Origin of the sequence: uncultured Marivirga sp. (assembly GCF_963974845.1) — a bacterium.
GTDB classification, from domain to species: Bacteria; Bacteroidota; Bacteroidia; order Cytophagales; family Cyclobacteriaceae; genus Marivirga; species Marivirga harenae.
Window position 1 is genome coordinate 230,686 of the sequence record NZ_CAXBEQ010000006.1, and the last position, 46,582, is coordinate 277,267.

Here is a 46,582-nt window from a genome sequence, read left to right on the forward strand (position 1 = left end):
GGTGCTAAAATTAGTACAAGTTATAAGGGCACAAAGCCACTATTGATTAGCGTTTTAAATGGCTCCTTTATTTTTACAGCTGATTTGATTAGAACTATTGACACTCCAATTGAAGTCACTTTTATTCGCGTGGCTTCCTACGAGGCATTGAAAACGACAGGAAAAGTCAGGGAAATATTGGGATTGACCGAAAACGTTTTTGGTAGAGATATATTGATTTTGGAAGACATTGTTGATACTGGTACAACCTTGCAGCATCTTTCAGAAGCTTTTCAAGACCTGGGTACGAAATCTATAAAGGTAGCTACTTTATTACATAAACCTGATGCTCAGGAAAAAGCATCAAAGCCCGATTTTGTAGGTTTTGAAATTCCCAATAAATTCGTCATTGGTTTTGGCTTGGATTATGAAGGAATGGGTCGAGAGTTAAAAGAAATTTATCAGTTGGCATAAGACTTAAAATGAATGAATTTTACCAAAACCAATGTTCAATATTCGAGAATCAAATTTCTAATGTAGAAATAAAAATATCAGTGGCCTCTTTCTGAGAATTTGAGTGAGATCAAAGACAAATTTGGCAATTTTAATCATAAATCTTTTATATTTGATTTTCTATAATGTGAAAACTAATACTTTTTTTCACAGAAAATTATGATTTAGTACTGAATATAAAGAAGTTACAGTTTTACTAAGATAAAGGCCTAATAGGCTCTATTTAAAATACAATCATGTTAAATATTATATTGTTTGGCCCTCCCGGAGCAGGGAAAGGTACACAAAGTGAAAAAATTATCGATAAATACAAATTAACCCATATTGCAACAGGAGATTTATTTCGTAAGCATTTGGGAGAAGGAACCGATTTAGGAAAACTAGCCCAGAAATATATGGATGAAGGCAATTTGGTTCCTGATGAAGTGGTGATCGGTATGGTGGATGAAAAAATTAAAGATACTCAAGCGAGTAGTAGTGGGTATATCTTTGATGGCTTCCCAAGGACAGTTCCACAAGCAAAGGCATTAGATACTTTGTTAGAAGAAAAAGGCGAGAAGATTGCCGGAATGATTGCTTTAGATGTTCCCGAAGAAGAATTGAAGAAGAGAATTAAGGAAAGAGGTAAAACTTCAGGGAGAGCGGATGATCAGGAAGAAGCTAAAATTGAAAACCGTATAAAAGTTTATAAAGATGAGACTTTACCTGTTGCCAATTATTATGATGGTGAAGGAAAGTATGCGAAAATCCATGGGGTAGGGACTATAGATGAGATTTTTAATAAAATATCAAGTGAAATTGACCGATTAAAATAATTTAAATTTCATTTTTAAGGGAGCCGGCTAATTCATAATTGGTCGGCTTTTTTATTTCCTGCCTAAATTAAACTAAATTTGCGCCTTAAAATTTAGTCCCATGGCCAATCCCAATTTTATTGATTACGTTAAATTTTGCTCTCGTTCCGGAAAGGGGGGTGCAGGTGCTGTTTCCATGCGAAGAGAAAAGCATGTTCCCAAGGGCGGGCCAGATGGAGGAAATGGTGGTCGCGGTGGTAATATTATTTTACGCGGTAGTTCACAATTATGGACGCTGCTTCACTTAAAGTACAAAAAGCACGTAATAGCCGATGCTGGAGCCCCAGGTGGAGGTGCAAGAAGTTCAGGTGCTGATGGAGCTGACGTTATTTTAGAAGTACCTTTGGGAACTGTTGCAAGGGATGCCGAGTCTGGTGTGGTGAGATTTGAAATCACCGAAGAGGGAGAAGAAAAAATATTAACCGAAGGCGGAAGAGGTGGTCTGGGGAATGCCAATTTTAAAACAGCTACTAATCAAACGCCTCGATATGCACAGCCAGGAGAAGACGGACAAGAAGAGTGGATCATTCTTGAGCTAAAGTTGTTGGCTGATGTTGGATTAGTTGGTTTTCCTAATGCTGGTAAAAGTACTTTACTATCTGTTGTTTCTGCTGCAAAGCCAGAAATAGCAGATTATGCGTTTACGACACTTACACCAAATCTAGGGGTGATTCCGTATCGTGATCATAAATCTTTTGTAATGGCAGATATTCCAGGAATCATTGAAGGCGCGGCAGCAGGAAAAGGATTGGGAACTCGATTTTTGAGACATATCGAAAGAAACTCCATTCTACTTTTTATGATTCCTGCTGATAGCAAGGATGTCAAAAAGGAATACCAGATTTTGATTAACGAATTGAAAGAGTATAATCCGGAATTGTTGGATAAAAACAGGCTATTGGCAATCACAAAGTCAGATTTATTGGATGACGAGCTTATGGGCGAATTAAAGCAAGAGTTGCCCAAAGACTTACCTTTTATTTTCATTTCTTCATTAACTCAATTTAACGTGAGTGAGCTTAAAGATATGATTTGGAAGGCTTTAAACGCATAATGTCATCTTGTCAGTGAACTGTCATTTGGCAAACTCCTTGTTCCTTAATGCTGAAAATTAGATAGAATAACATAATATAGTTATGGCTAAAGAAGAATTAGACGAAAAAGAGTTAAATAAAGAAGCAGAAACTGCGGAAGATATAAAAGACGAGCAAAATGCTGAGGACGAAACTCAGGATAATAGGTCTGAAGAAGAAAAATCGGCAGAGGCAGAAGCTCAGGCGAAAGATGAAGAATTGTCAGATTTCGAGAAATTAGAAATAGAACTGGCAGAGTCTAAGGATAAATTCTTAAGGCTATACTCCGAGTTTGAAAACTTTAGAAGAAGAAATGCCAAAGAAAGATTAGAGTTGGTTAAAAATGCTTCAGAAGAGTTGATTTCAGACTTATTGCCAATCATGGATGATTTTGAAAGAGCAGAAAAATCTTTCGAGGATCAGTCAGAGAATGAGGCCGTGAAAGAAGGCTTTACGTTAATTAAGAATAAATTCGAGAAGACGCTAATCAACAAAGGCTTAAAGGCAATGGATAATGACGCAGGGATAGAATTTGATCCTGAAATTCATGAAGCTATAACCAAAATACCAGCTCCTGATGAAAAGTTGAAAGGTAAAGTGGTAGATGTAGTGGAAAAGGGATATCTATTGAATGATAAGGTAATTCGTTTTGCAAAAGTTGTAATAGGAGAATAATTCAAGCCTGTGAGGCAATATATTGACCCGGAAACTAATGGGGGGTTGAGACTCAACAACAAATAAAAAAGATTTGTGGATTTAATATTTAGATTATAGATAAGATGGCTAAAAGAGATTATTACGATATACTGGGTGTTAGCAAAGGAGCTTCGGATGCAGAGATAAAGAAGGCTTACCGGAAAGTAGCCATCAAATATCATCCTGATAAGAATCCTGATAACCCAGAAGCAGAAGATAAATTCAAGGAAGCGGCAGAAGCATATGAAGTTTTACGTGATCCGCAGAAGCGTCAGCGTTATGACCAGTTTGGTCATGAAGGTATGAAAGGCGGAGCAGGTGGCTTTGGTGGAGGAGGTATGAATATGGAAGATATTTTCTCTCAATTTGGTGACATCTTCGGTGGTGGCGGAGGTGGCGGCTTCGAAAGCTTTTTTGGTGGAGGCGGTGGTGGCCGCAGAAGTCGAGGTAGAAGAGGTTCCAATCTTCGCATCAAACTAAAATTAGATTTAAAAGAAATAGCTCATGGAGCTGAAAAGAAAATCAAGGTTAATCGTTTGGTATCAGCGGATGGGGTTACTTATAAGAATTGTGATACCTGCGGGGGTTCAGGTCAAGTAAGAAGAGTAACCAATACCATGTTGGGGCAAATGGTTTCGGCTAGTACATGTCCAACTTGTCACGGTTCTGGTAAATTTATTGATAAAAAACCACCTCATGTGGATAATACAGGCCTTCAATCCAAAGAAGAGGTTATTTCTGTGAAAATCCCGGCCGGAGTTACTGATGGCATGCAATTATCCATGTCAGGAAAAGGTAATGAAGCACCAATGGGTGGAGCTGCAGGTGATCTGGTAATTTTGATTGAGGAAATAGAGCATGATGTATTGAAACGTGATGGTAACAATATCATCTACGATCTTTATGTCAATTTTGTGGATGCAGTATTGGGAACAACAGTTGAAGTCCCAACCATCGATGGCAAAGTAAAAATTAAGATCGAGACTGGTACCCAATCTGGAAAAATTTTAAGACTAAGAGGAAAAGGTGTGGGTGATGTAAATGGATACGGAAGAGGTGACCAACTAATTCATGTGAACGTTTGGACGCCTAAGAAGGTATCGGATAATGAAAAAGAGATGCTAGAAAGCATGAGGGCTTCTGATAATTTCAGGCCTAATCCTACAAAAGCGGATAAAGGCTTTTTCGATAGAGTGAAGGAGTTTTTTAATTAATTTCTCAATTTTTTTACTGCTTTTTTAATAAGACGGGACTACGGAGTATTTTCTAACCAAAATGCCCATAAAGCTGTTCTTATAGATATATCTTACCTTAAAGTGAAAGCTTCTCTGCTGTAAGAATCTGTATAAAAGTAGACATTAAGCCACTATTTCGCCAAGAGTAGTGGCTTTTTTGATTTTACCAACAACTTATTGGTTAAAGAAGACGTAATAATCCCATTATGAATAGGGTTCTTCGTTTTTCAGTATCATTTCTGGTCATACCTTTTTTAGCTTGCTCGGTTTTCGGGCAAGAACTTCACAAGCATTTTGAAATTACAGAATCAAAGGGCATAGATAAAATTGAATTGAAAGTTTCTACTAAGGCAGGAAATTCGTTTTTGAATGCAGTTAATAAAGATGAGCCAATCGTAATTTTGGGAGCCAGTGAAAATGACATTGCTGCCAGCTCTTTTAAGATATTAAAGAATAATAATACGCAAAAGGTAGATGCCCAATTGACTTGCAAAAGCCATATGGGATTGAACTTCACCGAATCCGTAGCGAATAGTTTCTTTTCATCTTCGGAGCAGCCTCACGATATTTGGCAAATTAATTTATCGGAACATCAAACGTTTGATTTGGATTTAAATTATTTAATGGGAGATGCAAATATTGATCTTAGTAGATTAGCCGTTGAACGTTTGAAAATTAATTCCGGAAGTGCTGACGTGAAGGTGAATTTCACAGAAAAGAAAATGAATAGTGTTGCCATGGATACTTTTTTTGTAAAAGTAAATTTTGGTAGTATTGAAGTTCATGATTTGAACTACACCATGGCAAGGGACATTATTGCGGAAGTTGGCTTCGGTTCTATTTCAATAGATTGTGGAAATGATTGGAGAATAAACAGCAGAGTAAATGCTTCTGTTGGAGCTGGAAACTTGAATATTATTTTGCCCCCTGATGATGTTCCTATTATTATTAGAATACATAATTCCCCATTATGCAACATTAAGATGGCTCCAAATTTTGAGAAAATTGGTCATAATGCCTTTGGCAATAAAGCTTATGCTAAAAATCCTGATGACAGTATGGAATTTATTTTGGATGTTGGTATGGGTAGTATCGTTTTTAAGAACAGATAAAACAGGAATATCTGCTCCTACTACTTTTTGGTTATAGATGTGCTCCACTTACCATTGGTGCTGAAATAAAATTGCTCCTCCTATTCTTGATGTCCATTTCTATAAAGAAGATGGTTGGGGGTTTTGACAAACGGAAAGACAAAGTCTCATTCTGTTTACAGCGATGGAGAGGTTTTCATTGAGCGAGAAAATGGACTATTAAACTTAGTTCCAACAACAGACTTCCAATCTTTTAATTTGAATTCACTTAACTTTCAAATTGAGAAGTGTACTTACTACACTGTAGAATTTAGAAACTCAAAATAGCATTTACCACTAAGCCTTTAACTAGATTAAAACGAAGATTGCCTAAGTGGGTAATTCCTCTAGCGGCCTCTTTCCTAGCACTTATTTCCCTGTTTCCAATGCATCGCAGAGCATTTTTGCAATACAATTTATTTTGTAAATTGATATTTAATTAAAGTTGAACAGTGCGTAAGGTTACTGATCAAACTATATTGAGCAGATAATAGGATTTAATTCATCTATTACAAAAAGAAATTTAGTGTCCAGAGAAAAACCCAGACTTGCAAGATTAACAGCAATCTTAACTCAATTACAATCAAAGCGGATTGTAACTGCAACTGATATTGCTGTAAAGCATCACGTGAGTATTCGAACGGTCTACAGGGATATTCGAACATTAGAGCAATCGGGAATTCCTATTGTAACGGAGGAAGGGAAAGGTTATTCCCTGATAGATGGCTACAGGCTTCCCCCAGTGATGTTTACTGAAGAGGAAGCCAATGCACTCATTATGGCCGAACATTTGATTTTGAGAAATAAAGACCAATCCTTAGTTGAGCAGTATCAAAATGCGATTTCAAAAATCAAGTCAGTTTTAAAACGCCCTCAAAAAGCCAAAACAGAAGTTCTAACCGAACGTATCCAGATAAGAAATAACAGAACCAATGAAAAAACTAGCAACTTCCTCATTCAACTGCAGTCTAATATTATCAACTATGAGATAGTTCAGTTGCACTATATATCTTTAAATAATCAACAGACACAAAGAAAAATAGAGCCTTTTGCGTTATACACAACCAAAAATAATTGGGTTCTAATTGCCTTTTGTCATATTCGTAATGACTTTCGGGCCTTTCGATTAGATCGAATTCAGCAGTTAACAAAAACTCAGGCACATTTTGAGCCTCACAAAATTACCTTGGATCAATACTTTGATAACTGCAGAAAAAAATGTGAAAGCACCCCTGACATACCCTTGTCACAAACTCAATCTACCTTTGCTTCAAATCAAAAAGAATAAGTTATGCAAAAGGTAAAAATTGAACCATTTAAGTTGATTGGCATTGCCATCAAGACTACTAATGAAGGGAACAAAGCTAATCAGGAAATTGCTGAATTGTGGCAAGGATTTCTGAGTGAGAACTTATTGGAGAAAATCCCCAATAAAGTGGATTATACGATTTATTCATTGTACACCGAATATGAGGGAGATCACACCAAGCCTTACACGGCCATTCTTGGTTGCAAAGTGAAAAATTTTGAAGCAGTTCCTGCAGGAATGACAGCGATGTCTTTCGATGGTGGGACTTACATTAAGAGTACTGCTAGTGGCGATTTAATGAATGGACTTATTGTAAACCATTGGGCAAAAATTTGGGATATGGATCTGAATCGAAGCTATACTGCTGATTTTGAAGTATTTGGAGAGAAATCGCAAAATCCTTCTGCTGCTGAAGTGGATTTTTATATTGCAATTAATGAATAAAAGATGACGAAACTCGTGCTTAAAACGAATCCAGCTGTTGATGAAAAATTTGCGAATTACCCAGACAAATTAAGGGGTAAGATGCGGTATTTGAGGAGGTTGGTAATAGAAACAGCGGAAGAAACGGAGGGAGTTGATGAATTGGAGGAGACGTTAAAATGGGGTGAGCCAAGTTTTGTAACTAAAAATGGAAGTACATTACGGATGGATTGGAAAGAAAGATCTCCCGATCAATTTGCAATGTACTTTCAATGTTCAAGTCGTCTGGTGAGCACCTTCAGAATTGTGTTTGAGGATGTGTTCAAATTTGAAGGTAACCGTGCCATCGTTTTTCCACTAGAGGAGAAAGTCCCTGAATTGGAATTGAAAGAATGTATTAAAGCATCTTTAATCTACCACAAAGTAAAACACCTAATGACATTAGGGATTTGAGAATAGAATATTTCTTTCTGTATTATGTATATTTATATCATACCGATTGGATATCTAGATTATTTAATCAAGGAAAAACAAGTATAAATGAGGAAGCAAAAATTATCTTCAATTTTGACAATAGTCTTCATGATCGTTGCGCTTTCTTGCACTAAGGAAGACAATAATCCCATATCTGATTGCGAAAATGACGACTTTTTCTGTCAGTTCAGTTCACGGGATTTCAAGATGGGTTTCAGTACATGGCCGTATGCTCCAACAGCTGAAGCTGTCGAAGGTAGTTATAAATTCATTGATGAAAATGCAGATATTTATTCAGAGCATATTGATTCCAATATTCCCTGGAATGCCTGGTTCAATGATTCGACTTTGCCATCTGAATTTATCAATGAAATTGAATCAAGAGCCTCACGGAAACTGCCAAACGCTCAACTCACTGTCTCAGTAAGTTTGTTGAACAGTTCAAGGGATGAATTAGCTTTCGATTATGATGGCGGTATTCCTGATTATGCGGAATTAAATGATCAGAAAATTGAAGACGCATATTTCAAACATTTAAAATATATCGCAAATCAATTAAATCCAGATTATTTAATCATAGCTATTGAGGTAAATGAATTATTAAAAAATGCCCCTGAGAAGTGGGATGGGTATAAATTATTGATGGCTAGTATCAGATCAAGAATTGCAGAGGAATTCCCGTCTCTGAATATTTCAGAATCAATTACGTTACATAATTTTTACCAGCCGGATGTTACGAATAGTGAAGATTTTATAGAGGAAATAGCAAATTACGCTAATGCAATGGATTTAGTGAGTATTAGCTTTTATCCATTCTTTAAAGGCTTAAAAACTGATGAAGATTTTAAAGAGGCATTTGATTTCTTACACGAACAGATTGAGAAACCTATTTCATTTGCCGAAACAAGCCACCTTTCGGAGGATTTGACTGTAGAATCATTTAATCTATCCATCTCTGGTGATCAAGGACAGCAAAATGAATACTTGAAAGTTCTGCTTGCTCAGGCCCAAATTCAGGATTATGAGTATATTATTTGGTGGGCTCATAGGGATTATGATCTTCTTTGGGAAACATTTCCTGATGAAGTCAAAGATTTAGGGAAATTGTGGATTAGTACAGGTTTGATTACTGAGGATGGAATTGAAAAGGAAGCGTATTCTACCTGGGAAGAGGTTCTGAACAAATAAATGTTGCTACTAATTCAACTCCGGGAAACCGCCAAGATTTTTCACATAATAAAATTTGTATTAGTTATCAATGAAAAGCCTATCATTAAGAAAAGTCAATCTGAACGATAAAATTGCCCTGCAAAAAATTAGTAAGCAGACCTTTTTGGAGACTTATTCTGCAGGCAACACCGAAGATGATATGAGTCGGTATCTGGAAGAAGAGTTTTCACTTGAAAAGTTAGTATCTCAATTGAGTAATCAGAATTCTGAATTCTATTTTGCCTGCTTGGGATCTGTAATCGTGGGTTACTTGAAAATTAATGTTGCTGAAGCTCAAACTGAAATGAAGAATGAGAACACTCTGGAAATACAGCGGATTTATGTTTTAGCTGATTATCAGGGAAAGCGAATTGGAAAATTGCTTTATAAAAAGGCCATAGAAATAGCTCAGCAGAAGGAAGTAGATTTTCTCTGGTTGGGAGTATGGGAAAAAAATCCCAAAGCCATTCGGTTTTACGAGCAGTTAGGCTTTAAAGCTTTCGATAAACATACTTTTATCGTAGGAGAGGACGTGCAAACTGACATCATGATGAAGAAGTATTTTTAGCTAATTTGACTACCGGCTTAACATCCAATTTTATATCTTAATGGAAATATTTTCTTTGCAGAATGATGGATAGAATTTTAAAGAATCCTACTAAAGTTTTTCTTATTGACGCTGTAGGAGCATTTTTAACAGCAATAACTTTAGGAATTGTCTTCACAAGTGTTCAGGAATTCATAGGTATGCCAAAAGAGTTATTAATTAGTCTAGCCATTGTTGCTTCACTCTTTTTTATTTATTCGGCCAGTTGTTTTTTTAAGCCCCAAAAGAATTGGAGAACTTTTCTTGGCGTAATTGCCACTGCTAATTTAATGTACTGCCTACTTACATCATTTCTAATTATTACGTATTTCGATCAACTCACAATTGTGGGTATTCTATATTTCGTGGGGGAAATTACACTGATTGTATTACTGGTTTACTTTGAAGTTTTTATTATTAGGAAAGAAGACCAACATAAAAAGTCTCAACTTGAAAACAATTGATATGAGTGGTTTTGGAATGATGGATTTTATGAATAAGTCTTTGGCAAACGATAGGGCTATTCTAAAAAGACAATCACTTTTTGAAATGAGAAGAGAGTTCAAGAATATAGTAGATCCGAAAGAAAGTATACCTACAAATCTTGTACTAAAGAAGATTTGATTAAGATCAGGAATGAGATGATAAAAGAGAGAAGACAAAATATCCTTAAGCTAACCCTCTCTTTTTTGCTTTCAGTAGTTGTAATCGTAACAAACATCTTTCTTCTGCAGCAAATCTAGTCTATGCGAGATCTGAGGCTGAGCTTTAAACGGGGGAAAGTGCCCATGGAAAATTAGCCTTCATAAACAAACTCCCCATGCTCACTCTTAACAGTAACTTGCTTTTGAGCAGAACTTTCAACTCTTCCAATGATTTGAGCCTCAATATTAAAAGAATTTGAGATATCAATGATGGCTTGTGCATCCGCTTCATCAACATAAAGTTCCATTCTATGCCCCATATTGAATACTTTGTACATCTCTTTCCAATCCGTTTTGGATTCTTCTTGTATCATTTTGAAAAGTGGAGGGGTTGGGAATAAATTGTCTTTGATAATATGCAACCCTTCCACAAAATGAAGTACTTTGGTTTGAGCTCCGCCACTGCAATGCACCATTCCTGCTACTTTATCCGGTAATTCTTCCAATATTTTCTTGATAACTGGCGCATAAGTTCGAGTAGGGGATAATACTAATTTACCTGCATCCAATTCAACTCCTTCTACTGAATCAGTCAATTTTTTTGAACCTGTATACACCAAGTTACTAGGAACGGAGGGATCAAAACTTTCAGCATATTTTGCCATCAACTCCTTACTGAATACATCATGACGAGCAGAGGTTAATCCGTTGCTCCCCATTCCGCCATTGTATTCATTTTCATAAGTAGCCTGTCCATAAGAAGCCAAGCCTACAACCACATGACCTGCTTTTATGTTGTCATTGGAAATAACATCTGATCTTTTCATTCGGGCCGTAACGGTACTATCTACAATAATAGTCCTCACTAAATCCCCAACATCCGCAGTTTCACCACCTGTACTTATAATATTTACACCATTATCTCTCAGCATCTGCAAAACTTCCTCAGTGCCATTTATAATAGCCGATATGACTTCACCTGGAATTAAGTTTTTATTCCTCCCAATAGTAGAGGAGAGTAATATTTTATCGGTACATCCCACACATAGTAAATCATCAATATTCATGATGATGGCATCTTGTGCAATTCCTTTCCAAACGGAAATATCACCCGTTTCTTTCCAATACATATAAGCCAAGGAAGATTTAGTGCCAGCCCCATCCGCATGCATAATGGTGCAGTACTCCTCATCACCCGTAAGGTGATCAGGCACAATTTTGCAAAAAGCTTGTGGAAAAAGTCCTTTATCAAGGTTTTTGATGGCATTATGAACATCTTCTTTGGAGGCCGAAACCCCGCGTTGATTATATCTATCGGACATGATTCTAAATTTTGTTCAAAAATAAGGGGATTGAGGAAAGTAAACTAATTGAAAGGTGTATTTTTAGTACTTAAATAAAAGCTCTTCAAATTATATTAAACTTTATAAAATTATCATGGATTTTTGATTGCTTCAGGATTCTATTAGTTTCTTTTAAGAAAATTTGCCGGAGGATTAATAATTATAGCGGTAAAGCAAATTGTTATGAAGCCTATATGGTTTGGTGCTCTTTATATCTTAGCCGTTCCTAGTGTTTTCCTTTTGCCGATCAACCAGTTGCTTTTCTTTATAGATTGATATGCAATAGAAGGCAATGATACTCATCACTTTAAAAAAACATTAAAAAAGCATTTAATGCAAGCCCCTTATTATCCATTTTATATGGTCATATTAATTATTTAAACTAAGTTAGTCTTTTCAAATAAGAATCACTTTATAAATAGTTTTATATGAAATTTTCTTTTGCTTTTTCTATTCTTTGCTTTTTTTCTTTATCGGTTTTAAGTCAAGAATTAATTGATTTAGGAGAAAATCAACCCGGACTGAAGGGTCAAGCACGTGTGAGGCATGCACTTTTAGATAATGATAAATTATATGTAGGAGGCAACATTAATTTTGTCAACGATAAAATCACTCCTCCGATTGTTAGGTTAAATGCAGATGGTTCCCTTGATGAAGCATTTCATTTTGAGGGGAATTACTCTCGGAATTTTGGAAACGCAATAGCCTTTAGCCCGTCAACTATACTAAATGGTTCCCTTTATATAGTTGCTGAGAACGGCATTATTAAAATAAAAGATAACGGAACAATTGACCAGTCATTCGCGGTCGGCAGTCCCTATATCAAATCCATGATAACTTATAGAGACTCATTATTAGTCTTGGAAAGTGGTGGAAACTTTAGGCTTTATGCAGAAGATGGAAATTACCGTGCAATTGATGTCAGTAAAGAAGGATATTTGCTGCAATCCGTTGAAAAACTATCTGATAATGCATTATTGATGGAATATGTGTCTGAAGACTATAGCACTCGTAAGTATTATCATTTTACTGATTCCATTGTTGAAAATAGTTCATTTAGCCCCATAACTTCTACTCGTGGCGAAATACATAATATTGAGATGCTCTCATCCGGTCAATTATTTATAGCAGGAAATAATAATCTGAATGTAAATAACATTTCAGGAAATGGTCTTTTTATTATCAACGAGTTGGGTGCCATCGATGAGGCTTCCATTCATAATGCTGATTTATCTTTTGCAGATGCATACGGTAATGGGATAGCATATGCAATTCCATTAAGTAGTGGTAAATTTTTTATTATTGGACAGAATGATAGTTCGAATCCATCCAATCGATCTTTATTTCGTTTATTGAGTAATGGGTTAAGAGATGATTCCTTTGTGACTAAACATTTCACAGTGGAATATTATGGAAATTATCATATGGTTAGAAATGCTGACGATGAAATTTATTTACTCGCAGATCAAAGAACTTACGATGGCAAGGAGTCAAGAAGTATAAATAAGATAAATACAAATGGTGAAAATATCGATGCATTTAACTCAAATTTATATGGCAATGCACGGGTGGATCAAATGATAAATTATAATTCTGAAAAGTTTTTAATTACTGGATCTTTTATTGAGTCCAGCATGTCAAAAAGTGCACTTATCACGGGGTTTTCTTTAAAATCTGAGGCTAAATTTCCCCAGTTGGATTCCATTAATTTATCTGCTGATGATTATTTGGGATCAGCTAAAATTTTATCTAACGGAGATTTATTTTTAGGCGTTTATGATAGGGATCAAAATGGAATATTTAAAGTGTACGATCCGAATGGAAATAGCGTTAGTTTAGGGTCCTCCCAAGGAAGTCCGGTTTACGTTGAAGAACCTGTTTACAACATTCATGAGTCTGAGCTTTATATTTACGCTACAGGTATATTTTCATATAATGGAGCGGGTCAACAAATGCATAACGTGATTAAAATGAATAAAGATTACAGTATTGTTTCTGGTTACACTCCTAGTCCGGATATTTTACCAACGGATATTGTCAAATTCTCTTATTTAGGGAAGGATGATAAGCTTACAGTTCAGTATTTTAGAAATTCAGCAAATCCTAGTGGAAAGGTAATTCGACTCATGCCAAATGGTAATAAGGACACTTCTTTTAATGATATTATTTTCGAGAAATTGTCATATGGTAATGCTCAGGTTTTTGCTGTTTCTGATTCATTACTTATGATTTACGAACCGGACGCTAATAACACGCAAACTCTAAAGAAATATGATGTAAATGGGAATCTTCTTGATAGTGATTTTATTTCATTTAACTCAGACACGGATATTGCTGATATCAATTCTCTAAGTGATACTACAATTTTGGTTTCGGGCTCTTTTTCTTCATTAAATGGCATTTCTAAAGACGCAATTGCTGCAGTAAATCTAAATGGTGCTTTATATGATGATCTTGCGCTAGATGTTGAAGGTGAAATAGATGAAATTGAGATACACAATGATACTTTGTTCATATTGGGTCCTGGAGCGATAAATGGTTTTAATGGAGGCGGATTTTATGCACTCTCTTTAAGTACAAATGCATTGAATATTGAAAATATATCCAATACAGAAACTGGTGGGATAAATATTACTTGGCAGCAGGATTACTCAATTCGTTCTATAGAGGTTTATCGCAAAGGACCAGATGGTAATGAAGAACTTCTTTCAACACTTGAAAAGGGTTCTACTTCATTTACAGATGATAATCCTGATTTAAATGTTCTTTATACTTATAGTTTAGTGTCAAAAAATATTTTTGGTGAAAACTCTACGGAAACTACATTTACCTTAATTAAGCCAAAAAAAGCAGAAAATTTTACTGCACAATACGTAGATGGGAGCAATGAATTGACCTGGAATGACAATTCAGACCATGAAACAGGGTTTAGAATATTACGAGGGATAGATGACGAGGAATATGATGTAATCGGTGATGTAGGATCGGATACGGAAAGCTTTACTGACGTGGATGTAGAAATTGATCATAAATATTCTTATTTTGTTCTGGCAGTGAACGATAATATGGTCTCAGATACCTCAAATATCGTAAGTTTAGATATTTTCCGTCCTAAACCTCCACAAAATTTAACTTATGATTATAATGAAGAACTTGCAGAAATTACGCTCGCATGGACCAATTCTGACGATTTAACAGATAGTTTTATTATATATGAATCTCTTGATCTTGCAGAATTTGTGCCAATAGATACTGTTACCTCCGAAGTCTCTTATTTCCAAGTAATTATAAATGATATAGAAATTTCTCACCAATATTACCTCATCGCCAAGAATGAAATAGGCCACTCTGATCCCTCAGATACTTTAATGTTGCGAAAAGGTATTTTGGGGTTGGAGAGTAAAAATTATGTGTCAAAAATTTACCCAAACCCCAATAACGGTACATTCACAATTTTGCTAAACCAAGGAATTGATTTTATTACAATTTTAGATGCGCAAGGACGAGTCTTTAAAGAGCTTCATGTCAGTAACAAAAAAGTTGTCGAAGTGGGCAATTTACCATTGGGATTATACTTTATAGCATTCATTTCTGATAACCAATTTATAGGCAATCAAAAAATTCTTGTTAGATAGAGCAGGCTAAAAATAATGAACATCTTCTTTGGAGGCCGAAACCCCGCGTTGATTATATCTATCGGATATGATTCTAAATTTTGTTCAAAATTAAAGTTAATGCTTAAAGGAAACCAATGCTTGGTAACTTTTTTATACTAAAAAGCGATCATAAATGTAATCTACAGATTGTCTAGACAAAATAATGTCTAGGTCATCTAAAAAATATTTATGTTGAGGAGTGTTTTAGAATAAAATCTACTACTATGAAAAAGAGTTTAATACTATTAATTCTATGTTGAATTATAGGCGTAATAGGCCAGTCCAATCCAAAATGGATGCGATATGCTAAAATAAGCCCTGATAGAGAAAAGATTGCCTTTGGCTACAAAGGAAATTTTTATTACGTTGAGAAAGAACAAAGTCTTGCAATACCGGTAACTATTGGAGACCGTTACGAATACGAAATTGTTTGATTGCAGGATGGTAAACACATTGCCATTGCTTTAGATCGGCATGGAAACTATGGTGTATTTTTATACAATATAGAAGATGGACCCACTTCCCAACTAAGTTTTCACTCAGCCCATGATATTCCACAAAGATGTACTGTGGACGGGAAATCGATATTATTTACATCTGGTCGCAAGATGAATGCTGAAAATTCACAATTCCCTTATAGTAGGTTTTCATAACTTTACAGCGCTTCAATTGAAGGGAATATGCCTCAAGTGGAAACTCCATTGCCATTAGATGATGTAAATGTCAATAAAGACGGTAGCCATTGGTTATACATGGATTTAAAAGGCTATGAAGAATATTGGAGAAAACACCATACTTCCGCTATTACACGTGATGTATGGGTTTATAATACTTCACAGGAAAGTCATAAACAGCTAACTGATTTCGAAGGTGAAGATAGATATCCGATCTGGTCACATGATCAAGAGAGTCTCTAATTTTTCATTAAATTGATATATAAATTAATTTGAAAAGCCATGAAAGCCACACCCGAACACAATGAAAGAATAGCAAAAATGACCTTTGCCTCAGTTTATCCGCATTATGTTACTAAGGTGGAAAAGAAAGGAAGAGCAAAATCGGAATTGCATCAGGTTATTGAATGGTTGACTGGTTTTGATGACAAAAAGCAACAGGAGTTGATCTCAGCTAAAGTCACTTTCTCAGAGTTCTTCCAGCAGGCTAATTTAAATCCCAATGCTGAGTTAATCAAAGGAGTAATCTGTGGCTACAGAGTGGAGGAAATTGAAAATGAATTAACTCGAAAAGTTCGATATTTGGATAAGGTGGTAGATGAATTAGCGAAGGGCAAAAAGATGGAAAAGATTCTAAGAAGAGCTTAGCTGGTGAAAATCGAATACTAGATACAAAGGTTTAGTTTATTCGGAATCCTCTTATCTTTGTTTCTACACTAACAGAATTGACTAAATGAAATTTCCAGCAGCACAAAGTATTCTTTTGATTATTGCAGCTTTAGTGACTTTTTTAACTTGGTTGATTCCGGCCGGGAGTTACCACTCATTGAGTTATCAATCCACTTCTGACCAATTTCAAATTGAAAGTCAAGATTCTACTTATTATTTAAAATCCTCTCAAGAGAATTTGGAAGATTTAAATGTTAAGATTCCCTTAGATAAATTTACAAGTGGTGCTATCTATAAGCCGATTAGCATTCCGGATACTTATCAGCAATTACCATCACAGCCACAAGGGTTTATAGCCTTTTTGTCGGCACCTATAAAAGGGATAATCGAAGCGGCTGATATTATCTTCCTTGTATTGATTATTGGCGGTATGATTGGTATCATGAACGTAACCGGAGCTTTCAATGCGGGTATGGGTTGGCTTTCCAAAGCTTTAAAAGGCAAAGAGTTTTTGCTGATTATTTTCACTACGTTACTGATTTCTTTAGGAGGTACTACATTCGGTTTAGCCGAAGAAACCTTGGCTTTCTATCCTATCTTAATTCCTATTTTCATTGCTGCAGGTTATGATTCCATGGTCGGATTAGCCAGTATTTTTTTAGGTTCTGCAATTGGGGTAATGTGCAGCACTGTAAATCCCTTTGCTACTATTATTGCTTCTGATGCTGCCGGGATAAGCTGGACAAGTGGATTAGATGGAAGAATGTTGATTTATGTTGTGTGCATGACCGTCACTATTCTTTATATATTAATTTATGCCAAAAAAGTGAAAAGAAATCCTGAAAAATCTTTAGTGGATGCCAGTGCAATAAAATCATTATCTTATATAAAAGATGCAAGTGAAGGTAATATTGTAGCGCTTACCATAAGATTAAGACTTATCCTGCTCATTTTCACTGCTTGTTTTGTTGTCATGATTATGGGAGTTTCACAGTGGGATTGGTGGTTTGTGGAAATGACCACAGTCTTTTTTGCTGGCGCTATAGTAATTGGGTTTATAGCAAAGATGAAGGAAAATGAATTTATTAATTCCTTTCTACAAGGAGCAGGAGATTTGCTTGGAGTAGCTTTCATCATAGGCCTGGCAAGAGGGATTACCATTTTAATGAATGATGGTTTGATTAGTGACAGCATACTTTTTTATGCCAGTGAATTAACCACAGGAATGAATAAAGGCCTATTCGTGAATGTACTTTTCTTTATTTATCAAGGATTAACTTTTTTTATTCCTTCCAGTTCGGGTATGGCGGTTTTGACCATGCCAATATTATCACCCTTGGCCGATAATGTCAATATTGGCAGGGAAGTAATAGTAAATGCATACCAATTAGGAAATGGTTTGTTTAATAGCATAAACCCAACTGGTTTGGTATTAGCATCATTAGGCTTAGTAAAAATCGGTTACGAGAAATTTTTAAAGTTTATGTTACCTCTTTATGCAATTTTAGCATTGATTGGAGTGATATTTTTGACGTTGCTGAGTTATTGAATGGTAAGAAAAATGTGATGCAAATATATAATTCAATAAAAAAGCCGAATCAGATTACTCCAATTCGGCTTTTCAATTTTAACTTATTTCTGATTATGCTTCTACAGCTTTTTTCTTTCTCTTCGCTAAATCCAACACAACTGGAGTTGCAATGAAGATAGATGAGTAAGTACCTACTAAAATACCTATTAATAATGCAAAAGAGAACCCTCTCAATACTTCTCCACCGAAAATAAACAAGATTAAGATTACCACTAAAGTAGTAATGGAAGTCATTAACGTCCTACTGATGGTATTATTGATTGCAGTATTAAAAGTCTCCACATTGGATGCTTTTGATTTTATGCCCAAGGTTTCTCTGATTCTATCAAATACAACCACCGTATCGTTAATGGAATAACCAATTACGGTTAGAATTGCCGCAATAAATACTTGGTCAATTTCAAAAGAGAATCCAAGTAATTTTGCAATGGCAAATGCTGATAGTACAAACAATGTATCATGGAACAAGGCCACAACAGCTCCCAGACCAAATTGCCATCTTCTAAATCTGATTAAGATATAGATAAAGATTGCAATCAAGGCAAAGATCACTGATTCCTGTGATGAATTTCGGATGTCATCCGCAATAGTGGCACCTACTTTGGATGATCCGCTAATCGTGAAATTTGATTCATCAACTGCGGTTTCATCCTCTACATATTGCATACCGGTTGCTTCTGCAATACCGCTAATAATTTTAGTTTTTACTTCATTATCAGCTTCTGTTGATTCTTCATTGACTAAGTATGAAGTCGTTACTTTCAATATGTTATTTGCACCATAAGTCTTTACCTCGGTGCCGGCATCCTCTAATTTACCATCTAGCGCTACTTTCAAACTTGTAGTTTCTACTTGCTCAGCAAATCTTACAACATAAGAACGACCACCTGTGAAATCAACGCCTAAGGTTAAACCTTTAGTGACCATTAAAACAACACCAATTACAATCACAATTCCGGATCCGATATAAGCCATTTTTCTTTTGCTCATAAAGTTGAAATTGATGTTGCTAAATAGGTTTTTAGAGAATGGCGTAGCAAATGAGATTTTGCTTTGATCACCTTTCTTGCTCATCCAGCTCACAATTACTCTTGTGATGAAAACCGCTGAGAAGAATGAACAAGCAATACCAATCATTAAGGTAATGGCAAAGCCTTTCACAGGGCCTTGACCTAACCAATACAAAATGGCTCCCGTTAAGAATGTAGTTACATTGGCATCCACAATAGAGCTGTATGCTTTTTCATATCCTGATGTTATAGCTTTCAATAATGGAGAGCCCGCTCGCATTTCTTCTCTAATACGCTCAAAGATTAGTACGTTGGCATCAATGGACATACCGATAGTTAACACAATACCTGCTATACCTGGTAGAGTCAGTGCTGCGTTCAATTGCGCTAAAATTCCTAAGATAAAGAAGATATTGAATACCAAAGCAATGTTGGCAATCAAACCACCTTTAGAATAATAGGCAACCATGAAAATTAACACCATACCTAAACCAGCCACAATAGAAATGATACCTTGAGCTCTGGCTTCTTTACCCAAAGTTGGACCAATAATAGCTTCCTCCACAATTCTGGTAGGAGCTGGCAATGAACCTGCTTTCAGAATGTTTGCCAAATCTACAGCTTCTTCTTTTGTAAAACTACCTTGAATAATAGTTTGACCATTTGGTATAACAACTTCAACTGACGGAGCTGAATACACAAAATTATCTAATACAACGGCAATTCTTTTTTTAATTTGACGAGATGCATTTTCATTTGTAAACCTTTGCGTAATTCTCTCCCATTTCCTTGCTCCTTCTGGATTCATTCTCATACTTACAGCAAATTTTCCACTTTCATCAAAATCTTGTCTTGCTGATGTAACAACATCTCCTTCCAATAATCCTTTATCTGCTCTGTCAGTCTTTACAACATAAAGTTCTAAAGACTCCATTTCTTCACTTTTTGGTTTTACGTCCCATAAAATCCTAGAATTTCTTGGGAATACCGATTTTACATCCTCTCTTTTTATAATATCATTAATTTTAGAAGTATCATTGACTTTATAGTAAAAATAACCAGCCGATTGATCCATTAAATCAAAAAGAGGAGACATTTTAGCTTGATTTAAAGAATCTAAATCTGACGCAATTGTATCTATTTTATCATCTACTTCATCATTTAACTCATTTTCTGATTCATCTGCTAGTAATTCATCTAGGTTAGTTTCCTCAATTGAGCTTTCCTCGTTATCAGCTAATATGCCTTTATCAATTAGTACCTGATTAGCTGTTTGCATATATGGAAGCAACTCATCAACAGGCATTACTTCCATAAACTCAAGCTTCGCAACACCTTGCAATAATTTTCTTACTCGTTCAGGATTGTCAACACCTGGTAATTCAATTTGAATTCTTCCTGTATTTTCTAATTTCTGAATATTAGGTTGAGAGGTGCCAAAACGGTCAATTCTAGTTCTTAAGATTTCAAAAGAACGATCAATGGCATCATCCACTTCTGAACGAATAATTCTTAATACTTCGCTGTCTTCTGTTTGGAAGCTTATTCTATCTCTGTTAGCAGAAGTAGCGAAGAATTCACTTAATTTTTTATCGGGATATTCTTCTTGGTAAGCTTGGTAAAAAAGATTGACAAAAGTCTCTTGACTCGTTTTTTGTCTTGTCCTAGCAGTTTCTAGAGCATTGGTTAAGCCTTCATCTTCATTATTACCACTTAAACCTTTGATTATATCAACTGGAGATACCTCTAGAGTCACGTGCATACCGCCCTGTAAATCTAGGCCTAAGTTTAACTCCATATCCTGAACTTCCTTATAGGTAAATTCTACACCTAAAAGGTTATATACAGGAACATTGTAAACAGAATCTAAATAATTCTGTCTCTTTCCATAGTCAATATTTCCAGCCTCATCTGTGGCTTGTTCAGTGGCATCTTCTTTTATGCCGTTTGACACGAACGTGAATGACAAGTAATAGACACATAATAATGTGACTATAGTAGTCATAAACACGATAAATCCTCTGTTTTTCATCTGTATTTATTATTTAATTAAATTGATTTTATAAATCGCAATTGAAATAGATGCGACTTAAATTGTTACTAGGTTTAAAAAATTTGGGTGGTTCTTGATATTATATATTCAAGAGTTTGATTTGAGAACTCAATAATTATTAAGGTGCATTAGGGGAGATGATGAGCCTAAATAATGTATGAAAAAAATTATGGTAAGCTTTTTCTACATATTCCAATAAAGTAAAATCTTCTTTATCGGGGTTTGGGATTTCTAATATTAGATCAAATGAGTGGAATAAATTGAATTGCATTACCGGCAAAAGCACATCATAGGACATTACCTGAAATTCTGCTGCAGGCTCTTTTTGCTCTTTTTGCTCGGTTTGATTTAACTCGTCCTGATTTTCTATTGAATAAGGTTGTTGGAAAAACAATAAGATAGCCAAAGCCAGCCCAAATATTAGACTGCCTGTTTGTTTCATTGACGATATGTTATTCCTTCTTTTCATTCTTAGGGACGCAAATGTAATTAAAATTCAGGAAATTCAATATAATTATCTAAAATCAAGCCGATTAAAATAGGGCGATGGCTTCATAATCCTAAGGGAAAAATCTGATTTGGATAGCCAATCTCTTGTTTACCTTTTCAAAATTATTCTAAAGGTGGTGCCTTTGTTGACTATTGACTCTTTTACTGAGATTTTACCGTTGTGATAATTTTCAATGATTCGCTTGGCCAACGTAAGGCCCAGTCCCCAGCCTCTTTTCTTAGTTGAGAAGCCTGGTTGGAAAATCTCTTTTATTTTGCTGGAAGGTATTCCTTTTCCCGTATCGCTAATATCGATCAAGGCATCCCCATATTTCCCCTCTTTTAAAGTGATAGTAATTTCCCCCTCACCACTCATGGCGTCAATAGCATTCTTGCACAAATTTTCAATTACCCAGTCAAAAAGTGGCTTGTTGATATCTGCTGTTACTAAGTCATCTTTGGATACAAAATTGATGAATACTTTCTTAGAGGTTCTTTTTTGTAAATAACTAACAGTTGATTGGATCAATTTTGAAATGTTTTCGTCTTTCAAAACAGGAACAGAGCCAATGCTGGAAAATCTCGAAGTGATTAACTCCAATTTACTGATGTCCTTCTCTAGCTCCTTAGTAACCTCTTTATCTTTTAGGTCATCATCGATTTTCATGATTTCAAGCCAAGCCATTAAAGAGGATAGTGGTGTACCCAGCTGATGGGCAGTTTCTTTTGCTAAGCCTACCCATACCTGGTTCTGCTCAGCTTTTCGAGAATAAGAAAATGAAACGTACCCAAAAAACACAAAAGCGGCAATGACTGAAAGCTGGATATAAGGATAGTATTTCAATCGGTAGATTAAATCAGAATTTCTATAGTAGATATATTGGTTATCGCTAGAGTCAGTTGATTCTGTTCCGCTAATTAATATAGGCTCATACTCTTGCTCCATAATTGCCAACTCATTTTTGAGTATCTCCTGCATTGCTGCTTCATCATTTTTACTACTATCTATTTTAATATTTCGAAAAATGCTTGGGTTACCATTTGCATCGGTTACAATGACTGGGATAGAATTGTTTGGAGTAACGATCTCTTGAAAAATAAAGATTAGATTTTCACTGTTATCAGGGTCACTAGTATATTCTAAAGTTTTTGCCCAAAGTTCAATAGAGCGTTCTTCTCTTTCTTTCAATTCTTCCACTATGCTATTGGTATAAAGAACTGATGCAATACCAATGATTAATGAAAACGCTAAGGCTATCCATTTTAAAGCAGCTTTGCTTTGATAAAAGGTTGAGGCATTGCCCATGAAAGGATTTTCCGACTGGTTTACCATTGATATTGTAGGAGCAAATTATAAAGTTAAGCGAATAACGTAAAACTTTCACATTATTACTTCATGCTAAAACGGAATTTGTTCGTTAAAATATTGGGCTCTTCCACTGAAAGTAACCCTTAAGAATCTTTTTCGATAAATAATGTATGGAAAATATAGTGCAAATTGAATTATTCGGGCTTCGAATTGACGAACCGATTGTAACTCTCACCGATCTTTTAGTAAGTTTTTTGTGTTTTTTGTATTTCTACAAAATGTCCAAATCAAATGATAATCGAAAAGTTTTTATGTATTTCAAGTACTATTTCCTAGTAATGGGTCTGGCCACTACTTTTGGCGGAATCATTGGACATGCTTTTTACTATGAATTCACTAAAGTTTGGAAATTAGTTGGTTGGATCATTAGTATGTTTGCGATCATGCTTATAGAAAGAGGAGCTATTGAGCATACTAGAATTGTTTTGAACAAGAAATACGTGAAGATTTTGGGGGTCGTCAACATTATTGAGTTTGTAGTCTTTTTAGGATTAGTCTTGTTTACATTGGATTTCTTTTACGTTCAACTTCATTCGGGCTACGGATTAATGTTTGTCGTATTTACTATTGAATTTCTTTTGTTTCTAAAAACCAAGAACAAAGCAACTCAATATGTAATGGCAGGAATTGGTTTTGCCGCGCTTTCGGCCTTGGTGTTTGCAACTGAATTCAGTATTCATAGGTGGTTCAATTATTTATCATTGAGTCATGTCATGATGGCTTTTGCTACTGTATTTATTTATGGCGGAGTAAAAAGAATTAAAATAAAAGAAAATCAGCCAAAAGAATACGTATAGTATGTTTCAACTAAAATCATATTAGCTTACTCTTTTTGACATGATTCGAGCGTTTGTTAAAATGAGACATAAAAAAAGCCCGCCATCCTCCGATGGCGAGCCCTACTATGGAAACGACTAATTGAATACTATTTAGAGGGTGATGTTGTGTTTAAAGTTCCTATCACCACTTTGAACTATGAATTGATAATTTCCTTTTCCTAAAGAAGAGATGTCATATCTTTTTTCAAGATCTGAACTCTTTCCTAAGTCTTCTTTGTAAACGACATGACCTTTTTCATTCACAATCGTCACTGTGGTTGATTTGGCATTTAAATTCAGGAAATTGAAGTCCACATTTCCATTTTCCCTTAATTTAAAGAATGGTTTGTGAACCGTAGTAAATTGATCATGAGCAACCATTACAGAATCCCATGTGATTGTAATAGGCAACACTTCAATATTAAAAGCATTTTCAAGCTCTATTTTATAGTGACCTGATTCCAGATTTTTTAGATCAAAGTTTTTCAGAATACCATTTACATTTTCTACAGTTTCACTGTAAATCACTTGTCCGAACTGGTTTTTAATTTTTATATTAGTCATATCAGACTGAGCAGAACCCACTCTTAAAGTGATCATCTTGTTTTCCTTGCTGGTCAATTTTACAAATGGGAATCCATCTGCAAAGCTCATTAAAGGTAGCGCGATCAATGCGAAGGCAAATACCGTTTTTTGAATGTTTGAATTTTTCATAAGCTTTTTCATTTAAGTACATTACAAATGTATGGCGCTTTTTTGCAATGAACTATGTGAAGATTTTCCAATATTAGTACTATATTAACCTTTTGATGTTATCTTAATGTTACTGAGAGGTAAAATGCAATAACAATATTTTATTTTCAGCGTTAAAAGTGAAAATATGCAATTTTATAAACCAACACTCGAACAAATTGAGCCGTCCTTTGGTAGTTCTGTTCTAATCAAGAAATTTGAGAAATCTAAGCCCAATAAGGATCCGTTTTGGCATTTCCATCCAGAAATCGAACTAGTGTTTGTAAAAGGAGGTAATGGGAAGCGACATATTGGAAATCATATTTCTTATTATCAAGATGGTGATCTAATGTTGATTGGTTCTAATTTACCTCATTACGGTTTTACTGATAGCCTGACTGGAAACGAATCCGAAACCATCGTTCAAATGAAAGAGGATTTCCCTGGACCTGTGTTTCTAAACCTTCCCGAGATCCAGCCTATCAAACAACTAATTGAAAATGCTAAGTTAGGGATTGTATTTACAGGGGATACCAAGAAGCGTATAGGGAATAAAATAGAAGAATTGGTTGGTAAACCAGCATTTGACAGATTAATAGGGCTGATTCAGATATTGAAAGAGCTTTCTGAAATCAAAGATTATTATTTGTTAAACTCTGAAGCAGTTTCTATTGAGGCAAAGGCAGTGGATCAGCAAAGGGTTAATCTCATTTACGATTTTGTGAAAGATAATTATAAAAGGAACATTCCACTAGAAGAGATTGCAGCAGAGGCAGCCATGACCGTCCCAGCATTTTGTCGGTATTTTAAAAAAATATCAAATAAGACATTCACCTTTTTTGTTAACGAGCACAGGGTGGTGCATGCTTCAAAATTACTTTCAGAAGGAAATTTGAATATTACTGATATTTGCTACGCTTGTGGTTTCAATAATATTTCTCATTTCAATAGACAATTCAAAGAAATTACAGGCAAAAGTCCATCTGATTATAGAAAAGAAATTAGACGAGTGGTAAAATAACAAATTGACTTAAAATTTGCATTTCGATTAGAAAAAGTATTGCTTTTAAGGATGTTTTTTAGGGTTTTGTCGATAAATAGTCTCATTCTATTAATTTTCTGAAACATTGAAAGTGAACAAAGCATCTTATCCTTGTTCACAATGTTTAATACTCATGCCAAAATTCACAGTAATATTCAAAAATAATTCCTCGAAGATACTTGAAGCTGCAAGCAAAGATATTTTAATCCGTGATTTTAGTATGGCGGATGCTACTGCTTTTCAAGAAGATGTAAAAGAAATCCGTTGGGAGGAGGAAAACTGTCTCTGCGTTGAAAGTATTGCAAGTGGAAAAATTAGTAGAATCGAATCCAAATAAAAACATTCAAAAATAGTATTTTATTCTCCATCTACAAATCTCTGTAAATAGCTAAACCTTTCAGTCAATTCACCATTTTCAGCAATTGTAGCATTTTTGATAACTTCATCTTTATCATCTCCTAAAAGATGGGGTAAGACGTTCTCAATCATCTCAAGACCGAAACTTTCGGAGGCGTCTCTCGGGAGCTCGCAGGGTAGATTATCTACTGCCATCACAGTTATGTTACTTTCCTCACTAAATTCTGGTTGAATACTGTCTGTAGTTGGATCGTAATCATAAACAGGTTCGTCAACTGTTGCTGGTTTTTTCGTACTTGGAATTGAGCCTTCTATATCACACGTGATATCCCCAATTATTCTAATTTTAAACTCAGGACGTATAGCATCTTCTTTTGTGAAAAGAACTGGAGCGCGTGGATCCCAAAATGCACCGGCTATTAAGACATCTGCGACTTCCGTATATTTTAGAAAATCCCCTTCGTAAAGTCCTGGGTTTTCATAGAATTCATCTCTCTTAAATGGGGTGCCATCTTTTTTAGTATGGTAAGCATGGCTGCTTAATTGGGTAAAAACAGGTCTGTCAAATCTTTCATTCAGAAATTCATGAGGCGATACCTGAAGAATATCCATTCCATACATCACCTCCATTGCACCTTTGGCAACTCTGCCACCACCAGTAATGGCAATTTTGATGGCTGGTAATTCTACCTTATCAAATTCAGTCCTCATATCAACCAAATCATAACATTCATGTGCTCTTCTAATATTGAATAAGTTATATCTTTGGCCAAATGTCCAAATGGTATTATAAGCGCCTACTATACCTGCAAATCTACCAAAAGCAACAATTCTTTGATTTGTTTTAGAATCCAATAAGCATTCGTAGTCCACTAGCTTTATTTTTTTCTTCAGGATAGTCTGAAGTAGCTCACGATTGTATTCCTGCTCTTTAATAGTATGAGAAAAGAAAAAATAGGTTTTTTCAGGAATTAGCTTCTCCATAGGTACTTCCTTAACTCCTAGTAGAATATCACTGTCACTGATGTCATCCACCATTTCAATTCCATGTTGTGAGTATTCTTCAGGACGGAAAATCCTATTTTCACTTTTTTGGACGCTCACATCAACACCAAATTGATTTGCAACCATTTGGCACTGAGCCGGAGTCATTGGTGAACGCTTATCTACAGGAATTTTATCCTCTCTAATGATACCTATTTTCAACATAAAAAATACAATGAGTTACTATTAAAATATTTCCTAAAGTTATTAAAAATAGTGGAGGCTACATGAAGTTTTTGCTTATTGATGAGAAAAGAGCCCGTGCACCTCGGTATCTATTTTACTAACGATTAAAGCGAAATCTTCAACATTATTTAAATAGTCTAGTTGATTTACATCTATTATGATGAGTTTACCAATTTCATATTGTTTTACCCACGCTTCATAATGCTTATTGAGGTTTTTTAAATAATCAATTCGGATTGTCTCTTCGTAGTCTCTTCCTCTTTTCTCTATTTGGCCTACTAATTTTGGAATATCAGCTCTTAAATAAATGAGCAAATCTGGAGGAGTTATGACAGGAGACATAGAATCAAATAGCTCTAAATAGTTTTGGTAGTCACGATCTGACATATTACCTGATTCATGAAGGTTTTTTGCAAACACATAGCAATCTTCATATATAGATCGATCTTGAACCACAGTATGATCACTTTCTCGAATTCTCTTAACTTGCTTCAGTCGACTGTTTAAAAAATAAACTTGTAGATGGAAGGCCCATTGTTTCATATCACTATAAAAATCGACTAAATAAGGATTATCCTCTACTGCTTCAAATTCAGTTTTCCATCCGTAATGGTGCGATAATTTGTTTGCTAAAGTTGTTTTTCCAGCACCGATATTGCCAGCTATAGCTATATGTTTTAATTGATCAATTCTCTTTTCCATCTGAGCACAAAAGTAAAAAATATAAGGTTTTAACAGTCACTAATTCAGATATAATCTCTAAGAAATTTTTATGAAGTTAATCGTTCAATTCACAGAACGATTGGTTAATGATTGATGATAATAAAGTATTGATGTTAAATAAAAAGGAGTAAAACATAAACAAAATTATTTTTTAAAAACAATTATATGAAAGTGGTGTTTAAGCTTTATAACTAATAATTAAACACTATTAATTTTTAACACTATGGACTTATTATTCTTAGCAGATGTCATTGACATCAAATCGGATGATCCGGTAGCATTTACCTTCTTTACAGGGTATATGGCAATGTTCGCAGCTTCAGTCTTTTTCTTCTTTGAAAGACAACAAGTTGATGGAAAGTGGAAAACTTCACTTTTAGTGTCTGGTTTAATTACCATGATCGCGGCAGTTCATTATTATTATATGCGTGATTACTACGCAGCCACGGGTATGAACCCAACAGTACTCCGTTATATTGACTGGACTTTAACAGTTCCGTTGATGTGTGTGGAGTTTTACCTATTGTTAAGACCTGCAGGTGCAAAACAAAGCTTTATGTGGAAACTAATCGCAGCTTCAGTAGTGATGCTAGTTGCAGGATACATTGGCGAAGCCTTTACTGATGGAACAATGTTCCACTCTGTGCTATGGGGTGTTATATCTACATTAGGGTACATTTATATCTTGTATTCAGCATGGGCAGGAGAAGCAGCTCAATTGGCGAAAGCTAGCGGAAACGAAGCGGTACAAAAAGGTATTAAAGCACTAGCGTGGTTTGTATTAGTAGGTTGGGCAATTTACCCAATCGGTTACATGGCTATGCCAGGCGGATGGTTAGGTCAAGATGGCTTAGGGTTATTACAACCTTCTAGCATGGATTTAATTTACAATATTGGTGATGCTATTAACAAAATCGGATTCGGTTTAGTAGTATATGGAATTGCCATGAGCGAAACTAAAAGGGCTAAAGCAACAGCTTAATCATTTTTTAGTTGAAAATTAGTTATGAAAGGGGTCATTTATGATCCCTTTTTTTATTCAATATTTTCAATTGCTAATCGTAAAAACTTATTAATACGAAAGGCTTTCTCAAATTTATCTGAACAGAATTCAACTAAATCATCCGATGCAATTTTGCTTGCAGGATATTGTTTCATAAAGTAAAACTGCTTTTGATACAATATTGGAATTTCTTTTCCATATTCTTTAAAAGGAGCTTTAAGAATTTTGTTCTTCTTCCCTTGAAGATCTCCAAATTCTTCTTTAAAGCCTTGTGCATTCAAGGCTTCCTTTAAATTATTCTCATTGTACAGAATTTCCTGTCTTACTTTATAAATGTTTTCAGTGGATAAATCATAAAGTCCACCACCTAACCAGATACCTTCTGCATCTAAGTGCACATAATAACCGGGAAATTGTTCTTTTTTTGAAATCTTGGAGATGTAAGCAGCTACATTATTTTTATAGGGCTGCTTGTTTTTAGAAAAGCGAATATCTCTATTTATCCTAAAAATTGCATCTTTTGGTTTGATTAGGATTTCGGGGTCAAATTTTTGGATTGCGATAATTAAATCACCAACGAAGGATTTGAAAGGCTCCTTAATCTCTTTTTCATACCTTTTTCTATTTTCATCAAACCATTCTTTATGATTGTTTCTTTCTAGTTCGTTGAAAAACCGAATAAAATCTTCGCTGAAATAAGCCATAGTTTATAAATTTAAAGGAACTAAATTAGCAATAAATAATTGTTATTTTTGTTTAAGGATTGTTCAATTATTTTCTTCTGAATGGAAAATTACTATCAATTACTAGGAGTGAGTGAAATGGCTACTTTGTTAGAAATAAAGGCAGCTTATAAAAGATTGGCGAAAGCTTATCATCCTGACATAAATCCTTCAGTTGAAGCAGAGGAAAAGTTTAAATTGATTTCGACTGCATATACGGTTCTAAGTAACCAAGAATTGAGGCAAACTTACGATTTAAGGCTAGCACAGGCACGTCTAAATGCAAAACGGGCGAGTATTAGAGCTCAAGAACAGAGGCAAAGTGCATATAAAAAGCCATATCAAAATTACACTTATAGGCCTCCTATTTATAGACCCTCAACAGATAAGAATTCGGAAAGGAAAGCAACCTATTATGCCTTAGCTATTGTTGCGTCAGTTGCCATTTTGCTGTATGTTGGTGTTTCTATTTTTGACTTCATTCAGGAAAGGAAGCTCCAGAATAAAATCAGCTTATTTGATGAGCAAGTTAAACATGCCGATAGCCTTTATTATTCTGGTAAAGTTCAAGCGGCCTTAAGTTTTATTGATAAAATTAAATCTTCTAATCATGATTTTCAAGCTATAAAAAGGCACGAAATAGATTATTTAACTTTCAGAAGAGAGCAAGCCAATATAGACTATAATAATGGAGCTTTTCAAGATGCCCTTTGGGGTTATCTTTTTTTTATGGAATACAGCCAAAGTCAAAACCCTGATCTCCAATTCAGATTAGCTGTTTGCTATAGAAATCTAAGAGAACCGAACAAAGCCATTTTCATTCTAAATGAACTTATGAATAGTAGCTATAAAAGAATGCGTATGATTGCACTGATTGGAGAAATCTACAAAGAAGAACTGAATGACCACGAAGTGGCCATGCAATATTATCAAATAGGATTAAGCAGTATTTTAGCAGAATTTAAAAGTGTATATGGTAATGCATACAGATTGTTGGTTTCTGCGGAAAGAACTCCGGAAAGTTATAAATCTATTTATTACAATGCTGCAGAAATTCTTTACCAACAGAAGGAATACACCGAAGCTTCAAAATTATTAGAGTGGGTTATATTCTTTCAACCCAAGAATGAAATGGCTTATAACTATTTAATCCACTGCTACTATGAGCTTAATAATAAAAAGGAAGCTTGCAATATTTTTAATAAAGCAGAAAAGATTGATATTCACCCTCAAATAAAAGTCGAATTAAAATGTGACTGATTTCTGGCCCTAAAGTAATGCCTATATTTATGTGTTAGAAGACAGTACTTGGCCTTTTTAAATTCAAGAATCCTGATAAATGCGTAACCTTTTTACTTTATTACTTCTATTAAAGCTGTCCCTAGGCCTCGGCCAAAGTAGTTTAGCTCGAGAGCATCTGCGAGTCTTAACTTCAGATTCTTTGGCGGGAAGAGGTTTTACATCAAATGGACAGCAGAAAGCCGCAGATTTTATTGTGGAACAGTTAAAATCATGTAATGTACAGGCTGGAGTAGAGGATGCTTTTAGACAAGAATTATCGTATCCGGTAAATACTTTCCCAGGGACTGTGCAGTATTCAGTGGTAAGTAGTACCACAGTTAAAATTTATGCAATAGGTAAAGATTTCCTTTTCCACTCTGCATCGGCACCGATGGAGCTGGAGGGTGAAATCAAAGCTATTTCTACGGAAGCTGAAATAGATAGAAAGGTTAAAAATCAAATTTTCTATATTGAAAAGAATGTAGATAATGCTAAGGAGGTGACTGAGTTAACACAGCGATTTCTATTTAAAAATAGCGCAAAAGGTAATTTACTCATTATTCAAGACAGTTCTAAATGGAGTTGGTTTCCATCTTCAGAATCATCTGAAAATGCTGTGCTCTACGTAAAGGATAAACTACCAAAGCATTCAAAAGTAAGCGTGATAAATGAGTCCAAGTTTATTTCAAATTTCAGATCATCCAATGTGGTTGGGAAAATAAAAGGACAAAGAAGTGACTCTGTCATAATGCTTTCTGCTCATTATGATCATTTAGGAGAGCAGGGAAATGCAGTATTCAAAGGAGCAAATGATAATGCCTCAGGCGTGGTGATGTTGCTTGCTTTGGCAAAATATTTTGCAGAAAATCAACCCAAGTTTGACACCTATTTTCTATTTACGACAGCTGAGGAAATTGGACTTTTGGGAAGTTATTATTTCATTGAAAATTCTCCTTTTGATTTAAGGAAAATCAATATGCTTATTAATTTGGATATGGTTGGGACGGGTGATGAAGGTATTATGGTAGTAAATGCCAAAAAACAAAACCAGTATTTCAACTTACTTAAACAGCTAAATAAAGATAGAATATTTGAAATCAAAGCCAGGGGAGAAGCATGCAATAGCGACCATTGCCTGTTTGATAGAGTGGGTGTTCCAGCCGTGTTTATTTATACGTTAGGCGGCAAGCAAGCGTATCATGATATTTACGACAATGGGGAAGACTTAAGCTTGGAGGCCTTTGATGATTTGCATGATTTATTGATTGAGAGCTTAGAAAAATATTGAGTGGCTCGGAAGATGGATTAAGCACTCAAACTAAAAATAGAACGGATTTCAGCTTCATGCTGGTAGTTTTTGCCTTCAATAGCTTGAACAAAATGATTACTTAATTCTATGCGACTAAAAAATTGTTCAGCAGTGTCTCTTGAAGCTTGTTGGTATTTGCTTAAAAGCTCTGGTGAATCAATAAAGGGCTTTATTTTCTCGCCAAATTCCGCTGGAAAATCCGAATCAGCAAAAAATCCAATATGGCGTTTTTCTACTAAACCCCTGATCCATCCTTGAATATTGGTAATGATTAATTTGCCTGAGGCGATGGCGTCAAAAAATTTATTAGGTGAGTTAGTTCTTAAAACAGGTTTGTGTAAAAAAGATACATAGCAAGCATCCGTGACGTTCATGACATCTCGTACATCTTCTTTAGTACCATAAGGAATAAAGAAAACATTCTTTAGTTGATTTCTGGCAACGTAGTCTTTTACATCCAAAAGACTTGATCCCTCACCCATTATTAAAAAACGTATTGGTAAATGAGCTGAAAGTTCAGCGCATTTTATCAAGCTCATGAGGTCGTTTACGGGGCCAACGGCTCCAAAGTAACTTACCACGAACTTATTTTTCACTCCAAATTGCAAAACCAAATCCTCATCTTTCTCCTCTACCCGTTGAAAGAAATCACAATCTGCAACATTTGGGATTAGTTCTACTTTTACTTCTGGCGCCCTTCTTTCAATATGATTTCGCATGCCAGGAGACAAAGCTATTACTCTTTCTGCATTTTGATAAAAGTTTAGCTCTTGCTTTTCAAGCCACAATTTTAGCAGTGGGTTTTTAATTACGCCCATCTGAATTGGGGCCTCGGGCCACAAATCTCGAACTTCAAAAATGTAAGGGATATGAAATTTCTTCTTTGCCCATCGTGCAATAAAGCCAACGGTCAGAGGTGTACTTGTTGCTATGATCTTATCGTAATCATGATTTTCAAGAATAAATCTCTTGCAGAAATGTATAAAGTAAAGGAAAGCTCTAATTCTTTTGAGAAAGCCAAACTGATTTTCATAACGGACCGCTAAATAACGAACCATTAATCCATCAACTTTTTTTGAAATGGTTTTGATTTCATTGTGCGCAGTCAATATCTCTACATTGTGCCCCTTGGCTTTTAAAGCTTGTGCCATGAAGTAAGAGCGGTTCGCACCGCCCTCATCTGGTGTTTTAAAATATTGATGGATGTATAAGATTTTCATTTAACCGCTAAAGTAATGGCTTAAGCTTTATAACAAATAACTATTCAAATTAATTTTTAGTAATTCCTATTTGAAGGCCATTTTCTTGTTTTTAATATCATCTATTATCATATCAGCATGTACACGGCTGTTTTCGATAAACCATTTATTAGTCTCCATCCCTCCACAAATAACCCCAGCTAAATAAATTCCTTCTACATTGGTCTCCATGCTTTTCGGATCATAAATTGGTGCGTAAGGAGATTCTTGATTTTTCTTTACACCCATATCACTTAAGAATTCATAATTAGGCTCATAACCTGTCATCGCCAATACAAAATCATTTTCTATAGTCACTTTACCTTCTGGAGTTTCGATATCGATTTCATTTCCTCTTATGGAACTAATTTCACTTTCAAAATATGCTTTAATGCTACCTTCTTTGATTCTATTTTCTATGTCAGGCTTCACCCAATATTTTACGGTCTTGCGGATTTCTTCCTCTCTGATGATCATGGTGACTTCCTTGGCCCTTTTTCGATAGCATTCCAGAGCGGCATCTACCGCTGAATTTGCTGCTCCAACAATGGCTAATTTCATATCGAAATATGGATGAGCTTCTTTATAATAGTGAGATACTTTTGGTAAATCCTCTCCAGCTATTCCTAAATTGTGGGGTAAATCATAAAAGCCAGTCGCTACTATAATGTTCTCAGCTTGAAGGTCGAATTTTTCTGTATTAACCTTAAATCCAGCATCATTTTTCTCTACTTTTTTCACAGCATTGTAAAGTGAGGTCTTCAGTTGATGAGAACTGGTCACTCTTCTGTAATATTCCAATGCTTCCATTCTAGTAGGCTTTGGATTATGCGAGATGAAGGGTACTCCTCCAATTTCCAGCTTATCAGAAGTACTGAAAAAAGTCATACCATAAGGATAATGATAAATGGAGTTAACTAAAGTGCCCTTATCCACAATCAGATAAGTTAAACCTGCTGACTCTGCTTTTATTCCACATGCTAATCCAATAGGGCCTGCACCAATTATTAAGAGATCTATATTTTGCATTTAATTGAAATCTTGAGTTCTATTTACTATCTAAACTAATACGAGAAGGGGAGTGAAAGTTTTAAGAAACCAAGCTTTTGTGCAAATGTTGAACTTTTAAGAGGCAGAAAAGTATAAAAACCTGTCAGTTTTATCAAAATCGAAGGTAATTATCCAAATAGAAGTTAGATAATCAGCTACCTCCAAAATCTGACAGGTTTACAGCTCCCTCGTACGGATCGAAATTAATCAATCCACTCAAAGCCCGTATAGGATTGCAATACTTTGGGAACTTTTATTCCTTTTTCAGTTTGATTATTTTCCAAAATGGCTGCCAATATTCTAGGGAATGCTAATGCACTGCCATTCAAAGTGTGCAATAAAAGTTTTTTCTTATCTGCGTCTTTATATCGCAGCTTTAATCTATTGGCCTGATAAGTTTCAAAATTAGAAACTGAGCTAACTTCTAACCATTTTTCTTGTGCTGCAGACCAAACCTCCATATCATAAGTTAAGGCAGAAGTGAACCCTAAATCGCCTCCGCATAATCTCAATACACGATAGGGGAGTTCCAATTTATTTAATAGGCTTTGGATATATGTACTCATTTCTTCCAATGCTTGATATGATTTGTCAGGATGCTGAACCTGAACAATTTCTACTTTATCGAATTGGTGCAATCGATTCAACCCTCTCACATGCGCTCCCCAAGATCCAGCTTCTTTTCGAAAACAAGGCGTATAGGCTGTTAACTTGATAGGTAAATCCTCCTCATTAATGATTTCATCTCTAAACAGATTGGTGATCGGTACTTCTGCTGTTGGAATCATGTATAAATCCGTATCTTCTATATGATACATCTGTCCTTCTTTATCAGGAAGTTGACCTGTACCGATTCCAGATGCCTCATTAACTACAATAGGTGGCTGAATTTCTTTAAATCCTTGTTTACCAGCTTCATCCAAAAAGAAATTTAATAAAGCACGTTGCATCCTTGCCCCTTTACCCTTGTAGACAGGGAATCCTGCACCTGTAATTTTAATTCCTAAATCAAAATCTATGATGTCATAATCTTTGATTAAATCCCAATGTGGTTTATTGCCTGGATGCAATTCTGGCTTTTTACCATGTTCGGAAATAATTTCATTATCATCTTCGCCTTTGCCTTTTTTTACATCTGCATGAGGAATATTTGGAATTTGATATAAGCTATCCGTTAATTCTTTCTCTATTGCTTGAGATTCCTCCTGCAGCATCTTACTTTTTTGCTTCAATTCGGCAGTTTTAACCTTCACTTGTTCCGCTTCTTCCTTTTTTCCCTCCTTCATTAAAATGCCGATGCTTTTGGAGATTTTATTGGATTCGGCAAGCACTGCATCCAATTCTGTTTGAAGTGCTTTTCTTTTATCATCCAATGCAATTACTCCATCTATGAGTGCTTCAGCATTTTCTATGTTCCTTTTCACTAAGCCTTTAACTGCTTCGGCTTTACCTTCACGTAAATTTGCAACTTGTAACATTCTCCAATATTTTTGGCAAAATAAGCTATTTTTGGTGGTATTATAAACAGAAAACTGCCTTTAATGCTAATTTCTCTTTTATATTTCTTAAAATCCTTGACAATTAAAAAACCTTGGCATATCATTGTAGTATCTAAAAATAATTCGGGGCAAAGTTCAAGTGCCTCGTTCAAAATTATCCAAAACATTATATCTAATTTATCATACCGAAAAATCGGGGTCTCAAATCCCGAAAAAGTAAAAATCCCTTTATGTATAACATTGAAGAATTAAACTTAAAGCTACTTTCTGAACTTAAAGAGATAGCAGAAAAACTGGGAGTAGCCCAGTACAAGAAATTGCCGAAGAAAGAATTGATTTACAAGATTTTGGATCAACAAGCACTTTTACCTGAAAGTGATTTACCAAAAAAAGAAGAAGAGAAAACTACTCCTAAATCAGCTCCGGCTCCAAAAAAGGAAACAGCTCCAAAAGCTAAAGCGCCAAAGCGAGAAGAAAAGTCAGAAAATAAGGCAGAAAAAAAATCTGAGGATGTACCTGCAAAACAAGAAGCAAGTGCTGACGATAAAACAGATCGTAAACCGCGCCCAGCCCCGAAAGATAAACGGCCAAGACCTGAAAGAACTGAGCGTTCCAATGACAAAGAGGACCGAGCTAATAGACCCGAAAGAGCTGAGCGTTCCAATGATAAAGAGGAACGAGCCAATAAAACTGAGAGAGGTGAGAGAAAAGAAAGAACTGATAACCGATCTAAGAAAGCCGATATTAAGGATTTTGATGGAATCATCGAAAATGAAGGTGTTTTGGAAATGATGCAAGATGGATACGGTTTTTTACGTTCCTCTGATTATAATTATTTAGCAAGTCCTGATGATATTTATGTTTCGCCATCTCAAATTAAATTGTTTGGCTTAAAAACTGGTGATACAGTGAAAGGTCAAATCAGACCCCCAAAGGAAGGGGAAAAATACTTTGCGCTTCTAAGGGTTTCTTCTGTTAATGGAAAAACAACTGAGGAAATAAGAGATAGAGTTCCATTCGAATACTTAACTCCACTTTTCCCTGAAGAGAAATTCAACTTAAGTACAAAGCCTAACAAATATTCAACTCGTATTTTAGATCTATTTGCACCAATAGGTAAAGGCCAACGGGGGATGATAGTAGCTCAACCAAAAACAGGTAAAACTGAGCTATTGAAGGAAGTAGCAAATGCTATGGCTGAAAACCATCCGGAAGCTTATTTATTAATTTTGCTAATTGACGAACGTCCTGAAGAGGTTACAGATATGGCTCGTTCAGTAAAAGCGGAAGTGGTAAGTTCTACATTTGATGAGCAAGCAGATAGACATGTGAAAGTGGCTAGTATGGTGCTTGAAAAAGCAAAAAGGATGGTAGAATGTGGGCATGATGTTGTAATCCTTTTAGATTCCATCACTAGACTAGCAAGGGCATACAATACTGTAATCCCATCTTCTGGTAAGATTTTGTCAGGTGGTGTCGATGCAAATGCTTTACACAAACCGAAGAGATTCTTTGGAGCAGCGCGTAACTTAGAAAATGGAGGTTCATTAACCATTTTAGCAACTGCTTTAATTGAAACCGGTTCAAAAATGGACGAGGTGATCTTTGAGGAGTTCAAAGGAACAGGTAATATGGAATTGGTGCTAGACAGAAAATTAGCAAACAAGCGTATTTTCCCTGCTATTGATGTTCCAGCATCTGGTACCAGAAGAGAAGACTTATTGATGAGCAAGGAAGAATTGCAAAGAGTTTGGATATTACGTAAATTCATGGCAGATATGAACTCGGGAGAAGCAATGGAACTTTTATTAACTAAAATGAAAGGAACTGTTGATAACAATGAGTTTTTGATTTCCATGAATGGATAGATTTGCAAAGAAAATAATCAATTTACCTAAGCGGCTTCTTGTTGAGGAGCCGCTTAATTTATATTCTGGAATTCGCGGTATGTTTCGCGAAAGCTCCAAAATTGCAGGCCTTCCTCCTGGAAGCGCGGTCTACACCGGGGTTAGGAAAGATACCCCTTTTAATATTGATCTCTTTACCTATCGGGAAAATCACCTAGAAGAGAGAATAAACATATCTATTGAAGAGGCTACCAATATGCCCAATGATGGAAACTTTCATTGGCTGAATATTGAAGGTTTAAATCATGTTGATAATATTAAAACGATTTGTGAATCATTAGGAATCCACCCCCTTAATATGGAGGATATTCTTTCAGTTGGGCAAAGACCACAAATAGAAGACACAGGAAGTTATCTTTTCATTTCTACAAAAATGCTTCAGTTTGATGAAAAGAAAAATAAAACGATTAACGAGCAAGTCAGCTTTATTCTATTTGAGAATTTATTGATTACATTCCAGGAGCGAAAAGGAGATACTTTTGAAGCAGTAAGAAATAGATTAAGAGCAGGAAAAGGGAGAATTAGAAAAGAAGGGCTGGATTATTTGCTGTATGCTTTAGTTGACACCGTGGTCGATCATTATTTCATTGTCCTGGAAAAGTTTGGTGATATTCTCGAAGAGATAGAGGAACGAATCATGTTTTTGGGTCAAAAACGAGATTTTGATTTGCTTTATACCTTAAAACGCGAGTTAATTCATATTAGAAGATCGGTATGGCCATTGCGAGAGGTTATTAGCAAACTAGAAAGAGACGAAATTAAACTTATAAGGAAGCAAACCAGAATATTCATCAGAGACGTTTATGAGCATACAATACAAGCCATTGATTCTGTTGAAACATATAGAGACTTTATTTCCAGTTTAGGTGATCTATACCAATCAGTAATTAGTAACAAATTAAATCAGGTGATGAAAACCCTGACCATTTTTTCGGTAGTTTTTATTCCACTAACTTTTATTGCAGGTGTTTACGGAATTAATTTTGAGAACGTACCTGAATTTAAATGGGAATACGGCTATGCTTATTTTTGGTCTTTAATAATTGGATTTGCCTTGGTTACTTTAGCTGTTTTCAAATATAAAAGGTGGATGTAAGCTAATTACTTTTAACAGCTTTAATGATTTAAGCAAATATGGAAAAAGGAGTCCTATATTTAATTCCAACAGTGATTGCTCCAAACACAGAGTCGAAATCCCTTCCGACTGATCTAGTACAATTGTGCAGTAGCCTAGATTATTACTTAGTAGAAAACATCCGTACAGCAAGAAGATGTCTGAGTGCAATGAATATTTCCAAACCTATTCCTGAAATTACCTTTCATGAATTGAGTAAAAAAACAGAAGAATCGGAAATAGCAGGTTTAATGCAACCGCTTTTTGAAGGTAAATCTATTGGCATCATGTCTGAAGCAGGCTGTCCTGGCATTGCAGATCCTGGATCTAAGGCAGTTTCTTACGCACACGCACAAGGTATAAGAGTTGAACCATGGGTTGGCCCCTCTTCCATTTTTCTTGCATTGATGGCATCTGGGTTCAGTGGGCAATCTTTTGCCTTCTCCGGCTACTTACCAATAGATAAAAAAGAAAAGACTCAAGCCATCAGGGCACTGGAACAAACTGCATTTAAGACTGGTCAGACCCAAATTTTCATGGAAACTCCTTACCGAAACAATCAGTTAGTGGAAGATATTGTAAAAATTTGTTCTCCTCAACTGAAATTATGTATTGCAAAAGATATTAATGGGGTAGGCGAAATGATTAAAACGGATACGATCCAAAACTGGAAAAAGAGTAAACCTGATTTACATAAGTCGCCATGTATTTTTTTATTCGGAAACAATTAACATTTATCAGACATAAAACAGTAATTAACTAAAATAATTATAAATAGTCTATTAAATTTGCCCCTTGAAAAATTAAAATCTTATGCCTTATTTATTTACCTCAGAATCGGTTTCGGAAGGACACCCTGATAAAGTAGCCGATCAGATTTCAGATGCATTACTAGATAATTTCTTGGCTTTTGATCCACAATCGAAAGTGGCTTGTGAAACGCTAGTTACAACAGGTTTAACAGTTTTAAGTGGTGAAGTTCGCAGTAATTCCTATGTGGATGTGCAACAAGTGGCTAGGGACGTGATCAATAGAATAGGCTATACCAAAGGAGAGTATATGTTTGATGGAAATTCTTGTGGTGTGATTTCTACTATACATGAACAATCTCAAGACATTAACCAAGGTGTAGATAGAGGAAATCCAGAAGAGCAAGGCGCAGGAGATCAAGGAATGATGTTTGGATATGCCACCAAAGAAACTGAAAATTATATGCCGCTGGCATTAGATCTTTCTCATAAAATATTAATGGAGTTGGCTAAATTAAGAAGAGAGAATGATGATATTCAATATTTGAGGCCCGATTCAAAATCACAAGTTACCATTGAATATTCTGATGATAATGTTCCTCAACGAATTGTAGCAATAGTAGTCTCAACTCAACATGATGGTTTTGATAATGATGACGATAAAATGTTGGCTAAAATCAAAAGTGATATTATAAATATTTTGATTCCAAGAGTAAAAGCTCAATTAAAGCCTGAATTGCAGAAATTGTTCAGTGACAGTATTAAATATCATATTAATCCAACAGGAAAATTCGTAATTGGCGGGCCACATGGTGATGCTGGATTAACTGGGAGAAAAATCATTGTAGATACTTACGGTGGAAAAGGTGCACATGGTGGTGGAGCGTTTTCTGGCAAAGACCCTTCCAAAGTAGACAGGTCTGCCGCTTATGCAACTCGTCACATTGCCAAAAATCTGGTAGCTGCTGGAGTTGCTGACGAAATATTAGTTCAAGTTTCTTATGCAATTGGTGTAGTTGAACCCATGGGAATTTATGTGAACACTTATGGAAGTAAGAAGGTCGACTTGACAGATGGGGAAATAGCCAAGAAGGTTTCTGAGATTTTTGATATGCGTCCTTATGCAATTGAAACACGACTGAAATTAAGAAATCCAATGTATAGCGAATCTGCTGCTTACGGGCATATGGGTAGAGAACCACAAAAAGTAAATAAGCACTTTAATGCCAGCAATGGAGAAGTTTTCTCTCAGGAGGTTGAATTATTTACTTGGGAAAAATTGGATTACGTAGATAAGGTGAAAAATGCTTTTGGCTTGTAAAATTCTACGCTTTTAAATTCTTTTGAAGAAAGCATATGCAAGACGTGTATGCTTTTTTTTATGATTAATGCTTTCAAATTCAATGAAGAACATTAATCTTAAATAATAATTACTTTAGAGTAGATGTTCAATTAATATAATAAAATAATGAAAAAGGCACTTTATATCATAATTCCGCTTATCGTTATCTCTGTAATAATCTATGCATTTTTAGGAGGATTTAAAACGGTTGAAAAATCGATTGAAGAGGATGTTCTGGTACATATTGCTGGGACAGAATATATCGGGAAAGTAGGAAGCGATAGTTTACAAACGCTGTTTATGCAGGCTAGAAATTTAGTGGAATCTGAAGCGACCGCATCCTCAATTGCAATTGTTTATTATGGTGAAGCTGATTCTAAGACAGCCGCGGTTCACAATTTCATAGGCGTTGAGGTAGGAGATGAGCCAATATACAAAATGCCAAATGATTGGGAGATAAGAACTTTTAAGAGACCTACTTCTGTAAAAGGATGTATTGAAGCGAATGTTTTAGCAATGCCGACCCCTGATGATATGCTCCAAGATTTAAAGTTATATGCAAAGGAAAAAAAGATGGCTGCAGACTCACTTTTTATTGAGTTCTACCCAGGCCCTAATCAGTTGTGTGTACAATTGTTAGGAGCAGAATAGAAACTTATCCAAAGTGCTAAAACCTTGGATAAGTGATGAAATGCTATTCATAAGTTATAGTGTATCCTCTTATGCCATGCTCATGGCTATCTAGTCCTTGTTCTTCATGTTCCTTTGAAACACGTAGTCCGATTGTTTTCTTTAATAGGTAGAACAAAATAATTGCGCTACCAAAAGCAGCAGCACCACAAACTCCCACTCCAATTAGTTGATTTAAGAATTGATCCCAACCTGCCTTTGCTCCGAACATTCCAACCGCCAATGTTCCAAATATACCACAAGATAAATGGACGGAAACTGCCCCAACCGCATCATCTAATTTTAGTTTATCCAATCCTATCGCAGAAAGCACCACTAAATTTCCAGCAATAAAGCCTATTAAAAGTGATAAGCCTGGTGTCATTAAATCTGCACCAGCAGTAATTCCAACCAACCCAGCTAAAGTTCCATTCAGAACCATGCCTAGGTCTAGCCTTTTGAATGTGATATATCCCATTAAAAAGCCTCCCAAGGCACCAGCGGCAGCAGCTAAGGATGTATTCATAATGACTAGTGAAGTGGCCTGTGGCTCAGCTGAAAGAACCGAACCGCCATTAAAACCGAACCAGCCAAACCATAATAGAAATACACCAATTGTTGCCAACGGAACACTTGATCCCTCTTTGTCAATTACTTTGCCGTTTAAATATTTTCCTATTCTAGGACCTAGCACTATAATTCCCGCAAGTGCGCCCCATCCGCCAACAGAATGAACTAAGGTGGACCCTGCAAAATCATAAAAACCCATAGCGTCAAGAGCACCGCCACCCCATTTCCAACTCCCAATAGCAGGGTAAACGAAACCGACAAATATGATCGTGAAAATAAAATAAGCGGAAATCTTAATTCTTTCTGCAACTGCTCCAGAAACTACGGTGGCAGCTGTAGCCGCAAACATGGCCTGGAAAAGGAAATCAGTCCAATAGGTATAGTTTTGATTATAATCTAATCCAGCAAAATCATCTAAGAAGAAGCCATTGAAGTCAAACCAACCCGGGCCATTTGCAAATTCAGGATACATTAGATTAAACCCAATGATGGTGTAGGATACTAAACCTATTGCTGGAGTTAAAGTATTTTTAAAAAGAATGTTTACTGTATTTTTGGATTGAGTGAAACCTGCTTCAACACAAGCAAATCCTAAATGCATGATGAAAACCAATGCAATGCAAAGCATCATCCATAAATTGTTTACAGTTAGTATCTCTAGGTTTATTTCAGAAGGCACAACGGTTGAATTTGCAATATTTGTGCTTAATAGGGGTGAAATCAATCCCTTTATCGATGAAAAGTACAGTATATTCATAAAATTCGGTTTGCTTTAAATCCAAATTTATGAAAATATACACAAATGAAAATATATTCGGTTTAAATTTTAACCGATATAGTTATGACTGTCTGGAATTTGGAGATTTATGGGACGGAAAAAGACTTGAAAAGTTATAATTTACAGTAAAGTAGGTCTTTTTACGTTTTACTTTAATGCTTATTCGCTAATTGTCCACAAGCCGCATCAATGTCTTTTCCCCGGCTTCTTCTAACATTTACAATTACCCCTCTTTCTTCAAGAAAGGCAGCAAATCGATCTAGCTTATCTTCTTCTGTATTGGTAAAGTCTGCTTGATCTATTGGATTGTATTCGATCAGATTGACTTTGGCCGGCACATATTTGGTAAATTGCCACAATTCTTTGGCATCCTCCAAACTATCATTAAAATTATTGAATACACAATACTCAAATGTGACTCTGTTTTTGGTTTTATTGTAATAGTATTCCAAAGCTTCTCTCAACACAGGTAGATTATTACTGTCATTAATGGACATAATCGTACTCCGTTTTTCATCATTTGCAGCATGTAAAGAGAGTGCTAGATTAAATTTAGCATCATAGTCTGCTAATTTCTTAATCATTTTGGAAATGCCTGCAGTGGAGACAGTTATCCGTTTAGGAGACATGAACAGGCCTTTTTCAGAGGTGATGTGCTCAATCGACTCCATCATATTTTTATAATTCAAGAGCGGTTCGCCCATGCCCATATAAACTATGTTTGAAAGTGGCATGTCGTAATGAGTTTCAGCTAGCTCTTTTATCATAACTACTTGGTCGTAAATTTCGGCTGCTTCCAGATTACGCATCCTTTTTAGGTAACCTGTGGCACAAAATTTACAGCTTAGTGAGCAGCCCACTTGCGAAGAGACGCAAGCGGTCATTCTGTTTTCAGTAGGAATCAGCACACCTTCCACTTCATTGCCATCGTGAAGACGGAAAGCCACTTTGATTGTTCTGTCTGAGCTTAGTTGTTTAGAGGCAATAGTAATTCTATTGATGCAGTAGTTTTCTTCAAGCCATTCTCTTAAGTTTTTAGATAAATTGGTCATTTCCTCAAAGGTGGAGGCTGATTTTACCCAAAGCCATTCATAGATTTGCTTGGCTCTGAAGGCCTTTTCCCCTGATTTGGTTAAATCATCTGCAATAGCATCAATGGACATTTTTCTAATATCCCTTTTGCTAAGGTTGACCTCAATAACTTCCTTCTCTATATGAACGGCTTTCTCTTGCATAGCACAAAATTACAAATATCAGCAGACATAAGCCTAATGATGTGATATTAGTTCAGGAATTGTCGGATTAAGCAAATAAGTCTATTTCTTTGGCAATTCCTTTCTCATCCAAAATGCTGATTTTTTTTCCGTTCAAATCAATTAATCCATCTTTTTTGAAATCAGATAAGAGACGGATGAGGGTTTCTGTTGCTGTCCCAACGATTTTTGCTAAATCTTCTCTAGTTAAAGCAATATCAATTTCGGATTTTTCATCACCATCAATTCCGTAAGAACTTTTTAGCATCAATAAGGTAGTGGCTAATCTTTGACGTACGGTTTTGTTTGCCATATCTGCCATTTTTTGTTCCATAACTCCCAAATCATGACAAACAGCCTGCATTAACTTATTTTGGAATTCTTTATCTTTAGAAATTAGATCTGTAAAACTACTTTTCGGTATAAAACATACCTTAGCATTTTCTAAAATGGTGGCAGAAGAATTATAATTCTCGCCTGATAGCAAGGCTCTATAGCCCAAAAAATCACCCTCCTGAGCTAAGCGAACAATTTGTTCCCGACCAGAATCATCTGTTTTAAATATTTTTACTTTTCCTTCACTAATGCAAAACAACCCCATAGGTTGAGTACCTTCCAGAAATAATACCTGACCCTTATTATGCGCCAAGGTACTTTTGTGCTCACTTAACACACATAATGCGTCATTTGGCACTCCATTAAACATGGACTTACGCCTGCTTAGGCACAAGTCGCAAGGCACATTTTTCACTTTCTTTGACATATCTTCAGGTCTTATCGTTCGGGCAAAAAATTAGTTTCAATCTAATATCATAAATATACTATAAATTTAAATTATTTAAAATGCAGCAACTAATATGACCTTATTTTTTCTGTAAAAATTCATTACATTGCGAAAACCAATATTTTTTTAACTATGAAAAAAGGACTTTTAAAAGGGATAGTTTTAGTAGCTATCGGAGCGTTTGTGATTTATTGGGCAATAGACCACAGCCCAAATGCCCCAATTGGAGAGAAAGTAAATGATCTTTTAGATGAAAATTCATATAGAATGAGTGAGGCTTGGTACTATACCTCATTGATTGCGGGTAGTATCATTGCTTTGTTAGGTCTTCGAAATTTACTGTCTAAATAAATATAGAAGTAATTTCTTTTTACAGTTACAATAAAAAAGTGGCTATAAAATTAATTACAGCCACTTTCTTTACAGAAATATATGTATTTACTCAGTAAAATTAGCTCCGATGTTTCCTTGAGCGACAATTGTTGCTAAGTCCTCGACACTTAAGTGAACATTCACATAGCCGTCCACACCTAAAACCTGATCATAAGTAAAGCTGTTTTCTGCTCCGTCATCTCTTGTATCGGTCATACTCAAGCCGGTTGTTCCATTTACAGAGTTAAATGTATAAATTATAGACCCACCTTCTGCAGCGGAGTTCTCATGAATATGAGCAGGGTGCATTCCACCATCAGGTGTTCCATCTAGTGAAATAGTAGCTAAAGCAAATCCGTTGATTCTCTCTTCGAAGGTAATTGTTCCTGAGATGCCATCAACTGCTCTTTCTTCCAACGGATATGTAATAGATTCTCCGGTTAATTCATTAGAGCCTACATCACCTTGAGCAACAATAGTTGCCAAATCATTAGCACTTAAATGAACATTAACATATCCATCAACTTCTAAAATTTCAGAAAATGTAAAACTGTTTTCTGCCCCATCATCTCTTGTATCGGTCATACTCATACCGGTTGAACCATTTACCGCGTTAAAGGTAAAAATTATTCCACCCCCAATAGCTGCAGAATTAGCATGAATATGAGCTGGGTGCATTCCTCCGTCAGGAGTTCCATCTAGTGAAATTGTAGCTAAAGCAAATCCATTGATTCTCTCTTCGAACGTGATTGTACCTGAAATACCATCAACTGCTCTTTCTGCTAAATTATAAGTTTTGGACTCACCTGTCAGTTCGTTGGAACCAATGTCACCCTGAGCCACAATTGTTCCTAATTCATCAGCACTTAAATGCACATTCACATAACCGTCTACTTCTAAGACCTCATTATAGGTAAAAGTATTTCCATCACCGTCATCTCTAGTGTCTGTCATACTCATTCCAGTATTTCCGTTTACGGGATTGAAAGTATAAATAATTCCACCACCAATAGCTGCAGAATTAGCATGAATATGAGCTGGGTGCATTCCTCCGTCAGGAG

46 protein-coding genes (1 of these 46 cut by a window edge) are annotated in these 46,582 nt (G+C 35.6%); 31 read left to right on the forward strand and 15 right to left on the reverse strand.

Translation table 11 applies throughout. The annotated features are described in order from the left end of the window. The 13 genes from hpt to AAC601_RS14725 form a co-directional block, all read left to right on the forward strand. A protein-coding gene (hpt, locus tag AAC601_RS14665; protein ID WP_303271596.1) for a hypoxanthine phosphoribosyltransferase crosses the window boundary here: on the forward strand, nucleotides 1-453 show its 3' portion. 75 nt of this gene lie to the left of the window's left edge; the window shows 453 of its 528 coding nt (coding positions 76-528); the start codon falls outside the window, past its left edge; the stop codon is at nucleotides 451-453. A gap of 275 nt (nucleotides 454-728) precedes the next feature. Further along, nucleotides 729-1,307 (forward strand): adenylate kinase, encoded by a 579-nt coding sequence (locus AAC601_RS14670; RefSeq protein ID WP_303271597.1) that lies wholly within the window; start codon nucleotides 729-731, stop codon nucleotides 1,305-1,307. 100 nt (nucleotides 1,308-1,407) lie between these two features. After that, nucleotides 1,408-2,400 (forward strand): GTPase ObgE, encoded by a 993-nt coding sequence (gene obgE / locus AAC601_RS14675; protein ID WP_340153662.1) that lies wholly within the window; start codon nucleotides 1,408-1,410, stop codon nucleotides 2,398-2,400. A gap of 82 nt (nucleotides 2,401-2,482) precedes the next feature. Further along, on the forward strand, nucleotides 2,483-3,094 hold the full coding sequence (locus AAC601_RS14680) for a nucleotide exchange factor GrpE (RefSeq protein ID WP_340153663.1): 612 nt from the start codon (nucleotides 2,483-2,485) through the stop codon (nucleotides 3,092-3,094). A gap of 104 nt (nucleotides 3,095-3,198) precedes the next feature. Then, entirely contained in the window at nucleotides 3,199-4,329 is a 1,131-nt protein-coding gene (dnaJ, locus tag AAC601_RS14685; protein WP_303271600.1) for a molecular chaperone DnaJ, read from the forward strand. Between the two features lie 227 nt (nucleotides 4,330-4,556). Further along, nucleotides 4,557-5,462: a hypothetical protein gene (locus AAC601_RS14690; RefSeq protein WP_303271601.1), complete on the forward strand. Its 906-nt coding sequence runs from the start codon at nucleotides 4,557-4,559 to the stop codon at nucleotides 5,460-5,462. Between the two features lie 544 nt (nucleotides 5,463-6,006). Then, entirely contained in the window at nucleotides 6,007-6,768 is a 762-nt protein-coding gene (locus tag AAC601_RS14695) for a YafY family protein (RefSeq protein WP_303271602.1), read from the forward strand. 3 nt (nucleotides 6,769-6,771) lie between these two features. Continuing rightward, a complete protein-coding gene (locus tag AAC601_RS14700; protein WP_303271603.1) occupies nucleotides 6,772-7,233 on the forward strand; it encodes a GyrI-like domain-containing protein in 462 nt (153 codons plus the stop codon). A 3-nt stretch (nucleotides 7,234-7,236) separates the two neighbouring features. Further along, a complete protein-coding gene (locus AAC601_RS14705) occupies nucleotides 7,237-7,665 on the forward strand; it encodes a DUF1801 domain-containing protein (RefSeq protein ID WP_340153664.1) in 429 nt (142 codons plus the stop codon). Between the two features lie 87 nt (nucleotides 7,666-7,752). Continuing rightward, a complete protein-coding gene (locus AAC601_RS14710) occupies nucleotides 7,753-8,874 on the forward strand; it encodes a glycosyl hydrolase 53 family protein (RefSeq protein ID WP_340153665.1) in 1,122 nt (373 codons plus the stop codon). Between the two features lie 70 nt (nucleotides 8,875-8,944). After that, a complete protein-coding gene (locus AAC601_RS14715) occupies nucleotides 8,945-9,463 on the forward strand; it encodes a GNAT family N-acetyltransferase (protein ID WP_303271606.1) in 519 nt (172 codons plus the stop codon). Nucleotides 9,464-9,525: 62 nt separating this feature from the next. Further along, nucleotides 9,526-9,945, forward strand: coding sequence for a hypothetical protein (locus tag AAC601_RS14720; protein WP_303271607.1), 420 nt, complete (start codon nucleotides 9,526-9,528; stop codon nucleotides 9,943-9,945). Beyond that, nucleotides 9,932-10,105 carry a hypothetical protein gene (locus AAC601_RS14725; RefSeq protein ID WP_340153666.1) on the forward strand — a complete coding sequence of 58 codons (174 nt, stop codon included), beginning with the start codon at nucleotides 9,932-9,934 and terminating at the stop codon, nucleotides 10,103-10,105. Before AAC601_RS14720 ends, AAC601_RS14725 begins: the two co-directional genes overlap by 14 nt. 172 nt (nucleotides 10,106-10,277) lie before the next feature. Here AAC601_RS14725 and AAC601_RS14730 read toward each other — a convergent pair whose 3' ends face one another. Next, nucleotides 10,278-11,447: an AIR synthase related protein gene (locus tag AAC601_RS14730; RefSeq protein ID WP_340153667.1), complete on the reverse strand. Its 1,170-nt coding sequence runs from the start codon at nucleotides 11,445-11,447 to the stop codon at nucleotides 10,278-10,280. Between the two features lie 449 nt (nucleotides 11,448-11,896). On the opposite strand from AAC601_RS14730, the gene AAC601_RS14735 reads away from it, so the two are divergent. The 6 genes from AAC601_RS14735 to AAC601_RS14760 all read left to right on the forward strand — a co-directional run bounded on the left by AAC601_RS14735 (nucleotide 11,897) and on the right by AAC601_RS14760 (nucleotide 18,016). Next, nucleotides 11,897-15,103: a T9SS type A sorting domain-containing protein gene (locus AAC601_RS14735; RefSeq protein ID WP_340153668.1), complete on the forward strand. Its 3,207-nt coding sequence runs from the start codon at nucleotides 11,897-11,899 to the stop codon at nucleotides 15,101-15,103. A 317-nt stretch (nucleotides 15,104-15,420) separates the two neighbouring features. Continuing rightward, the gene (locus AAC601_RS14740; RefSeq protein ID WP_340153669.1) at nucleotides 15,421-15,558 is read left to right on the forward strand and encodes a hypothetical protein; all 138 of its coding nucleotides are present in this window, start codon (nucleotides 15,421-15,423) and stop codon (nucleotides 15,556-15,558) included. Then, entirely contained in the window at nucleotides 15,559-15,777 is a 219-nt protein-coding gene (locus AAC601_RS14745; RefSeq protein WP_340153670.1) for a hypothetical protein, read from the forward strand. Nucleotides 15,778-15,804: 27 nt separating this feature from the next. Then, the gene (locus tag AAC601_RS14750) at nucleotides 15,805-16,041 is read left to right on the forward strand and encodes a hypothetical protein (RefSeq protein WP_340153671.1); all 237 of its coding nucleotides are present in this window, start codon (nucleotides 15,805-15,807) and stop codon (nucleotides 16,039-16,041) included. Between the two features lie 39 nt (nucleotides 16,042-16,080). Further along, on the forward strand, nucleotides 16,081-16,446 hold the full coding sequence (locus tag AAC601_RS14755) for a DUF2200 domain-containing protein (protein ID WP_303271615.1): 366 nt from the start codon (nucleotides 16,081-16,083) through the stop codon (nucleotides 16,444-16,446). Between the two features lie 85 nt (nucleotides 16,447-16,531). Further along, nucleotides 16,532-18,016, forward strand: a complete 1,485-nt coding sequence (locus AAC601_RS14760) for a YfcC family protein (protein WP_340153672.1) — start codon at nucleotides 16,532-16,534, stop codon at nucleotides 18,014-18,016. 93 nt (nucleotides 18,017-18,109) lie between these two features. Here the strand turns inward: AAC601_RS14760 and secDF are convergent, their stop codons facing one another. From secDF to AAC601_RS14775, 3 genes are all read right to left on the reverse strand, one after another. Beyond that, nucleotides 18,110-21,100, reverse strand: coding sequence for a protein translocase subunit SecDF (gene secDF / locus AAC601_RS14765; RefSeq protein ID WP_340153673.1), 2,991 nt, complete (start codon nucleotides 21,098-21,100; stop codon nucleotides 18,110-18,112). Nucleotides 21,101-21,239: 139 nt separating this feature from the next. Further along, the gene (locus AAC601_RS14770; RefSeq protein ID WP_303271618.1) at nucleotides 21,240-21,563 is read right to left on the reverse strand and encodes a hypothetical protein; all 324 of its coding nucleotides are present in this window, start codon (nucleotides 21,561-21,563) and stop codon (nucleotides 21,240-21,242) included. 156 nt (nucleotides 21,564-21,719) lie between these two features. After that, nucleotides 21,720-22,943, reverse strand: a complete 1,224-nt coding sequence (locus AAC601_RS14775; RefSeq protein WP_303271620.1) for a HAMP domain-containing sensor histidine kinase — start codon at nucleotides 22,941-22,943, stop codon at nucleotides 21,720-21,722. A 146-nt stretch (nucleotides 22,944-23,089) separates the two neighbouring features. Here AAC601_RS14775 and AAC601_RS14780 point away from each other — a divergent pair, with 146 nt between their 5' ends. Next, complete coding sequence (locus AAC601_RS14780; RefSeq protein ID WP_340153674.1) at nucleotides 23,090-23,776, forward strand: hypothetical protein; 687 nt, start codon at nucleotides 23,090-23,092, stop codon at nucleotides 23,774-23,776. Between the two features lie 132 nt (nucleotides 23,777-23,908). Here AAC601_RS14780 and AAC601_RS14785 read toward each other — a convergent pair whose 3' ends face one another. After that, complete coding sequence (locus AAC601_RS14785) at nucleotides 23,909-24,511, reverse strand: DUF3244 domain-containing protein (RefSeq protein ID WP_303271622.1); 603 nt, start codon at nucleotides 24,509-24,511, stop codon at nucleotides 23,909-23,911. A gap of 166 nt (nucleotides 24,512-24,677) precedes the next feature. Here AAC601_RS14785 and AAC601_RS14790 point away from each other — a divergent pair, with 166 nt between their 5' ends. Together AAC601_RS14790 and AAC601_RS14795 are read left to right on the forward strand one after the other, a co-directional pair. Continuing rightward, complete coding sequence (locus AAC601_RS14790; RefSeq protein ID WP_303271623.1) at nucleotides 24,678-25,550, forward strand: AraC family transcriptional regulator; 873 nt, start codon at nucleotides 24,678-24,680, stop codon at nucleotides 25,548-25,550. A gap of 154 nt (nucleotides 25,551-25,704) precedes the next feature. Beyond that, nucleotides 25,705-25,908, forward strand: coding sequence for a hypothetical protein (locus AAC601_RS14795; RefSeq protein ID WP_303271624.1), 204 nt, complete (start codon nucleotides 25,705-25,707; stop codon nucleotides 25,906-25,908). A 20-nt stretch (nucleotides 25,909-25,928) separates the two neighbouring features. Here the strand turns inward: AAC601_RS14795 and AAC601_RS14800 are convergent, their stop codons facing one another. Both AAC601_RS14800 and AAC601_RS14805 read right to left on the reverse strand, forming a co-directional pair. Then, nucleotides 25,929-27,137 carry an NAD(P)-dependent oxidoreductase gene (locus tag AAC601_RS14800; RefSeq protein WP_340153675.1) on the reverse strand — a complete coding sequence of 403 codons (1,209 nt, stop codon included), beginning with the start codon at nucleotides 27,135-27,137 and terminating at the stop codon, nucleotides 25,929-25,931. Between the two features lie 75 nt (nucleotides 27,138-27,212). After that, nucleotides 27,213-27,860: a deoxynucleoside kinase gene (locus AAC601_RS14805; RefSeq protein WP_303271626.1), complete on the reverse strand. Its 648-nt coding sequence runs from the start codon at nucleotides 27,858-27,860 to the stop codon at nucleotides 27,213-27,215. A gap of 244 nt (nucleotides 27,861-28,104) precedes the next feature. Between AAC601_RS14805 and AAC601_RS14810 the strand changes: the two genes are divergently transcribed. Next, the gene (locus AAC601_RS14810) at nucleotides 28,105-28,863 is read left to right on the forward strand and encodes a bacteriorhodopsin-like (RefSeq protein ID WP_303271627.1); all 759 of its coding nucleotides are present in this window, start codon (nucleotides 28,105-28,107) and stop codon (nucleotides 28,861-28,863) included. 53 nt (nucleotides 28,864-28,916) lie between these two features. Here the strand turns inward: AAC601_RS14810 and AAC601_RS14815 are convergent, their stop codons facing one another. Beyond that, nucleotides 28,917-29,588 carry a DUF2461 domain-containing protein gene (locus AAC601_RS14815; protein WP_303271628.1) on the reverse strand — a complete coding sequence of 224 codons (672 nt, stop codon included), beginning with the start codon at nucleotides 29,586-29,588 and terminating at the stop codon, nucleotides 28,917-28,919. A gap of 81 nt (nucleotides 29,589-29,669) precedes the next feature. Here AAC601_RS14815 and AAC601_RS14820 point away from each other — a divergent pair, with 81 nt between their 5' ends. Further along, a complete protein-coding gene (locus tag AAC601_RS14820) occupies nucleotides 29,670-30,866 on the forward strand; it encodes a DnaJ domain-containing protein (protein ID WP_303271629.1) in 1,197 nt (398 codons plus the stop codon). 79 nt (nucleotides 30,867-30,945) lie between these two features. After that, nucleotides 30,946-32,175, forward strand: a complete 1,230-nt coding sequence (locus tag AAC601_RS14825) for a M20/M25/M40 family metallo-hydrolase (RefSeq protein WP_340153676.1) — start codon at nucleotides 30,946-30,948, stop codon at nucleotides 32,173-32,175. A 17-nt stretch (nucleotides 32,176-32,192) separates the two neighbouring features. On the opposite strand, the gene AAC601_RS14830 is transcribed toward AAC601_RS14825, so the two are convergent. The 3 genes from AAC601_RS14830 to serS all read right to left on the reverse strand — a co-directional run bounded on the left by AAC601_RS14830 (nucleotide 32,193) and on the right by serS (nucleotide 35,962). After that, the gene (locus tag AAC601_RS14830; protein ID WP_303271631.1) at nucleotides 32,193-33,416 is read right to left on the reverse strand and encodes a glycosyltransferase family 4 protein; all 1,224 of its coding nucleotides are present in this window, start codon (nucleotides 33,414-33,416) and stop codon (nucleotides 32,193-32,195) included. A 66-nt stretch (nucleotides 33,417-33,482) separates the two neighbouring features. Next, nucleotides 33,483-34,463: a YpdA family putative bacillithiol disulfide reductase gene (locus AAC601_RS14835; protein ID WP_340153677.1), complete on the reverse strand. Its 981-nt coding sequence runs from the start codon at nucleotides 34,461-34,463 to the stop codon at nucleotides 33,483-33,485. Nucleotides 34,464-34,687: 224 nt separating this feature from the next. Next, nucleotides 34,688-35,962, reverse strand: coding sequence for a serine--tRNA ligase (gene serS / locus AAC601_RS14840; RefSeq protein WP_303271632.1), 1,275 nt, complete (start codon nucleotides 35,960-35,962; stop codon nucleotides 34,688-34,690). A gap of 251 nt (nucleotides 35,963-36,213) precedes the next feature. Here serS and rho point away from each other — a divergent pair, with 251 nt between their 5' ends. From rho to AAC601_RS14865, 5 genes are all read left to right on the forward strand, one after another. Continuing rightward, nucleotides 36,214-37,851: a transcription termination factor Rho gene (rho, locus tag AAC601_RS14845; RefSeq protein WP_340153678.1), complete on the forward strand. Its 1,638-nt coding sequence runs from the start codon at nucleotides 36,214-36,216 to the stop codon at nucleotides 37,849-37,851. Then, nucleotides 37,844-38,986 (forward strand): magnesium/cobalt transporter CorA, encoded by a 1,143-nt coding sequence (gene corA, locus AAC601_RS14850; RefSeq protein WP_303271634.1) that lies wholly within the window; start codon nucleotides 37,844-37,846, stop codon nucleotides 38,984-38,986. Before rho ends, corA begins: the two co-directional genes overlap by 8 nt. A gap of 38 nt (nucleotides 38,987-39,024) precedes the next feature. Beyond that, the gene (locus AAC601_RS14855) at nucleotides 39,025-39,735 is read left to right on the forward strand and encodes an SAM-dependent methyltransferase (protein WP_303271635.1); all 711 of its coding nucleotides are present in this window, start codon (nucleotides 39,025-39,027) and stop codon (nucleotides 39,733-39,735) included. Nucleotides 39,736-39,817: 82 nt separating this feature from the next. Next, entirely contained in the window at nucleotides 39,818-41,074 is a 1,257-nt protein-coding gene (gene metK / locus AAC601_RS14860) for a methionine adenosyltransferase (RefSeq protein ID WP_303271636.1), read from the forward strand. A gap of 147 nt (nucleotides 41,075-41,221) precedes the next feature. Then, nucleotides 41,222-41,746, forward strand: a complete 525-nt coding sequence (locus AAC601_RS14865; protein WP_303271637.1) for a hypothetical protein — start codon at nucleotides 41,222-41,224, stop codon at nucleotides 41,744-41,746. Nucleotides 41,747-41,789: 43 nt separating this feature from the next. Here the strand turns inward: AAC601_RS14865 and amt are convergent, their stop codons facing one another. The 3 genes from amt to AAC601_RS14880 all read right to left on the reverse strand — a co-directional run bounded on the left by amt (nucleotide 41,790) and on the right by AAC601_RS14880 (nucleotide 45,128). Further along, nucleotides 41,790-43,091, reverse strand: coding sequence for an ammonium transporter (gene amt / locus AAC601_RS14870; RefSeq protein ID WP_340153679.1), 1,302 nt, complete (start codon nucleotides 43,089-43,091; stop codon nucleotides 41,790-41,792). 173 nt (nucleotides 43,092-43,264) lie between these two features. Further along, nucleotides 43,265-44,347 carry a 23S rRNA (adenine(2503)-C(2))-methyltransferase RlmN gene (rlmN, locus tag AAC601_RS14875; RefSeq protein ID WP_340153680.1) on the reverse strand — a complete coding sequence of 361 codons (1,083 nt, stop codon included), beginning with the start codon at nucleotides 44,345-44,347 and terminating at the stop codon, nucleotides 43,265-43,267. A gap of 67 nt (nucleotides 44,348-44,414) precedes the next feature. Further along, nucleotides 44,415-45,128, reverse strand: a complete 714-nt coding sequence (locus tag AAC601_RS14880) for a Crp/Fnr family transcriptional regulator (protein WP_340153681.1) — start codon at nucleotides 45,126-45,128, stop codon at nucleotides 44,415-44,417. Nucleotides 45,129-45,281: 153 nt separating this feature from the next. On the opposite strand from AAC601_RS14880, the gene AAC601_RS14885 reads away from it, so the two are divergent. Continuing rightward, complete coding sequence (locus AAC601_RS14885) at nucleotides 45,282-45,500, forward strand: hypothetical protein (protein ID WP_303271641.1); 219 nt, start codon at nucleotides 45,282-45,284, stop codon at nucleotides 45,498-45,500. A gap of 87 nt (nucleotides 45,501-45,587) precedes the next feature. Here the strand turns inward: AAC601_RS14885 and AAC601_RS14890 are convergent. Beyond that, nucleotides 45,588-46,582: hypothetical protein (locus AAC601_RS14890; protein WP_340153682.1), on the reverse strand; the 995-nt coding region annotated here is incomplete at its 5' end.

What these genes read in the sequence shown, in the direction of transcription:
- AAC601_RS14670 (WP_303271597.1), top strand. Translation starts at nt 729, where the DNA reads ATGTTAAATATTATATTGTTTGGCCCTCCCGGAGCAGGGAAAGGTACA.
- obgE (WP_340153662.1), top strand. Translation starts at nt 1,408, where the DNA reads ATGGCCAATCCCAATTTTATTGATTACGTTAAATTTTGCTCTCGTTCC.
- AAC601_RS14680 (WP_340153663.1), top strand. Translation starts at nt 2,483, where the DNA reads ATGGCTAAAGAAGAATTAGACGAAAAAGAGTTAAATAAAGAAGCAGAA.
- dnaJ (WP_303271600.1), top strand. Translation starts at nt 3,199, where the DNA reads ATGGCTAAAAGAGATTATTACGATATACTGGGTGTTAGCAAAGGAGCT.
- AAC601_RS14690 (WP_303271601.1), top strand. Translation starts at nt 4,557, where the DNA reads ATGAATAGGGTTCTTCGTTTTTCAGTATCATTTCTGGTCATACCTTTT.
- AAC601_RS14700 (WP_303271603.1), top strand. Translation starts at nt 6,772, where the DNA reads ATGCAAAAGGTAAAAATTGAACCATTTAAGTTGATTGGCATTGCCATC.
- AAC601_RS14705 (WP_340153664.1), top strand. Translation starts at nt 7,237, where the DNA reads ATGACGAAACTCGTGCTTAAAACGAATCCAGCTGTTGATGAAAAATTT.
- AAC601_RS14710 (WP_340153665.1), top strand. Translation starts at nt 7,753, where the DNA reads ATGAGGAAGCAAAAATTATCTTCAATTTTGACAATAGTCTTCATGATC.
- AAC601_RS14715 (WP_303271606.1), top strand. Translation starts at nt 8,945, where the DNA reads ATGAAAAGCCTATCATTAAGAAAAGTCAATCTGAACGATAAAATTGCC.
- AAC601_RS14720 (WP_303271607.1), top strand. Translation starts at nt 9,526, where the DNA reads ATGATGGATAGAATTTTAAAGAATCCTACTAAAGTTTTTCTTATTGAC.
- AAC601_RS14730 (WP_340153667.1), bottom strand. Translation starts at nt 11,447, where the DNA reads ATGTCCGATAGATATAATCAACGCGGGGTTTCGGCCTCCAAAGAAGAT.
- AAC601_RS14735 (WP_340153668.1), top strand. Translation starts at nt 11,897, where the DNA reads ATGAAATTTTCTTTTGCTTTTTCTATTCTTTGCTTTTTTTCTTTATCG.
- AAC601_RS14740 (WP_340153669.1), top strand. Translation starts at nt 15,421, where the DNA reads ATGCGATATGCTAAAATAAGCCCTGATAGAGAAAAGATTGCCTTTGGC.
- AAC601_RS14750 (WP_340153671.1), top strand. Translation starts at nt 15,805, where the DNA reads ATGCCTCAAGTGGAAACTCCATTGCCATTAGATGATGTAAATGTCAAT.
- AAC601_RS14755 (WP_303271615.1), top strand. Translation starts at nt 16,081, where the DNA reads ATGAAAGCCACACCCGAACACAATGAAAGAATAGCAAAAATGACCTTT.
- AAC601_RS14760 (WP_340153672.1), top strand. Translation starts at nt 16,532, where the DNA reads ATGAAATTTCCAGCAGCACAAAGTATTCTTTTGATTATTGCAGCTTTA.
- secDF (WP_340153673.1), bottom strand. Translation starts at nt 21,100, where the DNA reads ATGAAAAACAGAGGATTTATCGTGTTTATGACTACTATAGTCACATTA.
- AAC601_RS14770 (WP_303271618.1), bottom strand. Translation starts at nt 21,563, where the DNA reads ATGAAACAAACAGGCAGTCTAATATTTGGGCTGGCTTTGGCTATCTTA.
- AAC601_RS14775 (WP_303271620.1), bottom strand. Translation starts at nt 22,943, where the DNA reads ATGGTAAACCAGTCGGAAAATCCTTTCATGGGCAATGCCTCAACCTTT.
- AAC601_RS14780 (WP_340153674.1), top strand. Translation starts at nt 23,090, where the DNA reads ATGGAAAATATAGTGCAAATTGAATTATTCGGGCTTCGAATTGACGAA.
- AAC601_RS14785 (WP_303271622.1), bottom strand. Translation starts at nt 24,511, where the DNA reads ATGAAAAATTCAAACATTCAAAAAACGGTATTTGCCTTCGCATTGATC.
- AAC601_RS14790 (WP_303271623.1), top strand. Translation starts at nt 24,678, where the DNA reads ATGCAATTTTATAAACCAACACTCGAACAAATTGAGCCGTCCTTTGGT.
- AAC601_RS14795 (WP_303271624.1), top strand. Translation starts at nt 25,705, where the DNA reads ATGCCAAAATTCACAGTAATATTCAAAAATAATTCCTCGAAGATACTT.
- AAC601_RS14800 (WP_340153675.1), bottom strand. Translation starts at nt 27,137, where the DNA reads ATGTTGAAAATAGGTATCATTAGAGAGGATAAAATTCCTGTAGATAAG.
- AAC601_RS14805 (WP_303271626.1), bottom strand. Translation starts at nt 27,860, where the DNA reads ATGGAAAAGAGAATTGATCAATTAAAACATATAGCTATAGCTGGCAAT.
- AAC601_RS14810 (WP_303271627.1), top strand. Translation starts at nt 28,105, where the DNA reads ATGGACTTATTATTCTTAGCAGATGTCATTGACATCAAATCGGATGAT.
- AAC601_RS14815 (WP_303271628.1), bottom strand. Translation starts at nt 29,588, where the DNA reads ATGGCTTATTTCAGCGAAGATTTTATTCGGTTTTTCAACGAACTAGAA.
- AAC601_RS14820 (WP_303271629.1), top strand. Translation starts at nt 29,670, where the DNA reads ATGGAAAATTACTATCAATTACTAGGAGTGAGTGAAATGGCTACTTTG.
- AAC601_RS14825 (WP_340153676.1), top strand. Translation starts at nt 30,946, where the DNA reads ATGCGTAACCTTTTTACTTTATTACTTCTATTAAAGCTGTCCCTAGGC.
- AAC601_RS14830 (WP_303271631.1), bottom strand. Translation starts at nt 33,416, where the DNA reads ATGAAAATCTTATACATCCATCAATATTTTAAAACACCAGATGAGGGC.
- AAC601_RS14835 (WP_340153677.1), bottom strand. Translation starts at nt 34,463, where the DNA reads ATGCAAAATATAGATCTCTTAATAATTGGTGCAGGCCCTATTGGATTA.
- serS (WP_303271632.1), bottom strand. Translation starts at nt 35,962, where the DNA reads ATGTTACAAGTTGCAAATTTACGTGAAGGTAAAGCCGAAGCAGTTAAA.
- rho (WP_340153678.1), top strand. Translation starts at nt 36,214, where the DNA reads ATGTATAACATTGAAGAATTAAACTTAAAGCTACTTTCTGAACTTAAA.
- corA (WP_303271634.1), top strand. Translation starts at nt 37,844, where the DNA reads ATGGATAGATTTGCAAAGAAAATAATCAATTTACCTAAGCGGCTTCTT.
- AAC601_RS14855 (WP_303271635.1), top strand. Translation starts at nt 39,025, where the DNA reads ATGGAAAAAGGAGTCCTATATTTAATTCCAACAGTGATTGCTCCAAAC.
- metK (WP_303271636.1), top strand. Translation starts at nt 39,818, where the DNA reads ATGCCTTATTTATTTACCTCAGAATCGGTTTCGGAAGGACACCCTGAT.
- AAC601_RS14865 (WP_303271637.1), top strand. Translation starts at nt 41,222, where the DNA reads ATGAAAAAGGCACTTTATATCATAATTCCGCTTATCGTTATCTCTGTA.
- amt (WP_340153679.1), bottom strand. Translation starts at nt 43,091, where the DNA reads ATGAATATACTGTACTTTTCATCGATAAAGGGATTGATTTCACCCCTA.
- rlmN (WP_340153680.1), bottom strand. Translation starts at nt 44,347, where the DNA reads ATGCAAGAGAAAGCCGTTCATATAGAGAAGGAAGTTATTGAGGTCAAC.
- AAC601_RS14880 (WP_340153681.1), bottom strand. Translation starts at nt 45,128, where the DNA reads ATGTCAAAGAAAGTGAAAAATGTGCCTTGCGACTTGTGCCTAAGCAGG.
- AAC601_RS14885 (WP_303271641.1), top strand. Translation starts at nt 45,282, where the DNA reads ATGAAAAAAGGACTTTTAAAAGGGATAGTTTTAGTAGCTATCGGAGCG.